The 53,976-nt window shown below is 71.2% G+C and carries 61 protein-coding genes (1 of these 61 only partly in view); 32 read left to right on the top strand and 29 right to left on the bottom strand.

Annotation, left to right across the window (positions count from 1 at the left end; all coding sequences use genetic code 11):
- On the top strand, positions 1–274 hold the end of the coding sequence (gene idi, locus ACIOSR_RS14080; protein ID WP_200412634.1) for an isopentenyl-diphosphate Delta-isomerase. Its footprint begins 296 nt before the window's first position; 274 of the gene's 570 nt are visible here — the last part of the coding sequence; its start codon lies off the left edge, out of view; the stop codon is at positions 272–274.
- Between the two features lie 120 nt (positions 275–394).
- On the opposite strand, the gene ACIOSR_RS14075 is transcribed toward idi, so the two are convergent.
- Positions 395–1,537 (bottom strand): acyl-CoA desaturase, encoded by a 1,143-nt coding sequence (locus ACIOSR_RS14075; RefSeq protein ID WP_159825601.1) that lies wholly within the window; start codon positions 1,535–1,537, stop codon positions 395–397.
- 155 nt (positions 1,538–1,692) lie between these two features.
- Between ACIOSR_RS14075 and ACIOSR_RS14070 the strand changes: the two genes are divergently transcribed.
- From ACIOSR_RS14070 to ACIOSR_RS14060, 3 genes are read left to right on the top strand one after another with little or no spacing between them, the layout of a single operon-like run.
- The gene (locus tag ACIOSR_RS14070; RefSeq protein ID WP_148053656.1) at positions 1,693–2,376 is read left to right on the top strand and encodes a hypothetical protein; all 684 of its coding nucleotides are present in this window, start codon (positions 1,693–1,695) and stop codon (positions 2,374–2,376) included.
- Positions 2,377–2,410: 34 nt separating this feature from the next.
- Positions 2,411–3,109 (top strand): DUF308 domain-containing protein, encoded by a 699-nt coding sequence (locus ACIOSR_RS14065; RefSeq protein WP_233568417.1) that lies wholly within the window; start codon positions 2,411–2,413, stop codon positions 3,107–3,109.
- Positions 3,106–3,351, top strand: coding sequence for a hypothetical protein (locus tag ACIOSR_RS14060; protein WP_043594098.1), 246 nt, complete (start codon positions 3,106–3,108; stop codon positions 3,349–3,351). Before ACIOSR_RS14065 ends, ACIOSR_RS14060 begins: the two co-directional genes overlap by 4 nt.
- 151 nt (positions 3,352–3,502) lie before the next feature.
- On the opposite strand, the gene purB is transcribed toward ACIOSR_RS14060, so the two are convergent.
- Genes purB through ACIOSR_RS14045 form a run of 3 tightly spaced genes read right to left on the bottom strand, consistent with a single transcriptional unit; the run spans position 3,503 to position 5,792 of the window.
- A complete protein-coding gene (gene purB, locus ACIOSR_RS14055) occupies positions 3,503–4,885 on the bottom strand; it encodes an adenylosuccinate lyase (RefSeq protein WP_123570915.1) in 1,383 nt (460 codons plus the stop codon).
- Positions 4,882–5,334, bottom strand: coding sequence for a low molecular weight protein-tyrosine-phosphatase (locus ACIOSR_RS14050; protein WP_402752973.1), 453 nt, complete (start codon positions 5,332–5,334; stop codon positions 4,882–4,884). The genes purB and ACIOSR_RS14050 overlap by 4 nt, the downstream gene beginning before the upstream one ends.
- A 50-nt stretch (positions 5,335–5,384) precedes the next feature.
- The gene (locus tag ACIOSR_RS14045; RefSeq protein ID WP_056049758.1) at positions 5,385–5,792 is read right to left on the bottom strand and encodes a phage holin family protein; all 408 of its coding nucleotides are present in this window, start codon (positions 5,790–5,792) and stop codon (positions 5,385–5,387) included.
- Between the two features lie 108 nt (positions 5,793–5,900).
- Between ACIOSR_RS14045 and ACIOSR_RS14040 the strand changes: the two genes are divergently transcribed.
- From ACIOSR_RS14040 to ACIOSR_RS14020, 5 genes are all read left to right on the top strand, one after another.
- Positions 5,901–6,971: a histidinol-phosphate transaminase gene (locus ACIOSR_RS14040; RefSeq protein ID WP_056049761.1), complete on the top strand. Its 1,071-nt coding sequence runs from the start codon at positions 5,901–5,903 to the stop codon at positions 6,969–6,971.
- 30 nt (positions 6,972–7,001) lie between these two features.
- Positions 7,002–8,162, top strand: a complete 1,161-nt coding sequence (locus ACIOSR_RS14035; protein ID WP_056049763.1) for a thiamine pyrophosphate-dependent dehydrogenase E1 component subunit alpha — start codon at positions 7,002–7,004, stop codon at positions 8,160–8,162.
- Positions 8,159–9,187, top strand: coding sequence for an alpha-ketoacid dehydrogenase subunit beta (locus tag ACIOSR_RS14030; protein ID WP_402752928.1), 1,029 nt, complete (start codon positions 8,159–8,161; stop codon positions 9,185–9,187). The genes ACIOSR_RS14035 and ACIOSR_RS14030 overlap by 4 nt, the downstream gene beginning before the upstream one ends.
- Positions 9,188–9,197: 10 nt before the next feature.
- Positions 9,198–10,709: a 2-oxo acid dehydrogenase subunit E2 gene (locus tag ACIOSR_RS14025; RefSeq protein WP_402752927.1), complete on the top strand. Its 1,512-nt coding sequence runs from the start codon at positions 9,198–9,200 to the stop codon at positions 10,707–10,709.
- A 149-nt stretch (positions 10,710–10,858) separates the two neighbouring features.
- Positions 10,859–11,590, top strand: a complete 732-nt coding sequence (locus ACIOSR_RS14020) for a GntR family transcriptional regulator (RefSeq protein WP_285063834.1) — start codon at positions 10,859–10,861, stop codon at positions 11,588–11,590.
- Between the two features lie 23 nt (positions 11,591–11,613).
- On the opposite strand, the gene ACIOSR_RS14015 is transcribed toward ACIOSR_RS14020, so the two are convergent.
- Both ACIOSR_RS14015 and ACIOSR_RS14010 read right to left on the bottom strand, forming a co-directional pair.
- Positions 11,614–12,072: a PTS glucose transporter subunit IIA gene (locus tag ACIOSR_RS14015; RefSeq protein WP_402752926.1), complete on the bottom strand. Its 459-nt coding sequence runs from the start codon at positions 12,070–12,072 to the stop codon at positions 11,614–11,616.
- Positions 12,069–12,302: a glucose PTS transporter subunit EIIB gene (locus ACIOSR_RS14010; RefSeq protein WP_054145886.1), complete on the bottom strand. Its 234-nt coding sequence runs from the start codon at positions 12,300–12,302 to the stop codon at positions 12,069–12,071. The genes ACIOSR_RS14015 and ACIOSR_RS14010 overlap by 4 nt, the downstream gene beginning before the upstream one ends.
- A 217-nt stretch (positions 12,303–12,519) precedes the next feature.
- Here ACIOSR_RS14010 and ACIOSR_RS14005 point away from each other — a divergent pair, with 217 nt between their 5' ends.
- From ACIOSR_RS14005 to ACIOSR_RS13960, 10 genes are all read left to right on the top strand, one after another.
- Positions 12,520–13,779, top strand: coding sequence for a PTS transporter subunit EIIC (locus tag ACIOSR_RS14005; protein WP_056049777.1), 1,260 nt, complete (start codon positions 12,520–12,522; stop codon positions 13,777–13,779).
- Between the two features lie 159 nt (positions 13,780–13,938).
- On the top strand, positions 13,939–14,940 hold the full coding sequence (locus ACIOSR_RS14000) for a metal ABC transporter solute-binding protein, Zn/Mn family (RefSeq protein ID WP_402752925.1): 1,002 nt from the start codon (positions 13,939–13,941) through the stop codon (positions 14,938–14,940).
- The gene (locus ACIOSR_RS13995) at positions 14,937–15,818 is read left to right on the top strand and encodes a metal ABC transporter ATP-binding protein (protein ID WP_402752924.1); all 882 of its coding nucleotides are present in this window, start codon (positions 14,937–14,939) and stop codon (positions 15,816–15,818) included. Before ACIOSR_RS14000 ends, ACIOSR_RS13995 begins: the two co-directional genes overlap by 4 nt.
- The gene (locus tag ACIOSR_RS13990; RefSeq protein WP_056049779.1) at positions 15,815–16,705 is read left to right on the top strand and encodes a metal ABC transporter permease; all 891 of its coding nucleotides are present in this window, start codon (positions 15,815–15,817) and stop codon (positions 16,703–16,705) included. Before ACIOSR_RS13995 ends, ACIOSR_RS13990 begins: the two co-directional genes overlap by 4 nt.
- Positions 16,706–16,806: 101 nt before the next feature.
- Positions 16,807–17,220 (top strand): Fur family transcriptional regulator, encoded by a 414-nt coding sequence (locus tag ACIOSR_RS13985; protein ID WP_054145907.1) that lies wholly within the window; start codon positions 16,807–16,809, stop codon positions 17,218–17,220.
- Positions 17,221–17,527: 307 nt separating this feature from the next.
- The gene (rpmB, locus tag ACIOSR_RS13980) at positions 17,528–17,764 is read left to right on the top strand and encodes a 50S ribosomal protein L28 (protein WP_043595945.1); all 237 of its coding nucleotides are present in this window, start codon (positions 17,528–17,530) and stop codon (positions 17,762–17,764) included.
- Entirely contained in the window at positions 17,764–17,931 is a 168-nt protein-coding gene (gene rpmG, locus ACIOSR_RS13975) for a 50S ribosomal protein L33 (protein WP_043595944.1), read from the top strand. The genes rpmB and rpmG overlap by 1 nt, the downstream gene beginning before the upstream one ends.
- 2 nt (positions 17,932–17,933) lie before the next feature.
- Positions 17,934–18,239 (top strand): 30S ribosomal protein S14, encoded by a 306-nt coding sequence (gene rpsN / locus ACIOSR_RS13970; RefSeq protein ID WP_043595941.1) that lies wholly within the window; start codon positions 17,934–17,936, stop codon positions 18,237–18,239.
- 105 nt (positions 18,240–18,344) lie between these two features.
- On the top strand, positions 18,345–18,632 hold the full coding sequence (locus ACIOSR_RS13965) for an HU family DNA-binding protein (RefSeq protein WP_043595940.1): 288 nt from the start codon (positions 18,345–18,347) through the stop codon (positions 18,630–18,632).
- A 201-nt stretch (positions 18,633–18,833) separates the two neighbouring features.
- The gene (locus ACIOSR_RS13960) at positions 18,834–20,819 is read left to right on the top strand and encodes a cytochrome c oxidase assembly protein (RefSeq protein ID WP_173154520.1); all 1,986 of its coding nucleotides are present in this window, start codon (positions 18,834–18,836) and stop codon (positions 20,817–20,819) included.
- A 128-nt stretch (positions 20,820–20,947) separates the two neighbouring features.
- Here the strand turns inward: ACIOSR_RS13960 and ACIOSR_RS13955 are convergent, their stop codons facing one another.
- Entirely contained in the window at positions 20,948–21,982 is a 1,035-nt protein-coding gene (locus ACIOSR_RS13955) for an LLM class flavin-dependent oxidoreductase (RefSeq protein ID WP_056049785.1), read from the bottom strand.
- Positions 21,983–22,179: 197 nt separating this feature from the next.
- Complete coding sequence (locus ACIOSR_RS13950; protein WP_402752923.1) at positions 22,180–22,866, bottom strand: HD domain-containing protein; 687 nt, start codon at positions 22,864–22,866, stop codon at positions 22,180–22,182.
- 236 nt (positions 22,867–23,102) lie between these two features.
- On the opposite strand from ACIOSR_RS13950, the gene ACIOSR_RS13945 reads away from it, so the two are divergent.
- Complete coding sequence (locus tag ACIOSR_RS13945; RefSeq protein ID WP_159825619.1) at positions 23,103–24,110, top strand: GlxA family transcriptional regulator; 1,008 nt, start codon at positions 23,103–23,105, stop codon at positions 24,108–24,110.
- A 99-nt stretch (positions 24,111–24,209) separates the two neighbouring features.
- Here ACIOSR_RS13945 and ACIOSR_RS13940 read toward each other — a convergent pair whose 3' ends face one another.
- Positions 24,210–25,223 carry a hypothetical protein gene (locus ACIOSR_RS13940; RefSeq protein WP_267658997.1) on the bottom strand — a complete coding sequence of 338 codons (1,014 nt, stop codon included), beginning with the start codon at positions 25,221–25,223 and terminating at the stop codon, positions 24,210–24,212.
- Between the two features lie 103 nt (positions 25,224–25,326).
- Here ACIOSR_RS13940 and ACIOSR_RS13935 point away from each other — a divergent pair, with 103 nt between their 5' ends.
- A complete protein-coding gene (locus ACIOSR_RS13935) occupies positions 25,327–26,661 on the top strand; it encodes an ATP-dependent RecD-like DNA helicase (RefSeq protein WP_233568441.1) in 1,335 nt (444 codons plus the stop codon).
- Positions 26,662–26,751: 90 nt separating this feature from the next.
- Here ACIOSR_RS13935 and ACIOSR_RS13930 read toward each other — a convergent pair whose 3' ends face one another.
- The gene (locus tag ACIOSR_RS13930; protein ID WP_402752922.1) at positions 26,752–27,396 is read right to left on the bottom strand and encodes a heme oxygenase (biliverdin-producing); all 645 of its coding nucleotides are present in this window, start codon (positions 27,394–27,396) and stop codon (positions 26,752–26,754) included.
- Between the two features lie 142 nt (positions 27,397–27,538).
- On the bottom strand, positions 27,539–27,991 hold the full coding sequence (locus tag ACIOSR_RS13925; protein WP_056049797.1) for a DUF4383 domain-containing protein: 453 nt from the start codon (positions 27,989–27,991) through the stop codon (positions 27,539–27,541).
- Between the two features lie 172 nt (positions 27,992–28,163).
- Here ACIOSR_RS13925 and ACIOSR_RS13920 point away from each other — a divergent pair, with 172 nt between their 5' ends.
- Positions 28,164–29,093 (top strand): diacylglycerol kinase family protein, encoded by a 930-nt coding sequence (locus tag ACIOSR_RS13920; protein WP_402752921.1) that lies wholly within the window; start codon positions 28,164–28,166, stop codon positions 29,091–29,093.
- A gap of 96 nt (positions 29,094–29,189) precedes the next feature.
- Here the strand turns inward: ACIOSR_RS13920 and ACIOSR_RS13915 are convergent, their stop codons facing one another.
- Entirely contained in the window at positions 29,190–30,149 is a 960-nt protein-coding gene (locus ACIOSR_RS13915; RefSeq protein WP_192124952.1) for a helix-turn-helix domain-containing protein, read from the bottom strand.
- Positions 30,150–30,267: 118 nt separating this feature from the next.
- On the opposite strand from ACIOSR_RS13915, the gene ACIOSR_RS13910 reads away from it, so the two are divergent.
- A complete protein-coding gene (locus ACIOSR_RS13910; RefSeq protein ID WP_056049801.1) occupies positions 30,268–30,750 on the top strand; it encodes a glutathione peroxidase in 483 nt (160 codons plus the stop codon).
- 19 nt (positions 30,751–30,769) lie between these two features.
- Here ACIOSR_RS13910 and ACIOSR_RS13905 read toward each other — a convergent pair whose 3' ends face one another.
- Complete coding sequence (locus ACIOSR_RS13905; RefSeq protein ID WP_402752920.1) at positions 30,770–32,248, bottom strand: signal peptidase I; 1,479 nt, start codon at positions 32,246–32,248, stop codon at positions 30,770–30,772.
- Between the two features lie 114 nt (positions 32,249–32,362).
- Positions 32,363–32,962 (bottom strand): hypothetical protein, encoded by a 600-nt coding sequence (locus ACIOSR_RS13900; RefSeq protein ID WP_056049806.1) that lies wholly within the window; start codon positions 32,960–32,962, stop codon positions 32,363–32,365.
- A gap of 277 nt (positions 32,963–33,239) precedes the next feature.
- Between ACIOSR_RS13900 and ACIOSR_RS13895 the strand changes: the two genes are divergently transcribed.
- Positions 33,240–33,770 (top strand): MarR family winged helix-turn-helix transcriptional regulator, encoded by a 531-nt coding sequence (locus tag ACIOSR_RS13895; protein ID WP_159825878.1) that lies wholly within the window; start codon positions 33,240–33,242, stop codon positions 33,768–33,770.
- A 54-nt stretch (positions 33,771–33,824) separates the two neighbouring features.
- Here the strand turns inward: ACIOSR_RS13895 and ACIOSR_RS13890 are convergent, their stop codons facing one another.
- From ACIOSR_RS13890 to ACIOSR_RS13880, 3 genes are read right to left on the bottom strand one after another with little or no spacing between them, the layout of a single operon-like run.
- Positions 33,825–34,664 carry a hypothetical protein gene (locus ACIOSR_RS13890; protein ID WP_236556915.1) on the bottom strand — a complete coding sequence of 280 codons (840 nt, stop codon included), beginning with the start codon at positions 34,662–34,664 and terminating at the stop codon, positions 33,825–33,827.
- Positions 34,661–35,809: a DNA adenine methylase gene (locus ACIOSR_RS13885; protein ID WP_402752919.1), complete on the bottom strand. Its 1,149-nt coding sequence runs from the start codon at positions 35,807–35,809 to the stop codon at positions 34,661–34,663. The genes ACIOSR_RS13890 and ACIOSR_RS13885 overlap by 4 nt, the downstream gene beginning before the upstream one ends.
- Positions 35,810–35,828: 19 nt before the next feature.
- Complete coding sequence (locus tag ACIOSR_RS13880) at positions 35,829–37,280, bottom strand: GAF domain-containing serine/threonine-protein kinase (RefSeq protein WP_082460653.1); 1,452 nt, start codon at positions 37,278–37,280, stop codon at positions 35,829–35,831.
- A gap of 141 nt (positions 37,281–37,421) precedes the next feature.
- On the opposite strand from ACIOSR_RS13880, the gene ACIOSR_RS13875 reads away from it, so the two are divergent.
- The gene (locus tag ACIOSR_RS13875; RefSeq protein WP_256415794.1) at positions 37,422–38,132 is read left to right on the top strand and encodes an NADPH-dependent F420 reductase; all 711 of its coding nucleotides are present in this window, start codon (positions 37,422–37,424) and stop codon (positions 38,130–38,132) included.
- Between the two features lie 85 nt (positions 38,133–38,217).
- Here the strand turns inward: ACIOSR_RS13875 and ACIOSR_RS13870 are convergent, their stop codons facing one another.
- Complete coding sequence (locus tag ACIOSR_RS13870) at positions 38,218–38,643, bottom strand: DUF4307 domain-containing protein (RefSeq protein ID WP_056049814.1); 426 nt, start codon at positions 38,641–38,643, stop codon at positions 38,218–38,220.
- A 205-nt stretch (positions 38,644–38,848) separates the two neighbouring features.
- The gene (locus ACIOSR_RS13865) at positions 38,849–39,019 is read right to left on the bottom strand and encodes a hypothetical protein (RefSeq protein WP_173154500.1); all 171 of its coding nucleotides are present in this window, start codon (positions 39,017–39,019) and stop codon (positions 38,849–38,851) included.
- A 343-nt stretch (positions 39,020–39,362) separates the two neighbouring features.
- Between ACIOSR_RS13865 and ACIOSR_RS13860 the strand changes: the two genes are divergently transcribed.
- Positions 39,363–40,163, top strand: coding sequence for a hypothetical protein (locus ACIOSR_RS13860; protein WP_402752918.1), 801 nt, complete (start codon positions 39,363–39,365; stop codon positions 40,161–40,163).
- Here the strand turns inward: ACIOSR_RS13860 and ACIOSR_RS13855 are convergent.
- Positions 40,160–40,936: a septum formation family protein gene (locus ACIOSR_RS13855; protein ID WP_402752917.1), complete on the bottom strand. Its 777-nt coding sequence runs from the start codon at positions 40,934–40,936 to the stop codon at positions 40,160–40,162. The genes ACIOSR_RS13860 and ACIOSR_RS13855 overlap by 4 nt on opposite strands.
- Before the next feature lie 179 nt (positions 40,937–41,115).
- Between ACIOSR_RS13855 and ACIOSR_RS13850 the strand changes: the two genes are divergently transcribed.
- Positions 41,116–41,388: a hypothetical protein gene (locus ACIOSR_RS13850; protein ID WP_402752916.1), complete on the top strand. Its 273-nt coding sequence runs from the start codon at positions 41,116–41,118 to the stop codon at positions 41,386–41,388.
- A 24-nt stretch (positions 41,389–41,412) separates the two neighbouring features.
- Here the strand turns inward: ACIOSR_RS13850 and kdpC are convergent, their stop codons facing one another.
- The 5 genes from kdpC to ACIOSR_RS13825 are packed head-to-tail and all read right to left on the bottom strand — an operon-like array spanning position 41,413 to position 46,111.
- Positions 41,413–42,018, bottom strand: a complete 606-nt coding sequence (kdpC, locus tag ACIOSR_RS13845; protein WP_402752915.1) for a potassium-transporting ATPase subunit KdpC — start codon at positions 42,016–42,018, stop codon at positions 41,413–41,415.
- A gap of 31 nt (positions 42,019–42,049) precedes the next feature.
- On the bottom strand, positions 42,050–44,209 hold the full coding sequence (gene kdpB / locus ACIOSR_RS13840) for a potassium-transporting ATPase subunit KdpB (RefSeq protein ID WP_402752914.1): 2,160 nt from the start codon (positions 44,207–44,209) through the stop codon (positions 42,050–42,052).
- A gap of 2 nt (positions 44,210–44,211) precedes the next feature.
- A complete protein-coding gene (gene kdpA, locus ACIOSR_RS13835; protein ID WP_402752913.1) occupies positions 44,212–45,885 on the bottom strand; it encodes a potassium-transporting ATPase subunit KdpA in 1,674 nt (557 codons plus the stop codon).
- Positions 45,885–45,974, bottom strand: coding sequence for a K(+)-transporting ATPase subunit F (gene kdpF / locus ACIOSR_RS13830; RefSeq protein WP_071257733.1), 90 nt, complete (start codon positions 45,972–45,974; stop codon positions 45,885–45,887). Before kdpF ends, kdpA begins: the two co-directional genes overlap by 1 nt.
- Positions 45,971–46,111 carry a hypothetical protein gene (locus ACIOSR_RS13825; protein WP_156155567.1) on the bottom strand — a complete coding sequence of 47 codons (141 nt, stop codon included), beginning with the start codon at positions 46,109–46,111 and terminating at the stop codon, positions 45,971–45,973. The genes kdpF and ACIOSR_RS13825 overlap by 4 nt, the downstream gene beginning before the upstream one ends.
- Positions 46,112–46,318: 207 nt before the next feature.
- Here ACIOSR_RS13825 and ACIOSR_RS13820 point away from each other — a divergent pair, with 207 nt between their 5' ends.
- Together ACIOSR_RS13820 and ACIOSR_RS13815 are read left to right on the top strand one after the other, a co-directional pair.
- The gene (locus tag ACIOSR_RS13820) at positions 46,319–47,629 is read left to right on the top strand and encodes a cytochrome P450 (RefSeq protein WP_402752912.1); all 1,311 of its coding nucleotides are present in this window, start codon (positions 46,319–46,321) and stop codon (positions 47,627–47,629) included.
- A gap of 734 nt (positions 47,630–48,363) precedes the next feature.
- Positions 48,364–49,746, top strand: coding sequence for a TrkH family potassium uptake protein (locus ACIOSR_RS13815; protein ID WP_402752911.1), 1,383 nt, complete (start codon positions 48,364–48,366; stop codon positions 49,744–49,746).
- A gap of 161 nt (positions 49,747–49,907) precedes the next feature.
- Here ACIOSR_RS13815 and ACIOSR_RS13810 read toward each other — a convergent pair whose 3' ends face one another.
- From ACIOSR_RS13810 to ACIOSR_RS13795, 4 genes are all read right to left on the bottom strand, one after another.
- A complete protein-coding gene (locus tag ACIOSR_RS13810) occupies positions 49,908–50,453 on the bottom strand; it encodes a sigma-70 family RNA polymerase sigma factor (protein WP_402752910.1) in 546 nt (181 codons plus the stop codon).
- A gap of 200 nt (positions 50,454–50,653) precedes the next feature.
- The gene (locus tag ACIOSR_RS13805; RefSeq protein WP_402752909.1) at positions 50,654–50,992 is read right to left on the bottom strand and encodes a hypothetical protein; all 339 of its coding nucleotides are present in this window, start codon (positions 50,990–50,992) and stop codon (positions 50,654–50,656) included.
- Positions 50,989–51,642 (bottom strand): hypothetical protein, encoded by a 654-nt coding sequence (locus ACIOSR_RS13800; RefSeq protein ID WP_402752908.1) that lies wholly within the window; start codon positions 51,640–51,642, stop codon positions 50,989–50,991. The genes ACIOSR_RS13805 and ACIOSR_RS13800 overlap by 4 nt, the downstream gene beginning before the upstream one ends.
- A complete protein-coding gene (locus ACIOSR_RS13795; RefSeq protein WP_200413015.1) occupies positions 51,639–52,205 on the bottom strand; it encodes an RNA polymerase sigma factor in 567 nt (188 codons plus the stop codon). Before ACIOSR_RS13795 ends, ACIOSR_RS13800 begins: the two co-directional genes overlap by 4 nt.
- Positions 52,206–52,422: 217 nt before the next feature.
- Between ACIOSR_RS13795 and ACIOSR_RS13790 the strand changes: the two genes are divergently transcribed.
- The 3 genes from ACIOSR_RS13790 to ACIOSR_RS13780 are packed head-to-tail and all read left to right on the top strand — an operon-like array spanning position 52,423 to position 53,146.
- Entirely contained in the window at positions 52,423–52,656 is a 234-nt protein-coding gene (locus ACIOSR_RS13790) for a hypothetical protein (protein WP_402752907.1), read from the top strand.
- Complete coding sequence (locus tag ACIOSR_RS13785) at positions 52,653–52,934, top strand: hypothetical protein (protein ID WP_402752906.1); 282 nt, start codon at positions 52,653–52,655, stop codon at positions 52,932–52,934. The genes ACIOSR_RS13790 and ACIOSR_RS13785 overlap by 4 nt, the downstream gene beginning before the upstream one ends.
- Before the next feature lie 14 nt (positions 52,935–52,948).
- Complete coding sequence (locus ACIOSR_RS13780) at positions 52,949–53,146, top strand: hypothetical protein (RefSeq protein ID WP_159825896.1); 198 nt, start codon at positions 52,949–52,951, stop codon at positions 53,144–53,146.
- The last annotated feature ends 830 nt before the right edge of the window (positions 53,147–53,976 follow it).

The raw sequence follows: 53,976 nt of genomic DNA, 5'->3' as shown, positions 1-53,976 counted from the left end.
GCGGCGCGCCCACCAAGAGCTCGGCATGGAGGTCCGCGACGTCGAGGTGATCCTGCCCGAGTTCCGGTACCTCGCCACGGACGCCTCGGGCGTCGTCGAGAACGAGATCTGCCCGGTCTTCACGGCCCGCGCCGTCGGCCTGCCCGATCCCTCGCCCGACGAGGTCGCCGAGTGGGCGTGGGTCGAGCCCGGAGAGCTTCGCGACGCGGTCGCGGCGGCACCCTTCGCCTTCTCGCCCTGGTTGGGCTGGCAGCTGGCCGCCTGGCCCACCTGAGCGAGACGGACGACGAGGGCTCCTCCGGGGACGACGAGGGCTCCTCGGGGGACGACGAAGGCGCGAGCCGGATCGCCTGACCCGGCCCGCGCCTCCTGCGGCCCCTGTGTTCGACGCCGCCTAGCGCGGACGCATCGCGTACGCCGCGGGGCAGTCGAACGGGTCGCGGGCCGAGAGGCCGACGCGGTTGAGGTACCGGATGACGATCGCGTACGACTTGCCGATCGTCGTCTCGGTGTAGGGGATGCCGTGCTCGGCGCAGTGCGCCTTCACCAGGGCGCTGGCCGCGCGCAGGTTCGGACGCGCCATGCTCGGGAACAGGTGGTGCTCGATCTGGTAGTTCAGCCCGCCCATGAAGGCGGTCGAGTGTCGACCCGTGATGTTGCGCGAGGTGAGCACCTGCTTGCTCAGGAAGTCGACCTTCGCACCCTCGGGGATGATCGGCATGCCCTTGTGGTTCGGGGCGAAGGACGACCCCATGTAGAGGCCGAAGACGGCCATCTGCACGCCGATGAAGGCGAAGGCCATGCCGAGCGGCAGGAACCAGAAGACGACGCCGAAGTAGGCGACGAGGCGCACGGCGATGAGCGTGATCTCGAGCGCGCGGCCCTCGACCTTGTCACGGCCGAGCAACGTGCGGAACGAGGTCACGTGCAGGTTGACGCCCTCGCCGAGCAGCAGGGGGAAGAAGAAGTAGCCCTGACGGCGGGTGATGAAGCCGAGCACGCCGCGCTGCTTCGCCGCGTCCTCTTCGAGGAACGAGATCGTGTCGAACGCGATGTCGGGGTCTTTGCCCTTGGTGTTCGGGTTGGCGTGGTGGCGGCTGTGCTTGGTCATCCACCACGCGTAGCTGATGCCCACGACGCCGGCCGCGAGGACGCGACCGACCTTGTCGTTGCGCGTGCCCGACTCGAACACCTGGCGGTGCGCGGCCTCGTGCGTGAGGAACGCGAACTGCGTGAGGATGACGCCGAGGGCCGCGGCGATCAACAGCTGGAACCAGCTCGAGCCCAACAGGACGAACCCGGTGGCCGCGCCGCCGAGGCACGCGACGAGGACGACGAAGACCGTGACGTAGAAGCCGGTGCGGCGTTGCAGCAGGCCCGCCTCGCGCACGGACTTGAGCAGGCTCGAGTACGTGCTGGTCGGCTTGCCGACCTGTCCGGCGACGGTGGGGCGGAACCCGGCGGGTGCCGCACCTGCCGGTGCGTGGACGATGCGCGGGTACGCGGTTCGGGGGGTCGTGGGGACGGTGGCGGTCATCGGGCTCCCGCGGCTGGTCGACTTCTCAGCCGGGTGGATGGGCCGGAGGCGGCCCGAAGATGGTGCGAACGTAACGGCGTGGGCTGGGAAGGTGTCGGGAGGTCGCCGTGCAGGAGGGTTGCGGCTTCTCGTATTTCACACGTAACCTATCGTCGATGACAGCGAGTTTTGTCGAGCGGCTCCGCGGGGTGGTGCACGACCTCGAGCAGGTGCCCTACAGGACGGGCGAACGCGACGCCCATCAGGGCCACGGCCTGCGGGACTCCGCCCTCGGGGCGGCGGCGTCGGACGCACCGGCGCACGAGATCGAGATCTCCGGGCTCGAGGTCCTCGTCGGGCTCTGGCCCGACGCGAAGGACGGCCACGGTTCATGGCTCGGAGGCGGCACCGTGGTGGGCATCGGGCCACGGCCCGCCACGGTCGTGGCGGGCTACGCCGACCTGCTCTTCGTGAGCACCGAGGGCGCCCGACGCACCTACTACCGACTGCTCACCGCCGACCACCCCGACCCCGACGTCGCGACGGTGCGCCTCCTCGAGTGCGTGAAGGAGGTCCGGCCCGGCTGGCGGTCCACGTGGGCCGACACGACCACCGCCTACACCCGGGTCAGCCGGTTGCCGACCGGCGTGCGGATCGCGGTGGGGCTGGACACGGCCGAGGGGCTGGCCTCCACCCGACGTTCGCTGGACGGTGTGCTCGCGGGGTTGTCGCTCGAGGCCGAGGGGGTGCTGCGGGTGACGCCTGCCCACATGGCACGTCAGCTCGGGACGCTCAGGGGCCGCGGCTGGCCGTTGACGCTCGGCACCGTCCGCCGCCTGGCGTTCAGGAGCGCGCGGTAAACTCGGCGGGTCCCCCACCCGTGAAAGAGGTCTCGTGACGCCTGCGCACCACGACTCCGGCGCGACCGCCCCCGTGGCGTCGCCCGACCCCTCGGGCAGGGGCGTCGACCCGTCGCTCTCCGCGTACTGGCCCGTCCCCGTGCTGCGTGCCGTCCCGGCCCTCTCGGCCGCGGCGGCCATCACCTTCAACCCCGACCACTCGCCCCAGGTCGGCCTGCTGACCTTCGGGGCGGCGGCGGTCGCCGGCGGTGTCGTGCTCGCCGTCGGATCGGCCCTGCGCCTCCACGACCGCTCGAGCCGCACCATCGCCGTCCTGCAGGGCGTCGTCGGTGCCGTGATCGGCGCCCTCTGCCTCGTCTTCTCGCACGGTCAGCTGCCCGTGCTGGTCGCCTTCGTGACGGCCTGGGCCGTGCTGACCGGCGGCCTCGAACTGCTCACCGGCCTGCGACGTCGTCGTCGCTCGCCGCTCGCCCGTGACTGGACGACCGTCGGCGTGCTCACCCTGGTCCTGGCCCTGGTCTTCCTGGTCGTCCCGCCGGACTACAGCCAGCAGCTCGGCGGCATCGAGCAGATCGAGGGCGAACTGACCTCCTCGACCGTGCTCGTCGGCATCCTGGGCGCCTACGGCGCCCTGGTCGGCGTGTTCCTCGTGATCGCCGGCCTCTCGCTCAAATGGCAGACCGGGCACCCGGCCCCTGCCGACACCCCTGACGACAAGGGACGAACGTCATGACCCACCCCACCTGGCGCGACCGGTTCCGCCCCGCCGAGTTCCTCGGACTGTCGGGCGTCTTCGCCGCCTTCGTCGGCCTCGTCGTGCTCATGACGACGCGCGACCTCCAGCTGGCGCTGATCTTCCTCTGCATCGGCTTCATCGTCGCGCTCGTCACGATCGCCATGCTCGCGCTCGCGGCCAAGCCCAACGACGACGAGCGACACGAGATCGACGACGCCGACAAGCCGCGGGGCCACTGACGCGACCCGGATCCACTGCCGCGGCCTTCCGGCCGCTGCCCGTCGCTGCCCGTCGGCCGCCGCTCCGTCGCGGCCCGTCGGCCGCTGAGCCGTCGCGCGGCGCCCTCGGGTGCGCGGGCCGTCCTGACGGGCCGACCCGCGCCTCCCGGGGTCAGGCCAGGCGGTCGACGAGCTGCGCCGCGATGCCCGTGTAGGTCGCCGGGGTCAGGGCCACGAGGCGCTGCTTGGCCTCGTCGGACACGTCCAGGCCCTCGACGAACGCGACCAGTTCGGCCTGGCCGACGCGCTTGCCGCGGGTCAGCTCCTTGAGCATGGCGTAGGGGTCGTCGATCGAGGATCGTCCGGCGACGACCTCGGCACGGATGACCGTCTGGATGGCCTCGGCGAGGACCTCCCAGTTGGAGTCGAGGTCGGACTCGAGGGTCACGGTGCCGACGGCGATCTCGCCGAGGCCGCGACGCAGGTTGTCGAGCGCGAGCATCGAGTGGCCGAACGCGACCCCGATGTTGCGCTGGGCCGACGAGTCGGTGAGGTCGCGCTGCTGGCGGCTGGTGACCAGGGTCGAGGCCAGCGAGTCGAAGAGCGCCGACGAGATCTCGAGGTTGGCCTCGGCGTTCTCGAAGCGGATCGGGTTGATCTTGTGGGGCATGGTCGACGAGCCGGTCGCCCCCGCCTGCGGGATCTGCGTGAAGTAGCCCATCGAGATGTACGACCACACGTCGGTGGCGAGGTTGTGCAGCACCCGGTTGGCGTGGGCGACGCGCGAGTAGAGCTCGGCCTGCCAGTCGTGCGACTCGATCTGCGTCGTCAGCGGGTTGAAGGTCAGCCCCAGGGCGTCCTCGACGAAGGAGCGGGCCGTCTCGGGCCAGTCCAGCCCGGGGTCGGCGACGACGTGGGCCGAGAACGTGCCGGTCGCCCCGCTGAACTTGCCGAGGAACTCGGTGCCGACGATCTGCGAGCGCAGACGCTGCAGGCGGTGCGCGAATACGGCGAACTCCTTCCCGACCGTGGTCGGCGTCGCCGGCTGCCCGTGGGTGTGCGCGAGCATCGGCACGTCGCGGGCGTCGGTGGCCCAGGTGGTGAGGGCGGCGAGCACGGCGTCGAAGGCCGGGAGCCAGACGTCGAACAGGGCCGCCTTGACGGTGACCGCGTACGACAGGTTGTTGATGTCCTCGCTGGTGCAGGCGAAGTGGGTGAGTTCGGCGATCCCGTCCAGCCCGAGCTCGGCCAGCCGTGCCCGCACGAAGTACTCGACGGCCTTGACGTCGTGACGGGTCGTCGCCTCGAGGCCGGCGAGCTCGTCGATCGCCGCCTGGCCGAAGTCGGTGACGACGGCCCGCAGCGCCCGCTTCTGTTCGTCGTCGAGCGGCGTCGAGCCGAACGCACGGCGGTCGGTCTGGGCGATCAGCCATTCGACCTCGACGTGCACGCGGGCCCGGTTCAGCCCCGCCTCGCTGAGGTGGTCCCCCAACGTGCCGACCGACGAGCGGTAGCGGCCGTCGAGCGGGCTGAGGGGCTGAGGAGGCAACGTCATGACTGTCCCTTGCGGAGTGCGGGTTCGATCTGGCGGAAGAGGGCCGAGCAGGCGCGCTCGACCATGTCGAGCACCTCGTCGAAGAGTGCTGCGTCGGAGTAGTACGGGTCGGGGACGTCGAGACCGCCACCCGCCGGCGCCGCGTCGGGAGCGAAGGTGAGCAGCAGCTGCACCTTCGAGCGGTCGGCGTCGTCGCCTGCCCAGGCCCGGAGGATGCGTTCTTGGCCGCGATCGAACGCCACCACGAGGTCGTAGCGCGCGAAGTCGTCGGCCTCGAACTGCTTCGCCCGGTGCCGGGAACCATCGTAGCCGCGGCGCTCCAGGGCCTCGACGGTGCGGGGATCGGCCCTCTCGCCGACGTGCCAGTCGCCGGTGCCCGCGCTCGTGACCTCGATCCGGTCGCCGAGGCCCGCGTCGTCGGCGAGCGAGCGCAGCACGGTCTCGGCCATGGGCGAGCGACAGATGTTGCCCGTGCAGACGAAGCAGATGCGGAACCGGTTCACCGCTTCCGGTCACCCCGCCCGACCACGGGGCGGACGACGACGCCGATGGCCCAGGCGAAGACCGCGAGCACGACGGCACCGATCACGCCCCACCAGAAACCGTCGATCGTCAACCCGAAGCCGAAGAGATCCGAGATCCACGCCACGATCAGCAGCAGCAGCCCGTTCACGATCAACGCGATCAGGCCGAGCGTCAGGATGTAGAGGGGGAAGGCCACCACCCTGATCGCCGTGCCGACCACGCCGTTGACGATTCCGAAGACCAGGGCGAGCAGCAGGAAGGTCACGATCGTCTCGAGGGTGCCCCCTGCTCCGTAGGGCGTCACCGTCACCCCCGACACGAGCAGCGTGGTGAGCCACAGGGCCACCGCGTTGATGAGCAGCCTCACGACGAATCGGGTCATCCCCCCATCATGCCGACCTCTCCTCCACGGGCGGTAGTGCCCGACCGGATCCCCCGAGGAGGCGCGGTGCCCTGCCGCGACGCGGCCCCCGCCCCATAGGCTGGCCGCGTGACCACTCCCGTCCGACTCCGTCCCGAGATCGCCGCCCTCCCGCCCTACCGCCAGGGCAAGCAGGCGTCCCCCGACGCCTTCAAACTGTCGTCGAACGAGAACCCGTTCGAGCCCCTCCCCTCGGTCGTCGAGGCCGTCCGTGGCGCCGTCTCGCTCAACCGCTACCCCGACGCCTCGGCGACGGCCCTGCGGACCGCCCTCGCCACCCGGTTCGGCGTCACCGTCGACGAGGTGCACGTCGGCGCGGGGTCGGTCTCGTTGCTGGCCCAGTTCGTGCTCGCCGCGGCCTCGGTCGGCGACGAGGTCGTCTACGCCTGGCGTTCGTTCGAGGCCTACCCGGGGCTCGTCACGGTGGCCGGTGCGACGAGCGTCCAGGTGCCGCTGCGGGCCGACGGGGGCCACGACCTCGAGGCCATGGCCGCGGCCGTCACCGACCGCACCCGCGTCGTCATCGTCTGCTCCCCCAACAACCCGACGGGCACCACGGTGTCGACGGGCGAGTTCGAGTCGTTCATGGCCGCGGTGCCCGACGACGTGCTCGTGCTGCTCGACGAGGCGTACGCCGAGTTCGTCACCGACAGCACGGCCGTCGACGGCGAGACGCTCACCGAGCTGCACCCGAACCTCGTCCTGCTGCGCACCTTCTCGAAGGCGTACGGGCTGGCCGCACTCCGCGTCGGGTACGCGATCGGCGCCTCCTACCTGCTCGACGCCGCGCGGGCCACGGCCATCCCCCTCGCCGTCACCGAGCAGGGCGCGGCCGCGGCCCTCGCCTCGCTCGAGCACGCCGACGAGCTGCTCGGGCGGGTCGACCGCATCGTCCTGCTGCGCGACCAGGTGCGACGCGCCCTGATCGACCAGGGGTGGACGGTGCCCGAGGCGCAGGGCAACTTCGTCTGGCTCGCCACGGGCGAGCACACGGCGGCCGCGGCCCAGGTGTTCGCCGACCACGGGGTCGTCGTCCGGCCGTTCGCGGGCGAGGGCGTCCGCGTCACGATCGGCGAGCCGTCGTCGGTCGACAAGCTGCTGCACGCCGCCCAGCAGATCGTCGACCTCACATCCCGGTGACGGCATATGCCGCGGAATAGATTGGACGCCATGTCTTCCTCCGAAGCGACCGACGCGCCGCCGCCCGTCCAGCTCCTGTCGCCGTCGGGCGAGGTGGTCGAGTCGGCTGCGGCCGACGAGTTCCGCCCCTACGTCGACGCCCTCGGCGACGACGGACTCCGCGCCCTGCACCGCGACATGGTGCTGACGCGTCGATTCGACCGCGAGGCCGCGGCCCTGGCGCGCCAGGGGCAGCTCGCCCTCTGGGTGCCGAGCCACGGCCAAGAGGGGGCCCAGGTCGGCCTGGCCCACGCCACCCGCCCGCAGGACCACCTCTTCCCGTCCTACCGCGAGCACGCCGTCGCGCTGTCCCGCGGCATCGACCCGGTCGACATCCTGCGCCTGCTGCGCGGTCACACGCACGGCGGCTGGAACCCCGCCGAGCACCAGAACTTCCACGTCTACACGCTGGTGATCGGTTCGCAGACGCTGCACGCGACCGGCTTCGCCATGGGGCTCGGCCTCGACGGCAAGAGCGGCACGGGCGATCCCGAGGTCGACCAGGCCGTGGTCACGTTCTTCGGCGACGGGGCGACCAGCCAGGGCGACGTCAGCGAGGCCCTGGTCTTCGCCGCGAGCTTCCAGACCCCCGAGCTGTTCTTCCTCCAGAACAACCAGTGGGCGATCAGCGTGCCGGTCGCGCGTCAGTCGCGCACGCCCCTCGTCGCCCGGGCCGGCGGCTTCGGCATCCCCGGCACGCAGGTCGACGGCAACGACGTGCTCGCGAGCTACGCCGTCAGCCGCCGCGACCTCGAGGCCGCCCGCGGCGGCGGCGGGCCCCGCTTCATCGAGGCGCTCACCTACCGCGTCGGCGCGCACACCTCGTCCGACGACCCCACCAAGTACCGCACCGACGACGAGCTGCAGTCCTGGATCGCCCGCGACCCGATCACGCGCTTCGAGGCCTTCCTGCGGAACCGAGGCGAGGGGGACGCGTTCTTCGCCGACCTCGAGACCGAGGGCGACGACCTCGGAGCCGACGTCCGTCGGCGCACGGTCTCGCTGCCGAACCCCGACCGCGGCCTCATCTTCGACCACGTGTACTCCGAGCCGCACCCGCTCATGACCGAGCAGAAGCAGTGGCTGGCGACCTACGAGCAGAGCTTCGGCGGCGCGGGCGAGACCGCGACCACCGACGAGGGGGCAGCATGACCGACACCGTCGAGAACCCGACCGGCACGACCGAGTCGAACCGCGCCTCCGTGCAGTCCATGCCGCTCGGCAAGGCGATCAACGCCGGCCTCCGCAAGGCCATGGCCGACGACCCCCGCGTCCTGCTGATGGGAGAAGACATCGGCACGCTCGGCGGCGTCTTCCGCGTGACCGAAGGGCTGCAGGCCGAGTTCGGCGACAGACGCGTCATCGACACCCCCCTCGCCGAGTCCGGCATCGTCGGCACCGCCATCGGACTCGCGATGGGTGGCTTCCGCCCGGTCTGCGAGATCCAGTTCGACGGATTCATCTACCCCGGCTTCGACCAGATCACGTCGCAGCTCGCCAAGCTGACCAACCGGCACGAGGGCACCCTGACGATGCCCGTCGTGATCCGCGTGCCCTACGGCGGGCACATCGGCGCGGTCGAGCACCACCAGGAGAGCCCCGAGGCGTACTTCGCCCACACCGCGGGCCTGCGCGTCGTCAGCCCGAGCACGCCGCACGACGCCTACTGGATGATCCAGGAGGCGATCGCGTCGAACGACCCCGTCATGTTCTTCGAGCCCAAGAGCCGTTACTGGCCCAAGGGCGACGTCGACCTGAGCGACCCGCAGGCACCGCTGCACGCGAGCCGCGTCGTCCGGACGGGCACCGAGGTCACCCTGTTGGGGCACGGAGCGATGGTCAGCGTGCTGCTCCAGGCGGCCGAGATCGCGGCAGCCGAGGGCGTCTCGGCCGAGGTCGTCGACCTGCGCTCGCTCTCGCCGGTCGACTACGGGCCCATCCTCGAGTCGGTCCGCAAGACCGGGCGTCTCGTGGTGGCCCAGGAGGCCCCCGGTTTCGTCTCGGTCGGCTCCGAGATCGCCGCCACCGTGGCCGAGAAGGCGTTCTACTCGCTCGAGGCGCCCGTGCTGCGCGTCAGCGGCTTCGACACCCCCTTCCCTCCTGCCAAGCTCGAGACGCAGTACCTGCCCGACGCCGACCGCGTGCTCGAGGCGGTCGACCGGGCCCTGGCCTACTAGGAGTCACGACATGACCAGCGAATTCACCCTGCCCGACGTCGGCGAGGGCCTGACCGAGGCCGAGATCGTCGAATGGAAGGTCGCCCCCGGCGACAACGTCGAGATCAACCAGGTGCTCGTCGAGATCGAGACCGCGAAGTCGCTCGTCGAGCTGCCGTCGCCCTACGCCGGCGTGGTCGAGAGCATCCTCGTCGAACCGGGCACCACGGTCGACGTCGGCACCCCGATCATCCGGGTCGGCGACTCGACGGCGCCCGCGACCGCGTCGGGTCGGGCCGCCGAGTCCGAGTCCCTCGAGTCGGGCGGACTCGCCCGCACGGCGCAGGTCGTGTCGCAGAACGAACAAGCACTCTCCGCGCAGCGCGCCCGCCAGGCCGAGCCCGCGGCGTCCGCCACCCCGGTGCAGAGCTCCTCCCCCGCCGCCCCGGCCCGCTCGGCCGACGCGGTCAGCGCCGACGGCGACACCGGCTCGGTCGCGCACGCCCCCGAGGCCCCGGCCGACTCCGGTTCGGGTGCCGTGCTCGTGGGCTACGGCGCCGCGGGCGGTCACGGCTCGACCCGCCGCCGTCGCCCGTCGCAGACCGAGGTCGACGCCCGGCAGCTGCGCGTCGCCGAGCAGGCCCGGCGGCGCCCCACCACGTCGGTGCCCGCCGCGCAGGCCCTGCCGATCATCGCGAAGCCGCCCATCCGCAAGCTCGCCAAAGACCTCGAGGTCGACCTCGCCGTCGTCCAGCCGACCGGCCTGGCCGGAGAGGTCACCCGCGACGACGTCATCCGTCACGCCCAGCAGGCCAGCGTCTTCCGCAACATCGAGACGCCCGAGTGGGGCGAGGAACGCGTCGAGCGCATCCCCGTCAAGGGCGTCCGCAAGGCCATCGCCGCGGCCATGACGTCGTCGGCGTTCACCGCCCCGCACGTCAGCCTGTTCGTCGACGTCGACGCCACCCGCACGATGGAGTTCGTCAAGCGGTTGAAGGCGTCGCCGCAGTTCGCCGGCGTCAAGGTGTCGCCGTTGCTGATCATGGCCAAGGCGATCATCTGGGCCGTGCGACGCAACCCGATGGTCAACTCGGCCTGGACCGACCGCGAGATCCTCGTCCGGCACTTCGTCAACCTCGGCATCGCCGCGGCCACCCCGCGTGGCCTCATCGTGCCGAACGTCAAGGAGGCCCAGTCGATGAGCCTGCTCGAGCTGGCCCAGGCCCTCGAACAGCTGACGCTGACCGCCCGAGACGGCAAGACGACGCCGGCCGACATGCGGGACGGCACGATCACGATCACCAACATCGGCGTCTTCGGCATGGACACCGGCACGCCGATCCTCAACCCGGGCGAGGTCGCGATCGTGGCCCTCGGCACGATCAAACCCAAGGCCTGGGTGGTCGACGGCGAGGTCCGCTCGCGCATGGTGACGACGATCGGGGCGAGCTTCGACCACCGCGTGGTCGACGGCGACGTCGCCAGCCGGTTCGTGGCCGACGTGGCGAGCGTCCTCGAAGAGCCCGCGCTCCTGCTCGACTGAGCCCGCGCCTCCTCGTCCGTTCCTGGGAACCCCGCGGGCAGCCGGGCCCCGACCTGGCTGGCGACGGTCGGCGTGCAGTAACGTCGAGGGCAGGACGACCGGTCATGACCAGATGGGACCACCCTCGGGCGCGACGGACGAGGGGGCCCATGACCGACCGCATCACCGACGGAGCCGTGCCGAAGCACGAGCAGTTGCGCTCCATCGTGCAGCGGCTCGCGGCCGGTCAGCAGCCCGGCTCGGCGATCGCCAGCGAGCGCCAGCTCATGCTCGAGTACGGCGTCAGCCGGATCACGGTCCGCGAGGCCGTGGGGCAGCTCGTGAACGAGGGCTGGCTGACCCGCGTGCGGGGCAAGGGCACCTTCGTGGCCCACCGCGTGGTCCAGTCGACGCTGCACCTCGCCTCGTTCACCGACGAGATGACGAAGCTCGGCCACGTGCCGAGCACGATCGTGCTGGTCAAGGCCGAGACGGCTCCCCCGCCCGAGACGGCCGCGGCCCTCGGACTCGAGGACGGCGCCTCGGCGTTCCACGTCAAGCGCCTGCGCCTGGCCGACGGCGTGCCGGTCAGCATCGACGACGGCTGGTACCCCGCGGACCGGCTGCCCGGGCTGCTCGACCACGACCTGAGCCGTTCGCTCTACCGGACCCTCGACGGCGACTACGCGACGCCGATCACCCGCGCGACCCAGACGGTCAGCGCCGAGGGGGCCGACGCCGACGTCGCCACGCTGCTCGGCACGAGCGAGGGCGCCCCGGTGATGTACTTCGACCGGATCTCGTTCGCCGGCGACGTCCCGCTCGAACACGCCAAGAGCTGGTACCGCTCCGACCGCTACCGCCTGCAGATGCAGGTCGAGTCGGGCACGACGCCCGACTGACTCCTGGCCGCGCCGTGTCGGCCTCAGAGGTCGAAGAGGGGCTCCCCCGAGGCGACGGTCGTGCCGACGGCCTGCTGCGGGACGCTGTCCGGGGCGCTGTCGAGCACGACGACCGGGATGACGGCCGAGTAGCCCGCCTCGGCCACGACGGCCGGGTCGAAGCGGACGACGACGTCGCCCGCCGCGACGGTCGCCCCCTCGGCCACGACGAGCTCGAAGCCCTCGCCGCCGAGCTTGACCGTGTCGATGCCGACGTGCACGAGCAGGCCGGTGCCCGACCCGCCCACGACGACGAACGCGTGCGGGTGCAGCTTGACGATCTCGCCGGCGACCGGCGAGACGACGGAGACCACACCCCCTCCAGGAGGCGCGCTCGGCTCGACCGCGACGCCCGCGCCCACGAGCTGCCCGGCGAAGACGGCGTCGGGCACCTCGGCGAGCGCCGCCACCCGGCCGGCGACGGGCGAGAGGACCGTGGTCACGGCAGCAGGTCGTTGATGTCTTCGGCGAGCGAGTCGGCGATCGTGCCGACGATCACCTGGACGCTGCCCCCCGCGTGGACGACGGCGGTGGCTCCCGCGGCCTTGAGGGCGGCGTCGTCGACGAGCGAGATGTCCCGCACGTCGGTGCGGAGGCGCGTGATGCAGCCCTCGATCTCCTCGATGTTGTCGGCGCCGCCGAGTCCGTCGATCATGGCCTGTGCTTTCGACATGAGCTGTTCTCCTCCGTGGGTCGGTCGCTCGCGGCGACGAGGGTGTCGTCCTAGTTGACACCACGCGTCGGTCTGAGGAAACTACCACTCACTGGTCATGACCGGACAGGACCGGAGGCTCCGCGCTCGACGCGACCCGCGCCTCCGGAACCGCCCCACCCGCACGACACCCGACCCGCCCCGCACCACGGCTGCTCACCGACGAGAGGACCACCTGATGACGACGACGACCGAGTCGGCCCCGACCAAGAAGAGGGGCTCGGCCGCCTTCGCGGTGCTGCAGCGCCTCGGGCGCAGCCTCATGCTGCCGATCGCGGTGCTCCCGGCGGCGGGCATCCTGCTGCGACTCGGGCAGGCCGACCTGCTCGGCGCGATCCCCGGCTTCGAGACGGGTGCCTCGGTGATCGGCGCCGCCGGGCAGGCGGTCTTCACCTGGCTGCCGCTGATCTTCGCGGTCGGCATCGCGATCGGCTGGGCGAAGAAGTCGGACGGTTCGACGGCCCTCGCCGCGGTCGTCGGCTACATGGTGATCGACGGCGTCTTCAAGGCCATGTCGCCGGTCGTGCTCGCGGGCCGTGAGACCCCGACGGGCGACCCCGAGGTCATCAACTACGGCGTGCTGGCCGGCATCGTGATGGGCATCCTCTCGGCGATGATCTGGCAGCGCTTCTACCGCACGAAGCTGCCCGACTTCCTCGGGTTCTTCTCGGGCCGTCGCATGGTGCCGATCCTCACCGCCGTCACGGGCCTGGTCGTCGGCGTCGTCATGTCGTTCATCTACCCCCTGTTCAACAACGCCCTCACCGGCATCGGCCAGGCGGTCGCGTCGAATGACGTGGTCGGCAGCGGCATCTACGGCGTCGCCAACCGCCTGCTGATCCCCACCGGCCTGCACCACATCCTCAACTCGGTCGTGTGGTTCCTGGTCGGCGACTACACCAACGCCAGCGGCGAGATCGTCCGGGGCGACCTGAACCGCTTCTTCGCCGGCGACCCGAGCGCCGGCGTGTTCATGACCGGGTTCTTCCCGATCTTCATGTTCGCCCTGCCCGCCGCGGCCCTGGCGATCTGGCGTCACGCCCGCCCCGAGAAGAAGAAGCTGATCGGCGGCATCATGCTGTCGACCGCGCTGACGGCGTTCATCACGGGCATCACCGAGCCGCTCGAGTTCTCGTTCATGTTCGTCGCCTGGCCGCTGTACGTGATCCACGCGGTGCTGACCGGCACGTCGATGATGCTGGTCAACGCACTCGACATCCACACCGGGTTCACCTTCTCGGCGGGGTTGATCGACTACGTGCTGAACTTCAACATCTCGCAGAACTCGATCTGGCTCATCCCGATCGGGCTCGGCTACGCGGTCGTCTACTACGTCCTCTTCAGCTTCGTCATCAAGAAGTGGAACCTCAAGACGCCCGGGCGCGAGGACGACGACGCCGCCGGCGCCGAGTCCGTCGAGGCCGCCACGAAGGCCTAGGCGCGCTGCGACACCCCCTGTCCGGCATCACACCCTCGGAACAGGGGGTGTCGTGCCGAGCAGGGGGTGTCGCGCTGTCTCGCGACGCGGGAGGCGCGCTCGGCCGACCCGCGCCTCCTCGTTTTGACAATCATTATCAGTAGCAATAGCGTGGCGACCATGAAGATGCGCTCGCTGCCGACCCTGCTCGTCCTGCCCGCCGCCGCGGCCCTCGTGCTGAGCGGTTGCGCCACGGGCGCCTCGGGCTCGACCGACTCCGGCGACGGAGGCGCGATCTCGGTGGTCACGTCGACCAACGTCTACGGCGACATCGCGAAGACCGTCGGAGGCGACCTGGTCGACGTCACCAGCATCATCAGCGACCCCTCGCAGGACCCGCACTCGTACGAGGCCGACGCCCGCACGCAGCTGGCCGTCTCCAAGGCCGACGTGGTCGTCGAGAACGGCGGCGGCTACGACTCGTTCGTCGACACGATGGTCGACGCGAGCGGAACCGACGCCACCGTGATCACCGCCGTCGACGTCTCGGGGCTCGACCCCGAGGCCGGGCACGACGACCACGCCGACGAGGCCACCGACGCCGCGAGCGACGACGCCACCGCAGAGGCCGACGAGCACGACGACCACGACCACGCCGCGTTCAACGAGCACGTGTTCTACAGCCTGCCGAGCATGGCGAAGCTCGCCACGGCCCTGGCCGACGAGTTCGGCCGGGTCGACACGGCGAACGCCGACACCTTCACCGCGAACGCCGAGGCCTTCGGCACGAAGATCGCCGACCTGGAGGCGCAGGCCGCCTCGATCAAGACGGCCCACGACGGCGACCCGGTCGCCTACACCGAACCCGTGCCCGGCTACCTCTTCGACGCGATGGGCCTGGTCAACGTGACGCCCGAGGCCTTCTCCGAGGCGATCGAGGAGGGCGACGACGTGTCGCCCGCCGTGCTCAACGACACCCTGAAGCTCTTCACCGACGGGAAGGTCGACCTGCTCGCCTACAACGAGCAGACCTCGAGCCCCGAGACCGAGCAGGTCGAGAAGGCCGCGACCGACGCCGGCGTCGCCATCGTGCCGGTCACCGAGCTGCTGCCCGAGGGGGAAGACTACGTGGCATGGCAACAGAGCAACATCGACGCGATCTCGGCGGCCCTCGGCGAGTGACCGACCCGTCCGGCGCGACCTCCGTCGCCGCCGCCACCCGCGCCTCCTCGGCCGGTGGCGGCGGCGACGCCGTGCTGCGCCTCCGCGACGCCGGGGTCTCGTTCGGCGCCCGCACGCTCTGGTCGGGTCTCGACCTCGACGTGCGGCCGGGCGAGTTCATCGCGGTGCTCGGGCCGAACGGTGCGGGCAAGACGACGATGCTGCGCACGATCCTCGGGCAGCAGCACCTGACCGAGGGCAGCATCGAGTTCCTCGGCCGGCCGGTCGGGCGCGGCCACCGCCGCATCGGCTACGTGCCGCAGCAACGACTGATGGAGTCCGGCACCCCGCTGCGTGCCCGCGACATGATCGCGCTCGGCGTCACGGGCCACCGCTGGGGGCCGCGCCGCGAGACCCCGGCCGAACGGGCCCGCATCGACGCCCTGGTCGACGAGGTCGGCGCGACGTCGTTCGCGACCTCTCCGGTCGCGAGCCTCAGCGGCGGCGAGCAGCAGCGCACCCGGGTCGGGCAGGCGCTGGCCGCCGAACCGGCCCTGCTGCTCTGCGACGAGCCGCTCATCTCGCTCGACCTGCGCCACCAGCGCGAGGTCACCCGCCTGATCGACGAGCAGCGGCGGGCCCGCAACGCCGCGGTCGTGTTCGTCACGCACGACGTCAACCCCATCCTCGACGTCGTCGACCGGGTGCTCTACCTCGCCGGAGGCCGGTTCCGCATCGGAACACCCGACGAGGTGCTGCGCGCCGACGTGCTGAGCGACCTCTACGGCACCCCGGTCGACGTGATCCGCACCCTGGGGCGCATCGTGATCGTCGGCAGCCACGACGGGCACGACCACCACGTCGACGAACACCTCGACGACGAAGGGCTCGTCCGATGACCGACCTGTGGTCGCAGCTGTTCAGCTTCCAGGACTTCGGCGAGCTGCTCGTGCTGGTGCGCAACAGCGTCGTCGCGGGCGCCGTGCTCGGCCTGGTGGGCGGCCTGATCGGGCCCTTCGTGATCACGCGCAACATGCCCTTCGCGGTGCACGGCATCAGCGAGCTCTCGTTCGCCGGTGCCGCCGCCGCCCTGCTGCTCGGCGTGAACGTCGTCAGCGGCTCGCTCGTCGGCAGCCTGATCGCCGCCCTGCTGATCGGGCTGCTGGGCACCCGGGCGCGGGAGCGCAACTCGATCATCGCGGTGCTCATGCCGTTCGGCCTCGGCCTCGGCATCCTCTTCCTGGCGCTCTACCGAGGGCGGTCGGCCAACAAGTTCGGGCTGCTGACCGGCCAGATCGTGTCGGTCGACAACCCACAGCTCGGCTGGCTCGTCGCCATCTCGGCCGTGGTGATCGTCACGCTGATCGTCATCTGGCGTCCGCTGACCTTCGCCAGCGTCGACCCCGACGTCGCCGCGGCGGCCGGCGTCCCCGTGCGCACGCTCGGCATCGTCTTCATGCTCGTGCTGGGCCTGTCGGTCGCGGTGTCGGTCCAGATCATCGGGGCGCTGCTCGTGCTCTCGCTGCTCGTCACGCCCGCCGCGGCCGCGCTGAGGCTCACGGTCAACCCCCGGCTCGTGCCCGTGCTGAGCGTGACCTTCGCGGTCGTCTCGGTCGTCGGCGGCATCCTGCTCGCCCTGGGCGGCGGCCTGCCGATCAGCCCCTACGTCACCACGATCTCGTTCACGATCTGGCTCGTCTGCCGCTTGGTCGGCTGGCGTCGCACGGCCGCCGCCGTGAAGCCGCGCAGGGGCCCGCGGGTACCCTTGGCACCGACCGGCGTCTGAGGCAGACCGGGGTCCGACACACCTGGTCCCGGTGCACCGGGACCCGACGCACCGAGGTCCGACACACAGAGGTCCGACACACAGAGAGGCAGGACGCCGTGGTGGTCCGACGCAACACGTGGCAGCGCGAGGCCGTGCGAGAAGCACTCGGCACGAGCGAGGGGTTCGTCAGCGCGCAGGCGCTGCACGCCCACCTGCGCGAGACCGGCATCGGCCTGGCCACGGTCTACCGGGCCCTCGCCGACCTCGCCGCCGACGGCTCGGCCGACTCGCTGCAGCAAGAAGGCGAGAGCCTCTACCGCGCCTGCACCCCGGGCACGCACCACCACCACCTGATCTGCCGCAACTGCGGCACCACCGTCGAGATCGAGGCCGACGAGGTCGAGACCTGGGCCCAGCACGTCGCCGCGACGCACGGGTTCACCGAGGCGCAGCACGTGGTCGACGTGTTCGGCCTGTGCCCCGCGTGCACGGCCGAGGCCCGCGCGGCCGCCGACGCCTCCGCGATCCGCTGAGCCGCGCCTCCTCGATCAGCTGAGCCGCGCCTCCTCGTCCCGTCGGCGCGCGCCGAGGCGATCGCGTGGCCGCAGCCCCGGGTTCCGAGCGCCGAGCCCCGAGCCCCGACCCCGAGTCGGGGAGGCGCGGGTTGCGTGGGTCCGGGCGTGTCGCGTAAGCTCTCCCTTTGGTTGGGCGCTCTCTGCGCCCATGTGCACCGCCTCCCGGCTACACCGCCCGATCCCTCGATCGGGCAGGGGGACCGGCGCGCCGACAAGTGACCTTGGGTGAGGGCTCCGGCCCTCACGGTATCTACGGAGGAAAACCATGGCAGCAACCTGCCAGGTGACCGGAGCCGTTCCCGGCTTCGGACACAACATCTCGCACTCGCACCGACGCACCAAGCGTCGTTTCGACCCGAACATCCAGAAGAAGACGTACTACGTGCCGTCGCTTCGTCGTAACGTGACCCTTCAGCTCAGCGCCAAGGGCATCAAGGTCATCGACGCTCGTGGCATCGAGTCGGTCGTCAAGGACCTGCTCGCTCGTGGGGAGAAGATCTAATGGCTCGTCAGCAGGACGTCCGTCCCATCATCAAGCTCCGCTCGACGGCGGGCACCGGTTTCACGTACGTGACCAAGAAGAACCGTCGTAACAACCCCGACCGTCTCGTGCTGAAGAAGTACGACCCGGTGATTCGCAAGCACGTCGAATTCCGCGAGGAGCGCTAAAAATGGCCAAGAAGAGCATGATCGCCAAGAACAACCAGCGCGCCGAGATCGTGGCCCGCTACGCCGAGAAGCGTCTCGAGCTGAAGAAGGCCCTGATCGACCCGAACGGTTCCGACGAGAGCCGCGAGGCCGCTCGCCTCGGTCTGCAGAAGCTGCCGCGCAACGCGTCGCCGGTCCGCCTCCGCAACCGCGACTCGGTCGACGGCCGCCCCCGCGGTCACCTCAAGGCCTACGGCATCAGCCGCGTGCGTTTCCGCGACATGGCCCACCGTGGCGAGTTGCCGGGCATCACGAAGTCTTCCTGGTAGGTTTCAACCGGTTCCACAGGGCCCTCGGCTCTCTGGTCTCGACCGCACAGGCATGGTGAACGCCGTGTCTCGTCACACCGAATGAAGTCCGAGGAGGACATTTACATGGCTGACAAGTCACTGAACCGTACCGAGCTCGTCGCAGCTGTCGCATCCGAGTCCGGCCAGAGCCAGGCCGCCGTCAGCGGCGTCGTCGACGCGTTCTTCTCCGTCGTCTCGAAGTCGGTCGCCGACGGCACGAAGGTCACCATCCCCGGGTGGATCGCTTTCGAGAAGACGCACCGCGCCGCTCGTACCGGCCGCAACCCGCAGACGGGTGAGGCCCTCGAGATCGCCGCCAGCGACAGCGTCAAGGTCAGCGCCGGCAGCAAGCTCAAGGCTGCGGTCAAGTAGTCCTCGCTCTCACGAGCACCCGAGAAGGGGCGTGACGACCATCGGTCGTCACGCCCCTTCTCTCGTTCCCCCTCGTCTCGTCCCGCCCCGCCGACAGGCTCGGTCGTCCGTGCGCCGGTCGCCCGGACGGATCACTCGACGTCGAGCGACGCCCCCCACCCGCACCCGTTCACCAGGCGATCCGACTTACCCTGGTAGACGATGCCCAGACTCGCCCGCACCACGGCGCCCGCACTGCTCGTGCTGGTGGCGTTCGCGTCCCTCCTCGCCGCTCTGAAGTTCGGCGGGGCGGCCGACGCGCCCCTCGTCGTCGACCCCGGCGAGGTCGTCCGCTACGGGCTGCCCATGGCCAAGATGCTGGGCAACGTCGGCGCGGCCCTCACCATCGGCACGCTCTTCCTGACCTGCTTCGCACTCACCCGACGCGAAGCGGAGTACGACCGCGCCATGGACGTCGCCGCCGCCGCGGCAGGGTTCTGGGCCGTCGCCTCGGCGATCACCACCTTCTTCACCTTCCTCAGCGTCGCCAACGTGCCGGTCACCTTCGACGACCAGTTCGGGCGGACGCTCGCGTTCTTCCTGACGAACACCGAGCTCGGCATCGCCTGGCTGATCACGACGCTGATCGCGGCGACCGTCACGGTGCTCTGCTTCATCGTCCGCAACATCTGGTTGATCGTCGCCGTCACGGTGCTCGCCGCCGGCGGGCTCATCCCCATCGCCGAGCAGGGCCACGCGGCCGGTACGAGTGGCCACGACGCCGCCGTCACCGACCTCGCCCTGCACCTGGTCGGGGCGTCGGTCTGGCTGGGCGGCCTGCTCGCCATCGTGCTGCTGCGCGGGCACCTCTCGAGCGGGCGGCTGGCGATCGTGCTCGCGCGCTACTCGAGCGTGGCGATCGTCTGCTTCGTGGTCGTCGCGGTGTCGGGCATCGGCAGCGCCGCCATCCGCATCGGCGACTGGTCGGCCCTGACGTCGGGCTACGGCGTGCTCGTGCTGGTCAAGACGTTCGCCCTCGTCGCGCTGGGGTTGTTCGGCGTCGTGCAACGCCGCTGGCTCGTCGGCCGCCTCACGACCCACCCCAAGGCGACGACGAAGGCCTTCTGGTGGTTCGTCACCGCCGAGCTCGCGTTCATGGGGCTCGCCTCCGGCGTCGCCGCCGCACTCGCCCGGACGGCCACCCCGGTCGAGCAGGTCGCCGCGGCCGACCTGGCCGACCCGACCCCCGCGGTCATCCTCACCGAAGAGGCGCTGCCCCCCGAGTTGACGCCGTTGCGCTACCTCACCGAATGGAACGTCGACCTGCTCTGGGGGCTGCTCTGCGCCTTCGGCGTCTTCTTCTACCTGGCCGGCGTCGTGCGCCTGCACCGCCGTGGCGACCGCTGGCCGGTCGGCCGCACCGTGTCGTGGGTGGCGGGCCTGGCCGTGTTGTTCTACATCACGTGCGGCGCCCCGAACGTGTACGAGGAGTACCTCTTCAGCACCCACATGCTCGCGCACATGGCACTGGGAATGCTCGTGCCCGTGCTGCTCGTGCCGGGCGCGCCCGTGACGCTCGCGTTGCGCACCATCAAGAAGCGCAGCGACGGCACCCGCGGTGGCCGCGAGTGGATCATGATCCTCGTGCACTCCCGGTTCGCGACCTTCGTCAGCAACCCGATCATCTCGGCGGTGCTGTTCGCGGGCTCGCTGTGGGCGTTCTACTACACGCCGTTGTTCAGCTGGGCGACGACCACCCACATCGGCCACTACTGGATGATCGTGCACTTCCTGATCACCGGCTACCTCTTCGTGCAGTCGATGATCGGCATCGACCCCGTCAAGGGTCGACTGCCCTACCCCGCCCGACTCGTCGTGCTGCTCGGCACCATGGCGTTCCACGCGTTCTTCGGCCTGGGCATCATGAGCGCCACGGGGCTCTTCCTCGCCGACTGGTACGGCGCCATGGGGCGCACCTGGGGCCCGACGCCGATGCAGGACCAGTACGTCGCCGGCGGCATCGCCTGGAGCGTCGGCGAGATCCCCACGATCGTCATGGCCATCGCCGTCGCCATCATGTGGAGCCGCAGCGACGGCCGAGAGGCCGTCCGCAAGGACCGCCAGGCCGAGCGCGACGACGACGCCGAGCTCCGGGCGTACAACGAACAGCTCGAGGCGCTGTCCCACCAGCGCGAGCGCACCCGCTGACGCGAGCCGTGAAACAGCAACGCACCGTGTTTCGTGCAGGGCACCGCGACTAGTCGGGGTGCGGTGCACGAAACGCGGTGCGCTGGTCGGGGTCGTCGGGCACGAGCCCCGAGGAGGCGCGGGTCGCGTCAGGCGAGCATCTCGCGCACCAGCGGGACGACCTTCGTGCCGTACAGCTCGATGCTGCGCATCATGAGCTCGTGCGGCAGGCGGCCCATGCTGTACCGCATGTCGAAACGCGTCGCGCCGAGCAGGCGCATGTTCTGCGCGATCTTCGTGGCGACGGTCTCGGGCGAGCCCACGTAGAGCGCGCCGGTCGAGCTGGCGCTGGCCTCGTACTGCGCGCGGCTGTAGGGGGGCCAGCCGCGTTCGCGACCGAGCTGGTTCGTCTGCTCCTCTTGGTAGGGGAACAGCGCCTCCTTGGCTTCGGCATCGGTCTCGGCCACGAAACCGGGCGAGTGCATCGCGATCGGCTGCGAGTCGTGGCCGAACTCGCCGAGGGCGCGTCGGTAGAGGTCGGCGTACGGCGCGAACTGCGCCGGCTGGCCTCCGATGATCGCGAGGAAGAGCGGGAAGCCGTAGTGCGCGGCCCGGATGACCGACTGCGGCGATCCGCCGACGCCGACCCAGGTGCGGATGGAGCCGCCTTCGGTCTTGGGGTAGACCTCTTGCGCGTCGAGGCCGGCGCGGACGGTGCCCGACCAGGTCGTCGGGCCCTCCTTCAGCAGTTCGGCGAAGAGCTGGATCTTCTCCTCGAAGAGCACCTCGTAGTCCTGCAGGTCGAGGCCGAAGAGCGGGAACGACTCGGTGAACGAGCCGCGGCCCAGGATGACCTCGGCACGGCCGTTCGAGATCGCGTCGACCGTGGCGAAGCGCTGGAACACGCGCACGGGATCGTCCGAGCTGAGGACGGTGACGGCCGAGCCCAGGCGGATGGTCTTCGTGCGGGCGGCGATCGCGGCGAGAACGACCTCGGGGGCCGAGACGGCGAAGTCCTTGCGGTGGTGCTCGCCGACGCCGATGAAGTCGAGACCGACCTCGTCGGCCAGGACGGCCTGGTCGACCAGGTTGCGGATGGCCTGGGCGTGCGTGACGGGGCTGCCGTCGAGGCGGTCGGTGATGTCGCCGAAGGTGTCGAGGCCGAACTCGAGGGGGTGTGCCATGCGGGTGCTCTCCTGATTCATACGTTCGCATCATTCTAACCGATGGAGCGCGATCGCGGGAGGGGGCCCGGCGCACGTGGCCGTGGCCCACCCGGTGCGCGGGCGGCGGGTGCTCGTGCGCGGGATGCCCGGGCGCCGGGTGCCGGTGCGCGGGCGGCGGGTGCCGGTGCGCGGGCGGCGGGTGCTCGGCGCCGGGGTCAGAGGCGGTCGAGCGGGTTCGCGGCGATCCGGTCGCGCATGCCGCCCCGAATCGTGCGGGCCGCCTCGGACCCGGGCTTCCGGTGCGCCTGCGTCGACATCAGCCCGCCGAACTCGGCACCGAAGCCGTCACGGGGCAGCCGCTCGACCAGGGCGGCGACCAGTTCGGCCGGCCAGTCCTCACCGCCCACCCCCGACACGTCGAGGCTCGTCGCCCGCTCGAGCAGGTGACCCTCGACGTCGAGGTCGGCCGAGACCGCGGGCCACATGTGCCGCACGATGACGTCCGCCAGCCGCTGGGCGCGTGCGGCCGACCAGCCCGCCCCCGCGGCGAACACCCGGGCGACCTCGCCCCCCGCTCGCTCGAACGGCTCGGTGTGGCTGTCGAACGGCGACGCCAGCCCCACGTCGTGCAGGGCCGCCGCGACGAACAGCAGCTCGTGGTCGAAGGCCAGCCCCTCGCGTCGCCCGAGGTCGACGGCGAGCGCCGCCGAGCGACGGCTGTGCGCGAGCAGGGCCGGGCTCGACACGGCGGCGGCGGCCTCGAGGGCCCGGGCGGCGACGAGCGAGGGAGGCGCGAGCAGCTCGTCGAGGACGGCGGCGGCGGCGGTCGATTGCGGCTCGGGCGTCGGGCGGGGCTCGGCGGTCGATCGCGGCTCGGGCGTCGGGCGGGGCTCGGTGGTCATGGCAGGAACCCTACGGGTGGGCAGGTCCTGCCACGAGTGGCAGTGTTGCCACCACCCGTCGACATCCCGCCACACCGCCCTCCCGCCACACCGCCAGCCCGCCAGCCCGCCAGCCCGCCAGCCCGCCAGCCCGCCAGCCCGCCAGCCCGCCACGATGTGATCACCACGCCACGAGAAAAGATGGCGCGGTGACCACTTCGTGGCGGCGTGCGGCTCGACCCACCCCAGGAGTCCCGATGCCCCCGTTCCGCACCGTCGCCACGATCGTCGCCGACGGCGTCGCGCCGTTCGAGTTCGGCGTGCTCTGCGAGGTGTTCGGCCTCGACCGGACCGACGAGGGCGCGCCTCCGTTCGAGCACCGCATCGTGACCGAGCACCCGGGGCTCGTGCGCACGAACCAGGGCTTCTCGATCACGGTCGACCTCGACCTGGGCGCCGCGGCCGACGCCGACGTCGTGTGCGTGCCGGCCCTGTGGAACCGTCCCGACCAGGCCGAGCTCGTCTCCCCGGCGGTGCGCGAGCTGCTCGTCGCGGCCGAGGCCCGGGGGGCGTGGTTGCTCAGCGTCTGCAGCGGGGCGTTCGTCCTGGCCGAGGCCGGGCTGCTCGACGGCCGACGGGCGACGACGCACTGGCGGTACTCCGACGCCCTGCAGCGCGAGCACCCCGCGATCGAGGTCGACGCCGACGTACTCTTCGTCGAGGACCGCCGGATCATCACGAGCGCGGGCACGGCCGCCGGCATCGACGCCTGCCTGCACCTCGTCCGCCGCGAGCACGGCGCCGCCGCGGCGAACGTGATCGCCCGCCGGATGGTCGTGCCGCCGCACCGCGACGGCGGTCAGAGCCAGTTCATCAAGACGCCCCTCCCGGTCGAGGTCGACGACTCGCTCGCGCCCCTGACCGACTGGATGCTCGGACACCTCCGCGACGACCTGAGCATCGAGGGGTTGGCCGCGAGGGCGCACATGTCGCCGCGCACCTTCGCCCGACGGTTCAAGGCCGAGCTGGGGGCGACGCCGGGGGCGTGGCTCACCCGCCAGCGCCTCCTGCGGTCGCAGGAGCTGCTCGAGGCGACGGGGCTCGGCATCGACGCGATCGCCGACGAGGTCGGCTTCGGTTCGGCAGCCGTCCTGCGACACCACTTCGCCCGCGTCCTCGGCACCACCCCGCGGGCCTACCGAGCGACCTTCGGCGGCGTGGACGACCTGCGCGACCTCGAGCGGGCCGGGGCGGCCACCGCCTGACCAGGACGGACCTTGACAGGCCGATCCGCGCCTCCCGCGTCCGGTCGACCCCGGGTGGCCGGGGCTGCCCGGGGCTGCCCGGGGGCTGACCGGGCGGGCCTAGTCGAACGTCAGCTCGTCGGACGTGCTGATGCGCATCAGGTACGTGACGGTGAAGGGGACGTCCTCGTCGATCGTGTAGCGCTTCCCGTCGAAGAGCGACTGGGCGCCGACGACGAGGTGGGCGGTGCCGGCCACGCCGGGCACCTGCCACTGCCCCGACGGGCCGGGGACGATCGAGACGACGGGGTGGACGGGCACGGTCCACGTCGGGTCGTCGGTGACCCGGTCGTCGACCTGGCGGCCGAAGGGGCACCCGGCCGGCAGCAGCACCTGCTGCGGGACGCACTGCTCGTCGAGCTGCTGGTCGACCATGTCCTGCACGGCCTCGACGAACGCGTCCCGGGGCTGCACCTCGATCGACACCCCCGACGTCGCCCCCACGCTGAGCACGTCGGCCTCGACGGTCGGCGCCTCGAGGTAGCGCGACTCATGGTCGAGCTCGAACCGCGAGGGGGCGAGCACCGTGAACCGGGTCGCGACGTCGGGGGCGTCGGTCGTGACGTCGCGGCCGTCCACCGTGAAGCGGGAGTCGTGCTGGGGCGTCACGTCGAGCTGCGCGGTGGGTGCCTGGACGAAGCGCCAGGCGTGGAACAGCCCGAACCGGGTGCCGGCCCGCTGGACGACGAACTGCGACTGCGCGGGCGCCTCGGCCGTGGCCGACGTGCCCTGCATCGAGTACGAGAGCGTGATCGCGTGCGTGTCGTCGCCGAGGTCGACGTCGCCCACCTCGGTCACGTCGTCGACGCCGCCGAGCGAGGGCACCTCGAGCAGGGCGTCGGCCAGCTGGTCGGTCGGCGTGACGCCGGCGAGGGTCAACGCGCTCGACGTGTCGCCGCGGTCGACCGCCGCCACGTAGCCGCGGACGAAACCGGCGCCGCTGTAGACGGTGGCGTTCAGTGCCACGACGGTGACCCAGAAACCGATCAGCACGAAGAGCAGCGCTCCGCCCCAGATCGCGACGAAGGGCCAGCCGAGCGGTGGGCGCGTCTCCTCCCCCACAGACGACGACATGACGACAACAATAGGAGGCGCGGGTCACGAAGAACCGAGCGTCACGCCCGTCACGGGTAGATTGGTGGCCTCCCCCGCCCCCTCCCGAAAGGTGCTCGTCGTCGTGAGCGTGGCCCTCTCCGCCGAACAGCAGGCGCTGTACGACGCGATCGAGAACACCCGCGAGCACATCTTCGTCACGGGACGGGCCGGCACGGGCAAGTCGACGCTGCTGAACCACCTGTCGTGGAACACCTCGAAGCAGATCGTCATCTGCGCCCCCACGGGCGTCGCCGCCCTCAACGTCGGCGGCCAGACGATCCACTCGCTGTTCCGCCTCTCGGTGGGCCTCATCGCCGACCACGACATCGAGCAGAACGCCGAGCTGCGCAAGCTGCTGAACACCATCGACACGCTCGTCATCGACGAGGTCTCGATGGTCAACGCCGACCTGATGGACGCCATCGACCGCTCGCTGCGGCAGGCGCGGCAGCGCAAGCACGAGCCGTTCGGCGGCGTCCAGGTCGTGCTGTTCGGCGACCCGTACCAGCTGCCGCCGGTGCCGGGCGACGCCGAAGAGCGCGAGTACTTCCGCGACAACTACCGCTCGATGTGGTTCTTCGACGCCAAGGTCTGGGCCGAGGCGAGCCTGCGCATCTACGAACTGGCCTTCATCCACCGCCAGACCGAGGGCGACTTCAAAGAGATGCTCAACGCCGTGCGGCACGGTCGGGTCACGGCCGAGATCGCCGGGGCCCTCAACGGCGCCGGGGCACGCCCCGTGCCGACCGACGGCGGGGCCATCACCCTGGCCACGCGCAACGACACCGTCAACCGCATCAACAAGGTCGAGCTCGATCGCCTGTCGGGCAAGGTGATGACCGCCAAGGCCGAGGTCAGCGGCGAGTTCGGCGGCCGGGCCTACCCGGCCGACGAGGCCCTCGAGCTCAAGGTCGGGGCCCGGGTGATGTTCCTCCGCAACGACTCCGAGCAACGCTGGGTGAACGGCACGACGGGCGTCGTCACCCGGGTGCGCGACACGGTCTTCGTCGAGGTCGACGGCGAGGTCCACGAGGTGCAGCCCGTCGTGTGGGAGAAGCACAAGTACTCGTACTCGGCGACCACCAAGCAGCTCAAGAAGGACGTCGTGGCCGAGTTCACGCAGTTCCCGCTGCGCCTCGCCTGGGCCGTCACGATCCACAAGTCCCAGGGCAAGACCTACGACCGGGCCATCGTCGACCTCGGCTCACGGGTGTTCAGCGCGGGGCAGACCTACGTCGCCCTCAGCCGCATCACCTCGCTCGAGGGTCTGTACCTGTCGCGCCCGCTGCGACCGGCCGACATCATCGTCGACCTCGACGTGCGCCGCTTCATGAGCGAGGCGTCACGCGTGCCGGCCATCGAGGCCGCAGCCGACGCCGGCGTGGGCGACGACGCGACGACGGCCGCCACGGGCTGACCTCCCGATCCGACCACGCGGCGGCCCGGGACCCACCCCGTCGGCGAACGGCTAGGCCGCGGCCTTCGCAGCGGCGAGTTCGGCGATCGGCTAGGCCGCGGCCTTCGCAGCGGCGAGGTCGGCGAACAGCTCGGTGCTGAAGCGGTACGCGGCGCACACCTCGTCGAGCACGTGCTCGCGCTCGTCGGCCGACCAGGCGACGGCGTCGAGCTGGCGACGGTAGGTCGTCTTGAACGACTTCGGCTCGGCGATCTCGGCGAACAGGAAGAACCCGACGCCGTTCGTGTCGAATCCGAACCGACGCTGCAGGATGCTGCGGATCAGGTGGCCGCCCGACAGGTCACCGAGGCAGCGCGTGTAGTGGTGCGCGATGAAGCCGCCGGCCCAGGTCGACGCCTGCTCGATCCGATCGACGTACGCCCGTGTGGTCGACAGCGGTGAGACCCGGGCCCGCCAGTCGGCCCCGAGCAGGAACGCCAGGTCGGCCTCGATGGCCGGCAACCGGGTCAGCCCCGGCGCGAGGAACGGAGCCACCACCGCGTCGCCGGACCACCCCGCGGCGGCGTCCTCGAGGGCGGCGTAGACGAAGTAGTGCTGAGCGAGCAGCTGCACGTAGTCGTCCCGCGTGCCCCGGCCGATCAGCAGGTCGGTCATGAACGAGCAGCCGACGTCGACGGGGACCCGCTCGGCCGTACGCTCGCGCACCGCCTCGGAGAAGGGGATGACGACGGTCATGGTGCGCACCTCCTGGTCACCTGGGTTAGGTGACCCTAACCCTAGCCAGGGAGGCGCGGCGCCGGTAGCCCCCGGGGCCGATCCCGGCGGACGTGCAGCCGGATCGCAGCGCGTCGAGAGGTGCGGCGCCCTGCGGCAGGGGTCAGCGGCGGCGGCGCTCGGCCCCCACGGCGGTCGCGAGCAGCAGCAGGCCGCCGACGAGGTGCGTGACGTTGTCGCCGAGGTTGAAGGCCAGGAAGTTGACGTCGGTGCCCTCGAGGAAGAACCCGGCGACGCCGAAGACCACGAAGATCAGGCCGATCCAGGTGTTGATGTACCGCGCGCTCGCTCGCGACGACGCGCCGGCGATGATCAGCGCGGCACCGGCCAGCACCCAGACGACGACCAGCGCGGGGTTGAGGTTCCAGACGAACCAGAGCGACGCGCCCTGCGTGGAGAAGAACGTGCCCATGTCCTCGACGAGGAACCCGATGGCGCCGAGCAGGAGGAACACCGTGCCGACGAACAGGCCGGCCCCGCGGTTGGGCGACTCGCGGATGGTCGGCTCGTAGGGGGCCGGGGTCGCGGTCGTCGTGGTGCCGTGGGTGCTGCTCATGGTGAAGATGCCTCTCGTCCGTGGGTCAGCGTCCAGTATGCCCGCCGTGCGACGCACCTGCCTCGGCGTCACACCCCCGGCCCGGCGTGACACCCCGGGAACGCGGGGTGTCGCGCCGGAACAGGGGTGTCACGCGGCCCGCGGGGCGCGCGGGGCTGGCAAGATCGACGCCATGACACCGACGCCCCGCCGCCTGGTCGTGGCGATCAACCCCGGCGCCTCCGCCGGCGGCCGGAAGCACCTCGCCGACGGGGTGCTCGCCGGGCTCCGCGGTGCCGGCCACACGGTCGTGCCGCTCACCGAGTCGAGCTACGACGACCTAGTGGCCGCCGCCCGTCGCGAGCTCGACCCCGACCACGGCGAGCGTCCCGACGCCCTGATCGTCGTCGGCGGCGACGGCATGGTGAACCTCGGGGCCAACCTCGTCGCGGGCACCGACGTGCCGCTGGGACTGGTGCCGACCGGCACCGGCAACGACACGGCCCGGGCGTTCGGGCTGCCCCACGACGACGCCGAGGCGGCCACGCGCCTCCTGGTCCGGCTGCTCGAGGGCGAGCCGACGACGATCGACGCCGGACGCGTGCTGCAGGCCGACGGCCGGGCCACCTGGTTCGCCTGCATGGTCTCGGCCGGTTTCGACGCCGTCGTGAACGAGCGGGCCAATCGGCTGAGCTGGCCGAAGGGGCGCCGCCGCTACGACGTCGCGCTCGCCATCGAGCTGGTGCGCCTGCCGCGCATCTCGTACCGCCTCGAGCTCGACGGGGTCGCCTCGACGGTCGAGGGCACCCTGATCTCGGTCGGCAACGGCCAGTCGCTCGGCGGCGGCATGAAGGTCACGCCCGACGCCGTGCTCGACGACGGGCTGCTCGACGTGCTCGTGGTGGAGCGGCTGACGCGCTGGCAGTTCGTCCGGCTGTTCCCGAGCGTGTTCCGCGGCACCCACCTGAGCCACCCGAACGTGACCGTGCACCGCGTGCGTCGGGCCGTGATCGAGGCCGACGGGGTCGCCGCCTACGCGGACGGCGAGCGCGTCGGGCCGCTGCCCGTCACGGTCGAGGTCGTCCCGGGCGCCCTGCGCGTCTACGCCGCCATCGGTCGCTGACCGCCGGATCGAGCCCGGGAGGCGCGCTCGGCGGCGAGGCGGCCCGGGAGGCGCGCTCGGCGGCGAGGCGGCCGCACGCTCCGGGCACCCCCGACCTCAGCCGCGGTGCAGCGTCTCGCGGGGGTACTCGCCGAACCGTTGCTGGTACGCGGCCGAGAACCGGCCGAGGTGGGCGAAGGCCCAGTGTCGGGCGACGTCGGCGACGGTCGTGGCGTCCGGGGCGGCCGCCCGCAGCGCGTCGTGCACGCGCTCGAGGCGGATCTCGCGCAGGTAGGCCGTGGGCGTGGTGTCGAGGTGACGACTGAACGCCTGTTGCAGCCCGCGCGGGGTGAGCCCCGCCTCCCGGGCGATGTCCACGGCCGAGATCGGCAGGTGGGCGCTGGCGTGCATGTACTCGACGGCGAGGCGGAGGCTCGCGTTCCGCGGTGCCAGCAGCGCCGCGGGCATCTGGCTCGAGGTGTGGGCGAAGGTGTCGAGCAGGGCCACCGCGGCCATCCGGGCCATCTCGGTGCGCATCAGGTCGCTGGGTTCGCCCGAGCCCAGGTAGGCGCGTCCGATCAGACGGACCGTGGCGTGCCAGGCCTGCATCGCGGCGGACGAGACGGGGGCGGCGTGGTCGAAGCGGAGCGTGCCGGGCATGACGCCGTGCTGCTCGGCCGCGACCTCGTCGACGACCGACTTGGAGAGGTGGAGCAGGCTCTGGTTGACGTCCTCGGTGGTGAACTCGAAGTCCCGCCCCTCGGGGAAGAGGATCGGTCGTCCGACGGCTCCGGCCACCTCGTCGCGACCGTTGTCGATCGTGGAACGTCCGTCGAGCAGCCAGTGGACGACGTGCTCGTCACCCGCGGCCGCCTGCCCGTCGACGCGACCCATGAACATCGTCGACCGCAGGGTCATGGCCCCGTCGCCGACGATGGTGTGGCGGAACGAGAAAGGGGCCTCGGTGGGAGCGACGCGGAAACCCCGGCCGTTGTACCCGGCCTGCAGGATGTCGACCGCCTCGTCGAGATCGCGCCCCCGCGCGTCGAAGCGCATCTTGTCGTCGCGGGCAGCCATCTCAGCGAATTGTTGCACGCACTCCAAACCCCGCACCAGTCGATCCCAGGGGGGTTGACAGTCGCTCGGCGACGTGTCTGAGGGCCGGCTCGCAGCGGGCGGGCCTACGGTCGGACCCATGACGCTCGACGACATCACCCTGACCACGATCCGCGGCGAGTCCACCACGTTCGGCGCCTACGCCGACAAGGTCGTGATGGTCGTGAACGTGGCCTCCCGCTGTGGCCTCGCGCCCCAGTACGAGAAGCTCGAGGCGCTGCAGAAGCAGTACGGCGAGCAGGGCTTCACGGTGCTGGGCTTCCCCAGCAACCAGTTCTTCCAGGAGCTCTCGAGCGGCGAGGCCATCGAGGAGTACTGCTCGGCGACCTGGGGCGTGACCTTCCCGATGATGGAGAAGGTCAAGGTCAACGGTCGGGGTGAGCACCCGCTCTACACCGAGCTGAAGAAGGCCACCGATGCCGACGGCAAGGCCGGCCGCGTCAAGTGGAACTTCGAGAAGTTCGTGATCACGCCCGGCGGCGCCGTGCACCGCTTCCGTCCCACGACCGAGCCCGACGCCCCCGAGGTCGTCGCGGTGATCGAGGAGGCACTGGCCGGCTGAGCAGACCCGCTGCGGTCGCTCAGTGGCCGGCCGCGTACCGGGCCTGCACGGCCGAGGCGCTCTGGGCCGAGTTGTTGTAGATCGTCGTGCCGTCGACCGAGCCGACGAAGTAGCCGTTGGTCGGAGCCGACGGCAGCCCGCTGAGCGGGGCGTAGCCGACCCGCCAGTAACCGGTGGCCGTCTGCACGGTCTTGTTGGTGCTGTCGGTGACGACGGCGACGCCGTCGACGTAGACCACCGTGCTCGTTCCCGAGAGGGTGGCGACCACGTGGTGCCAGGCGCCGTCGTTGTACGAGGCGGGCGTCGTCGTCGCCTTGGTCGTGGTCGTGGTGGGGCGCACGCCGAGGACGATCTTGCCCGCCGTGGTCAGGTACAGCGCGCGGTCGGCGGTCGTGTTCGTGCCGGTCTGTGCCGTCGTGAAGGCGGCCAGGGTGCCCCCGGCCGTGCTGGTCGTGCGGAACCAGGTCTCGATCGTGAAGGCGGCCTGGCCGGTGAGGTTGACCGCGGTCGTGACCTGACCCGTGCCGTCGAGCTGCAGGTAGGGGCTCTGGTTCGTGGCGCACGAGCCGGCGACGAACGTCGCCCCGCCGCTCAGGGTGCCCACTCGGGCGAACGAGCTGCCGTCGGTGGTGGTCGTGCCGGACGTCTCGTTGTACGGGAAACCGTACGAGGTCTGCGAGTTGTAGGTGTCCTGCAGGCAGTCGTAGTTCCCGGCACCGAAGCTCGAGGTCGGGTTGGCGGTCGGGGCGGCGAACGCGGCGTGCGCGCCACCGGACACGACGAGGGTGAGTGCGAGACCGCCACCGATCGCTGCCAGGCCGATCGCGCCTCCTGCGGTCCTCAGGCGACGGAGGCGCCGCTCGCGACGGCGCTGGACGCGGCGGCCGGCGGGGGCGGTCACCCGAGGCGACGCGGAACGCTCGTCACGCAGCAGGTACCGGTCGTTGCGGCTGAGCAGGACGACGAGGATCAGCAGTCCGCCGGTGACCAGCAGGTGGCCGTACTGGTGGGCCGCGGCCCAGACGAAGGGCGTTCCGACGTACGGCACGCGCAGGAACCCGACGCCGATGACGGCGCTGCGGTCGATCGGCGTCGAGTCGACGCTCGGGTTGGCGTCGCCCTTGGTGACGATCTGCCCGGCCTGGCCGTTGTCGTGGTAGCGGTGCAGCCGCAGGTGCCCGGCCTGGTCGGGGTCGTCGAAGAGGAGGACCTGACCGCGGTGCACGTCGGACGCCGCCACGGGCTTCGCGACGACGACGTCGCCGGGGTGGATGCGGGGCTCCATCGAGCCGGTCATCACGGTCGTGGGGCTCCAGCCGAGGGCGGCGGGAGCGGCCGCGTAGACCATCAGGCCGAGCAGCGAGTAGAGCACGACGCGGGACGCGGTGCCGAGGGCCAGGCGCGTCCAGTCGAGCCACGGACGAGAGGCACCCAGGGACACGGTGATCGAGGCCGGGGCCGCGGTGGTGGGCCGCAGCTTCAGGTCGATCGTGCTCATGGGTGCCTCTGCTCGGGGGTGGTGCGGATGATGCGGTGTCGGGCCGCCTGGTGCGGTGGTGCGCGGTGCTGGTGCGGTGTCGCCGTGACGCGGGGGTCAGCCGCGGGACGGGCCTCAGCTGTTCTGGGCCTCCCAGGTGAGGCCGAGGCTCGCGGTGCCGCCCTGGGTCGTGTTGGGGGCGGTGTTCGAGACGGTGTAGGTCACCTGGTAGGTGCGGGTCTCGGACGCGGTGCCGGTGGGGGCCCAGGTGCCGACGCCGTTGGAGTAGTTGGTGTAGCTGGTGCCGAAGGCGGCCAGCGTGCCGTTGTAGAGGCTCGAGCCCGCGGAGAGCGGGGTGAAGCCGGTGCACGAGCCGAAGCCGCCGCCGGTGCCCTGCACGACGCTCAGCGTGATGTTCGACGCGAGGTTGTTGGTCGTGGCGGCGCCCGTCCCGTAGAGCTTGACGGCCGAGGCGAGCGAGCCCGTGCTGGTGACGGCGATGCAGTTGCTGCCGGTCTGGCCGGGCTTGAGGTTCGTGGCGGTGAAGAGCGCGGTGTTGCTGTCGTCGTCGGTCAGGGCGACGGTGCCGGCGGTCCAGTTGCTGGTGGGGTTCACCGTGGTCGACGAGAAGGCCGAGTACGACGCCGTCGAGACGACGATGCCCGAGGCGACGAGGGCGGCGGGGATGGCGATCCAGGCGGCGATGCGGGCGATGCGGGGCGTGGGACGGGACATGGTGTGCTCCAGGGCGAGAGGGTGGAAAGGGGGGATGTCGGGGGCCACCCCGGCGAGGTGATTCAGGGGCTTCGCCGGTGAGAAGCTCACCTCCCGAACCGTTCCGGTTTCGAGTGGTCGTTGTTCTCAAGTGGTACGACAATCAAATTACTTGGACTCCGAGAGGCACGCAAGGCGAACCATGTCCCCAGTGGTGGGGGTGTCACGATCGTCGAGATTCTTGTTGACTGAGCCGGTGCCATGGACGGCACGCCCACACGCGTCACGGAGGACCACCTTGCTCATCTCCCCACCCCGGGCCGACCCCGGCCTCATCACCGGCCCCGGCCTCACGCCCGACCCCGGCCTCGCCCCCGGCGACCTCGGCCGCCTGCTCGACTCGTTCCGCCTGTTGATGCTGAACCACTCGCGGGTGCTCGACCACCAGGGCGACCTCTTCGGGCTGGGCGACACCGACATCCGGTTCCTCTTCTACGTGTGGGCCACCGGCGACCTGGTCACCCCGAAGCGGGCGGCCGAGCACCTCGACCTCTCGTCGGGTGCGATGACCAACCTCGTCGACCGCCTCGTCGACGCCGGGCACCTCGACCGGCGCCGCAACCCGGACGACCGCCGCAGCGTCATCGTCAGCCGCACGCCACGCGGCGTCGAGGTCACGACGGCCATCGCGAGCGCCTACGCCGCCGCGTTCGCCGAGGTCGTGCCGGCGTCGCGACACGGCGCCCTCGCCGACACGCTGCTCGACCTCGGCCGGGCGTTCGACCGCCACGGGGTCGGCACCCGGGACGCGCCCCACGCCGCCGCCTGACCCGCCTGACCCGCCTCGGCTGCGGGCCGCGGGCCACGGGCCGCGGGCCGCGGCCTAGGGGATGAGGCGGCGCAGGCGTGCGGCGTCGGCCAGGTCGGCCCGGAAGCGGTCGAGCGTCGACAGCGTGTAGAGCCCGTCGATCTGCTGGTCGACCCAGAGCTGGTGGATGCGCTTGAGGTCGGCCTGACGGCTCTTCCAGCCGATGCCGTCGATCACGGCCATGACGGTCTGTCGGGGCAGCCGCACGTCGGCCATCTCCTCGATCTCGCGGACGGCGTCGGTCAGCTTCGAACCGGTCGAGTCGAACCCCTTCGCCGCGACCACGATGGCGGGCTCCTCCGCCGAGGGGATCACCAGGTCGCACGGCGCCGTACGGTTCGCCCGGCCGGTGAACCGCGTCCGCGTGCCGCAGGCGAGTCCGAGGTCACGGGCGATGGCCTCGATCTCGTCCTCGAGCCGCCGACCCGACACCCCGGCGCGGATCGCCGACGCCCGGGTGCCGGCCCGGGCCGAGAGCAGGTCGCCGAAGTCGTACGTGCGGTGCCGCTGGGACGCGACGAGGCGGACGAGCTCGAACTCGTCGTCGAGGTGGGCGACCAGTTCGTCGGCCCGTCCGCGCGCGAGCGTCAGCCAGCTCGGGGTGTCGAAGGCGTGCCGCAGCGAGTTGCGCAGCTTCTCCTGCGACAGCCCGACGGCCAGGCCGAGGGCGGGCACCCACGCCGGGTGCTGCCGGGTCCACTCGGCGAGGTGGTCGCGGTCGACGACGGGCAGGTCGCCGAGGCTCGCCGCGGCCCGGCCGAGGTCGGTCGCCGCGGCCGACGGCGCGGTCGGGTCGACGTGCGGGGTCATGCGGCCGAGCGAGGCGACGTACTCGTCGAAGGTGGGGATCGTCACGGTCGGTCCCTCCCGACGAAGACGTACTCGGTGGCCGCGGTGCGGGTCGCCGCGCGGTGCGTGCCGAAGCTGTAGGTGTGGTCGACCACGCGCACCTCGACGTGCGGCTTGACCGTGCGCATCAGCTGCTCGATGCGCTCGCGGCTCGGCACGGCGTTCGACGAGTACGACAGCACGAGCGCCCCGGCGTCGGCGAACTGCTCGAAGGTGCGCACGAGGGCGTCGTCGACCGTGCGCGGGTAGGCGAACGGCGTGAACAGCTTGGCGATCTTCTTCGTCTTGGTCTCGGTCATGATCGTCTGCCCCCGCCAGTACACGGCCAGCCCCTGCAGGAAGTGGTACCGCTTCATGTAGTCCGCGTCGTCCCGAGGAGGCGCGTAGGGCGGATCGAGGTACACCAGGTCGGCGGGTGGTCGCCCGAGGTCGGCGACGTCGCCCTCGACGGCCTCGTGCGCGAGCCCGTCGTCGAACACGGTGGCGCCGTAGGCCCGGACGGCCGCCCGGAACTGCTCGGCCATGGTCAGCCGCAGGTCGCGGCGCCCGTCGTCGTACCGCGCCCCGGTGAAGGTGAAGACGCCCCGGGGCTGCTTGCGCGCCGCGGCCAGCACGAGGCCCGCGATCGCCAGGTCGCGCTCGGCACCGACGAGCCGGTCGACGTGCGACCAGGCCGAGTCGAGGAACGCCCGGTCGTCGGCCGAGAAGAACACGCCGTCGAAGGTGCGGCGGACGACGTCGCGGTCGTCCGCGGGCGGGCCGCAGATCTCGTCGACGAGCTCGTCGGACAGCGTCGTCGACCCGTTGACGACGGAGGCGCGGGCGATGACCGCGGGGAACGCCAGGAAGTCGTTGCTCACGACCTGGCGACCTTCCGCCTTCATCAGGTACGAGACGACGCCGGACCCGCTGAAGGCGTCGATCGCGGTCGAGGGCCGCACCGCGCCTCCTCGGCCTCCGGGTTCGCGGCTCGACACGGACGCGACGCTCGAGAAGACGTCGTGCAGCACGGGCAGCAGCGCGTACTTCGAGCCCATGTAGCGCAGGCGGGGGAAGGCGGCGACGCGGGCGGGCACGGGGGCGGCCCCGGTCGCGGAGGACTGCCTCACGGTGGGCCGGCTCGCGGCGGAGGGCACGAGCTCGACGGTCACCGGGCAAGTCTGCCGCACGTCAGCGGTCGGACGGGCTCCGGGTGCGGGAGTCGAGGTCGACGCGCTCGGCGTGCGGGACGCTGCCGGTGGTCGTGCCGGCGATGCGCAGGCTCTCTTGTCGCAGCTCGAGCTGGGCGACGACGAGCGCCGCGAGGTCGGCGAGGTTGGCGACCTGCTCGTCACTGGCCGTGCCCGGCTCGCGCCCGATCACCGAGAGGGTGCCGATCGTGTGGCCGTCGCGCCGGGTGAGGGGCACGCTGACGTAGAACCGCATGCCGAGCGGACCGGTGACCAGCGGGCTCGACGCCACGCGACGGTCGGTCGCGGCGTCCTCGATGACCAGCGGCTCGGACGAGTGGACGGCCCCGAGCGAGAGGTCGATGTGCCGGGCGATGTCGCCCACGGCGGGGTCGTAGTGGGTCGTGAACCACGTGCGGTCGTCGTCGATGACGGTCGCCAGGGCGATGGGCGCCGAGAACAGGCGGGCCGCCATGGCGGTGACGCGGTCGAGCGCCTCGTTGGGCAGGGTGTCGAGCACCTCGCTGTGGTCGAACGGCTCGGTGTCGCCCCCGCGCATCGAGCCGTCGCCGGTCGACAGGTCGCCCACGGCGTCGCGGTGCTCGGTCGTCTCGGTGATGACCACGTCGCGCATCATCGCGACGAGCTCGGCCCGCGTCGGCCGCTCGGCGGGGTCGCGGCGGGTCATCGCCCGCAAGGCGTGACGCCAGTGCTCGGGCAGCGGGTCGGGCAGCACCGGGTCGCGCGACAGCCGGGCCACGGCCGACTCGACGAGCGACCCCGGGAACTCGCGTCGACGCGTGAAGCACTGCAGCAGCACGAGGCCGAGGCTGTAGACGTCGCTCGGGGGGCCGACCTGGCCGCCCACGGCCTGCTCGGGGCTGAGGTACGCCGCGGTGCCGGTGGTGACCCCCTCGGCGGTGAGTCGTTCGACGTCCTCGGTGAGGGCGATGCCGAAGTCGGCGAGCTTGGCCCGGGCGCGGGCCGCCTCGTGGTCGCCGTAGTCGACGAGCAGGATGTTCGACGGCTTGATGTCGCGGTGCACGACCGCGTGGCCGTGGATGTAGTCGAGCGCCTCGGCCATGTCGTAGCCGATCTCGGCGATGTGCCGCGGGGCGAGCGCGCCGTGCCGCAGACGGTCTTCGAGGTTGAGGCCGGCGATCAGCGGCATAACGAGGAAGCGTTGCGGACCGTTCGGCCCCTGCTCGACGCCGGCGTCGAAGAGACCGACGAGGCCGTGGTGCTCGAGGCTCGACAGCACGCCGAGCTCGGCCTCTTGTCGGGCCGGGTCGACCATCGCGCTGTGGAAGACCTTGATCGCGACCGTGCGGTTGAGGCTCTCGTCGACGGCCTTGTAGACGGTCGCCATGCCGCCCCGGCCCACGACGGACTGCAGGCGGTAGCGCTCGGCGAGGACGCGATCGAGCGCGTCGTCCTGCTGTGGCGCGGCCATCGCCTCCCCCTCGTGACTGGTGTGTGGTCCATCCTGTCGCATGCGGGGCGATCTCGTGACGGTCCGGCGGATGACGATCGCATCACGACGAGGTCACGCCCACCGCCCGGGGACCCCGGCGCGAGCGGACCGGACCTTGCGATGCCCTGGGAGAACGCCGTCGTCGGGAAGGCATCGGGCGGGCCATCGGTTGCGTTGCGCATGACAACCTACGGAATCATCGGAGCAGGCAACATCGGCAGCCAGGTCGCCCGGGCGGTCATCGCCCACGGCCACGACGTCGTGATCAGCAACTCGCGCGGCCCCGAGACCCTGGCCGACCTCGTGGCCGACCTCGGCCCCAAGGCCCGGGCCGCCACGGCGACCGAGGCCGGCGAAGCGGGCGACGTCGTCGTCGTCACCGTCCCCCTCAAGAACGTCGACCAGGTGCCCGTCGAGCCGCTCGCGGGCAAGACCGTGATCGACACGAACAACTACTACTTCGAGCGCGACGGCCACATCACCGCGCTCGACGAGGGCACCGACACGACCGCCGAGATGCTGCAGCGCCACCTGCCCACCAGCACGGTCGTCAAGGGCTTCAACCACATCCCGGCCGACGACATCACGACCGACACCGCCCCGGCCGGCACCCCCGACCGCCGCGCGCTGGCCACGTCGAGCGACTCCCCCGAGGCCGTCGCGCTGATGACCGACCTCTACGACGAGCTCGGCTTCGACACCGTCGACGTCAGCCCGTTGTCCGAGAGCTGGCGCGTCGAGCGCGACCGCCCGGCCTACGTCGTCCGTCAGACGAAGGACGAGCTCGTCGCCAACCTGGCGAAGGCGAACCGGGTGCCGCAGGCCTCCTGACCCGGCCGGGCGGTGACGCCGCCCGACGAACGCGACCCGCGCCTCCTGCAGGAGGCGCGGGTCGCGTCGTTCGTGGAGGTGCCGGTCAGAGCACCCAGCAGCGGTAGGCCGAACCGGTCACGGCTCGCTCGCTGGTCACGAGCGAGGTCGTGTAGGTCTGCGTGAACGTGTCGACCGCGGGCAGGTCGACGACCTTCCACCCGACCACCGCGCGGTTCTCGTTCAGCGCCTGCACCGCGCAGCCGACGTCCGTGCCGCCCGCGACGTTGATCGTGTACTGCACCTGGACGGCGTCGTCGCCCGCGACGGTGAAGCCGTAGTGGCTCACCTCGAGCTCGGCCGAGTCGCCGTCGAACGCGACGAGCACGACCCAGGCCGCCACCACGACGGCCACGACGGCACCCGCGACGAGAGCGATCAGTCGCGATCGACGGGTTCGGCCCGGCCGCCGGCCGTACCGACTGTCGAGCCGTGAGGCCGGATCGGCGCGGGCCGGGTCGAGGGTCTGCATGGCGTCAAGGGTAGGAGGCGCCGGCTCGGAAGCGCATGGACGTCACGTCCCGCGGTGGCCGACCGGCCGAGGCGGGCCGCCTGGACGGCTCGGGCCGCCTCGAGGGGTTAGGCCGCCTCGAGGGGTCAGGCCGCCTCGGCCTCGAAGAGCATCGACAGGTCGAGGGGCTCGGTGGGGGCCAGTTCGACGTAGACGAGGTCGTCGTTCACAGGAAGAGCCCGTTGCTGAGGAAGAGCGCGGCGACGAGGCTCGCGCTGGCGCCGACGGCTGCCGTGGCGATGACGAAGAGGGTCGCCTGGCGTTCGGTCTCGCGGACCTCGGAGAAGGGGCTGTGGTCCGCGTCGATGCGGCGACGCGACGGCGTGAGGAGTGTCATGGTGTGTCCGATCTCGGCAGCCCTGTGCTGCCTGCCCGTGATGCTGTTGCCGGAGGGGGCGCGACCCGGTCGCATCCCGCACCGCCCGTGAAGTCGGTGCACAGGAATGAAACCACGGGATAGCTAGTCCCTCTAACTACTCGACCGGGCTGTTCGCATTGCGGACAGCGCCCCCTCTCCGTCGTCGACCAAGCCGGCTCCGAGGCCTGATTCTGCGGCCTTCTGCGCCACCCACCCCCGAAAGGGGAATGTCCTCATTTCGGGGGACCGGCAGACTGACCTCGGTCTCGGGACGAGACCGGCGGAGGCCGCGCCTCCTGCACTGCACGGATTGCGAACGCACATGCCCCTGGTCGAGACCCCGACCCCCCGCCCGCACGGCCGCCTGATCGCGGCCGTCCTGCGCGCCTCCCAACCCCTCTTCCGCCTGCACCTCGCGCTGTACCGGCGCGAGGTGGCGCGGGCGCCCTACCCCCGCGACGCCCGCCGCATGACCGTCGACGGCCCGGACCCCGTGCACCTGCTCTTCGTCGGCAGCATCGCCGTCGAGGGCTTCGGCGTGCTCGCTCACGACCTGACCTGCGCCAGCCAGACCGCCCGCCTCGTCGGCTCGGCCCGGGGCCGCGGCGTCACCTGGCGCGAGGTCTCGGCACCCGTGCTCACCGCCGCCGAGGCCGCCCGCGTCGAGCTGCCGACCGAGCCCGCAGAGGCGGCGGTGGTGCTGCTCGGCATCTGTGACGTCCTGCTGGCGACCGGGGGCGCCTCCTGGGAGGCCGACCTCCGCCGTCTCGCCGACCGGGTGCGCGAGACGGCCGGCCCCGACTGCCGCATGGTCTACGTCGGCATCCCGCCGATGGCCGAGTTCCGGCCGATCCCCCCGGTGGCCAAGCGACTGCTGACCCGTCAGATCGAACGGCTGAACGCGCTGACGGCCCGGGTCGCCCTGACCACGCCCGGCGCATCGTGGGTGCCGTTCCCCGAGTGGCGGTCCGAGGGGATGTACCACCAGGAGCTGCTGTCGTGGGCCACCATGCACCGGCGCTGGGGGCAGGCGATCGCGCCGGCCGTGGTGAGGTCGCTCGGGGGCGTCACCGCCGCCGAGGCGCGGCACGAGACCGAGGCCGGGCCGGGAGTCCCGGCCTAGACGCCCGAGTCCGCCAGGCTGCCGACGCGGGTCGTGCCGTACGTGTACGCGTAGCAGACGACCGAGCGCTCGCCGTCGTCCCAGCCCTTCTCGGTGGGGGCGAGCACGCCGTAGTCGGCGAGGGACTCGTCGTACGAGGCCCCGACGTAGTCGCTGAAGGCCGCGTCGCAGAGGTCGGCCGCCTCGTCCAGGACCTCGTAGCCGCCGGGGAACGCCCCGCCGTCCAGCTCGTCCACCAGGTAGGCCTCTTCGTCGTGGGCCTCGTCGCACGAGGCGGTCTCGACGTCGCCGGTGCCCTCGCGACCAAGGTCGCCGACGGTGAAGCAGGTGCCGACGTCGAGCCCGTCGACGCTGGTCACGCCCGAGAAGTCGAGGGGGTAGAGGTAGTCGCCGTAGACCGCGTCCGAGCCGAAGTACGTGGTGGGGTCCTCGTCGGCGTACGACGAACCGTCGTCGTAGCCGTAGCCCGCCGACCCGCCGGCGAGCGACATCCCGCCGAGTAGGCCGGCCCCGCCGCCGACGATCAGGGCGACGACCGCCGCACCGACGATCGCGAGGACCCAGGGGGTCCTCGACGGCTGCGACGGCAGGGCGGGGAGGAACGCAGGAGGCGCGGCGTAGGGGTCCTGCGTCGGCCACGCCTGCCAGGGGGCCTGGGCCTGCGGCTGGGGCTGGGGCTGCTGCTGCTGCGGCTGCTGCTGCTGCGGCTGCTCGGGCTGCTGCCATCCCTGCGGTCGCTGCTCGGGTGCGCCCGGCTCGATCGGTGTGCTCACGGTCGTCCCCTTCGTGGACCGGGCGGTCGGATCACCGGGTCACGCCGGATCATATCCAGCCCCGGGCACCCCGCTCGACCCCCTGTCCGGGAAGACGATCGTGATCTGGTTGCTCGCCCTCCCGGCCTGACCTACACTCGATCCGTTCGAACACACGTTCGAACGTGCAGGAGGACGACATGAGCACCCAGACCACCCACGAGCCCGTCGCGCTGTGGTTCGAGCGCGACCTGCCGGCGCGGCTGGTCTGGTCCTGCCGACGGTGGCGGGTGAGCGACACCCCGACCGAGCTGCGGGTCGAGCCGGCTGTGACGCCCCCCTTCATCACGCACCCGCCCCGTCGCTTCGTCGGCTGGCGTTTCCAGGCCACCGACGACGACGACACGACCCACATGTTCGAGGTCGTCCTCGGCATCGACGGCGGGTGGGTGCTGGGCCGCGTCTACGACTGACCTCGAGGTCGCGACGCGCCGGCCTCAGCGTCCCGTCTCGGCCAGGGCCGCGTTGAGCTCGAGCACGTTCACGGTGGGCTCGCCCAGGTAGCCGAGGTCCCGGCCCTGGGTGTGCTCCTCGACGAGCGCCTCGACGTCCGCGACCGGCAGGTCCCGTGCCGCGGCGACCCGATCGACCTGGATGCGCGCGTACTCGGGGCTGATGTGCGGGTCGAGCCCGGACGCGGAGGCGGTGAGCGCGTCGACGGGGACGTCCTCCGGGGCGACGCCGTCGCTCTCGGCGATCGCCGCCCGTCGCTCCTCGACGGCGGCGACGAGGTCCGGGTTCTCGGGCCCGTAGTTGCTGCCGCTCGAGGCGGAGGCGTCGTAGCCGTCACCGGCGGCGGAAGGCCTCGACTGGAACCACTCGGGCAGGGCGACCCCGTCGGCGTCGGTGAACGACTGCCCGATGAGCGACGAGCCGACGGTCCGCCCGTCGACCCGGACGGCGGAACCGTCCGCCTCACCGCCGGGGACGAGCTGGCCGATCCCGGTGACGGCGGCCGTGTAGGCCACGCCGAGGACGGCGGTGAAGACGAGCATCGCGCGAAGGGCGACGCCGTACTGGCGGAACAGGGTGCGGGTGTTCATGGTCTCTCTCTCGTTGGTCGTCTGCGCCGGCTCAGAAGCCGGGCAGCAGGCTGACGATCAGGTCGATGATCTTGATGCCGACGAACGGGGCGACGACGCCGCCGAGTCCGTAGACGAGGAGGTTGCGCGACAGGATCGACGACGCCGACGCCGCCCGGTACGCCACGCCGCGCAGGGCGAGCGGGATGAGCACGACGATCACGAGCGCGTTGAACACGATCGCCGACAGGATCGCCGAGGCCGGCGAGGACAGCTGCATGACGTTCAGCAGCCCGAGGCCCGGGAACACCCCGGCGAACATGGCCGGGATGATCGCGAAGTACTTCGCGACGTCGTTGGCGATCGAGAACGTCGTGAGGGCACCCCGGGTGATGAGCAACTGCTTGCCGATGCGGACGATGTCGATCAGCTTCGTCGGGTCGCTGTCGAGGTCGACCATGTTGCCGGCCTCCTTGGCGGCCGAGGTGCCGGTGTTCATCGCGACGCCGACGTCGGCCTGGGCCAGGGCCGGGGCGTCGTTGGTGCCGTCGCCGGTCATCGCGACGAGCGCGCCTCCTTCTTGCTCCCGGCGGATGAGGGCGAGCTTGTCCTCCGGGGTGGCCTCGGCGAGGTAGTCGTCGACGCCGGCCTCGGCCGCGATCGCCTTGGCGGTCAGGGGGTTGTCGCCGGTGATCATGACCGTGCGGATGCCCATGCTGCGCAGCTCGGCGAACCGTTCGCGCAGGCCGGCCTTGACGACGTCCTTGAGGTACACGACGCCGAGGACGCGAGCGTCCGAGGCCGTGCTCTTGATCGCGACGACCAGGGGGGTCCCTCCGGCGTTCGAGATCTCGTCGATGCGGGCCTGCAGTTCGTCGTGCTCGGTGCCGGCGAGAGGGCGGTCCTCCTCGACCCAGGCGATGACGGAGGCGCCGGCGCCCTTGCGGATCTGCGTGCCGTCGGGCAGGTCGAGGCCCGACATGCGGGTCTGGGCGGTGAAGGGCACGATCTCTCCCGGCCGACCGTCGGCGTCGTGCCACCCCGTCGTGAGGGCGAGGTCGACGATCGACCCGCCCTCGGGGGTCGGGTCGCTGAGCGACGACCGGGCGGCGGCGTCGACGAGTTCGGCGCGGGCGATGCCGTCGAGCGGGGTGAACTCGGCCGCCTGCCGGTTGCCGTAGGTGATGGTGCCGGTCTTGTCGAGCAGCAGCGTCGTGACGTCACCCGCGGCCTCGACCGCGCGGCCCGACATCGCGAGCACGTTGCGCTGCACGAGACGGTCCATGCCCGCGATGCCGATGGCGCTGAGCAGCGCACCGATCGTCGTGGGGATGAGGCAGACCAGCAGGGCGATGAGCACGGGGATGCTCACCGACGCGTCGCTGTAGGCCGCGATGGGGTTGAGCGTCAGCGTCACGACGACGAAGACGATGGACAGGCTCGCGAGCAGGATGTTCAGCGCGATCTCGTTCGGCGTCTTCTGACGCGAGGCTCCCTCGACGAGACGGATCATGCGGTCGACGAAGGTCTCGCCGGGCTTGCTCGTGATGCGCACGACGACCCGGTCGGACAGCACGCGGGTGCCGCCGGTGACCGCGCTGCGGTCGCCGCCCGACTCGCGGATCACCGGGGCGGACTCGCCCGTGATGGCCGACTCGTCGACGCTCGCGATGCCCCAGACGATGTCGCCGTCACCCGGGATCAGCTCGCCGGCGGTCACGACGACCGTGTCGCCGAGCGTCAGGTCGGCCGAGGACACCGACTCCGAGGAGGCGCGCTCGGCACCGGCGTCGGACGTCGCGTCGTACGAGACCACGCGCCGGGCGGTGGTGCTGGTGCGGGTCGCCTTGAGGGTCTCGGCCTGTGCCTTGCCGCGCCCCTCGGCGACGGACTCGGCGAGGTTGGCGAAGAGGACGGTGAGCCAGAGCCAGACGGCGATGGCCCAGGTGAAGGAGCCGGGGACGGGCGAGCCGCCCGAGGTCTCGGGACCGGTGAAGAGACCGGCGATCGCGAGGACCGTCGTGTAGGCGGCGCCGACCTCGACGATGAACATGACGGGGTTGTGCCACATCTCGCGCGGGTCGAGTTTGCGGAAGGCGCCGGGCAGGGCCGCGACGAGTTGGGCGGCGCCGAACGCGCCTCCTCGGTTCGTCGGGGCCTGGTCGCCCTCGCGTTCGTGGTCGGTGGTGGGGGTGTCGGTGGAGATGGACATGGTCACTTCAGCCCTTCGGCGAGCGGTCCCAGTGCGAGGACGGGGAAGTAGGTCAGCGCGGTGATGATCACCGAGACGCCGGTGAGCAGGCCCACGAACTGCGGGCGGTGGGTGGGCAGGGTCCCGGCGGTGGCGGGGACCCTGTCCTGTGCGGCGAAGGAGCCGGCGAGGGCGAGCACGAGCACGATCGGGAGGAACCGTCCGAGCAGCATCGCGACGCCGAGGGTGGTGTTGAACCACGGGGTGTTCGCCGTCAGGCCCGCGAACGCCGAACCGTTGTTGTTCGCGGCGGAGGTGAAGGCGTAGAGCACCTCGCTGAAGCCGTGCAGGCCCGGGTTCCAGATCGACGTGCCCTCGACGTCGGCGCGCACGGCGGGGATCACGAAGCTCAGCGCCGTGAAGGCGAGCACGATGGTCGGCGTGACGAGGATGTAGAGGCTGGCGAGCTTGATCTCGCGCGGCCCGATCTTCTTGCCGAGGTACTCGGGGGTGCGGCCGACGAGCAGGCCGGCGATGAACACCGTGATCACGGCGAGCACGAGCATGCCGTACAGGCCCGAGCCGACGCCGCCGGGGGCGATCTCGCCGAGCATCATGTTCAGCATCGCCATCATGCCGCCGAGCGCGGTGTACGAGTCGTGCATCGAGTTGACGGCACCCGTCGAGGTCAGCGTGGAGGTGGTCCCGAAGAGGGTCGATCCCCAGATGCCGAACCGCGCCTCCTTGCCCTCCATCGCGCCGCCGGCGAATTGGGTCGCCGTGCCGGCGCCCCGCAGCTCGAACCACGTCATGGCGCTGAGCGAGACGGCGAAGATCGTCGTCATCACCGCCGCGATCGCGACGCCCTGCTTCGTGGAGCCGACCATGCGGCCGAAGGTGCGAGGCAGCGAGAACGGGATGACGAGCATCAGCACGACCTGGAACACGCTCGTCCAGGCGGTCGGGTTCTCGAACGGGTGCGAGCTGTTGGCGTTGAAGAAGCCGCCGCCGTTCGTGCCGAGCAGCTTGATCGCCTCCTGCGAGGCCGCGGGGCCGCCGGGGATCGTCGCGCTGCCGCCGGTGAGGGTCGTGACGTCGGTGGATCCCGCGAAGTCCTGGATCACGCCGCCGGCGACCAGGACGATCGCCGACACGAAGGCCAGGGGCAGGAGGAGACGCGTGATCGAGCGGGTCAGGTCGACCCAGAAGTTGCCGAGCGTGCCGCTCCTCGCCCGGGCGAGCCCGCGGATCAGGGCGACGGCGACGGCGATGCCGACGGCCGCGGAGACGAAGTTCTGGACGGCGAGTCCGCCGAGCTGGACGGCGTAGCCGAGGGTCACGTCGGGCGAGTACGACTGCCAGTTGGTGTTCGTGACGAAGGAGGCCGCGGTGTTGAACGACAGGCCCTCGGGTACGGCCGGGAAGCCGAGCGAGTAGGGCAGGAACGCCTGGAGGCGCTGGATCGCGTAGACGAGGAGGACCCCGACCACCGAGAACGTCAGGACGCCTCGGAGGTAGGCCGGCCAGGTCTGTTCCGACGTCGGGTCGACGCCGACGAGGCGGTAGAAACCGCGCTCGACGCGGGCGTCCCTCGCGGTGGTGAAGATCCTCGCCATGTGGTCGCCGAGGGGGCGGTACGCGACGACGAGGACCACGACGACCGTGAGGATCTGGAGGATGCCGAACACCGCGTCCATCAGAAGCGCTCGGGCTTCACGAGGGCGTACACGAGGTACGCCAGGGCGGCCACGGCGAGGACGGCGGCCCCGATGCTGAACACGATCACAGCTTCTCGACCCCCTTCGCCACGAGGGACACCACTGCGAACACAGCGATGACGGCGAGCACGTACACGATGTCGAGCACTACGACTCCAAGGAGGACGATCGACGGGCCGGACGGCCCGGTGCCCGTCGTGGGCACAGCGAGTCAGTAGACACCGCGCCGCATCGCCGATCGCGGGCCCTTACGACTTCCCTACGGCGATCGCCGTCTTCCTCACGGACACCACACGCCCACCACACGCCCACCGGGGCGGGAGGCGCGGCGGCGACGACGCTCCCGGCGGACGGCCGTGACCTCGGCGAGATCGCCTGGTCGCGAATGCGTGAGCGCTGGCACGATGGCCGCATGTTCCCCTCGACACCCAGGACGAACCCGCTTCGCGACGACTCGATCGCCCTGCTCACCCGAGGTTACGGTTTCGCTGCGCGCTTCTGGGAGCGAACGCGGACGGGCGCCCGGGCCGTGCCTCTCCGCCTGCTCGGGCGGGAGGCGCTGCTGGTCCGGGGCGCCGAGGCCGTCGAGCTCTTCTACGACGAACGGCGGATCGCTCGGCACGGGGCCATGCCCGCGATCGTCCAGCAGACGCTCTTCGGCACCGGGTCCGTGCACAGCCTCGACGGAGCGGAACACCGGCACCGCAAAGCGACGTTCCTCGACGTCGCGTACGAGGACGACCAGGTCGCCCGGCTGACGCCCCTGCTCGAACGGGAGTGGCGGCACGAGATCGATGCCTGGCTGTCCGGGGGTCGACGCTCCGCCTACGATGCGGCCGTCGGGGCGTTCGGTCGCGCGAGCATGAGGTGGGCGGGCCTGCCGGGAACCCCGGAGGCGCGGACCCGCTGGTCGGCCCGCCTCGCGCAGATCGTCGACGGCTTCGGTGTGCCGTACTCCCCCGAGTACCTGCTGGCAGCGGTGAACCGTGCCTGGTCCGATCGGCACGCTCGCCGCCTCGTCGAGGCGGTTCGCGCCGGCGCTCTCGAGCCCGGGGAAGGCACGGCCCTCGACGAGTGGGCTCGGCACCGGGACCCCGAGGGCGAGCTGATGCCCGCGAAGCTGGCGGGGATCGAGCTGCAGAACAGCATCCGCCCGATGATCGCGGTGGCCCGCTTCGTCGCGTTCGCCGCGAAGGCACTGCACGACCACCCCGAGTGGCGAGAGCGGATCGCCGAGGAAGCCACCGAGCGTAGAACGTCGACCGGTGGGCCGCTCGCCGTCGCGTTCGCGCAGGAGGTCCGGCGGACCGCGCCGTTCGTACCGATGCTGCCCGGCTGGGCGCGCCACGACGTCGAGATCGACGGACGGGAGCTCCCCGCCGGCGGGCGGGTCCTGCTCGACATCCTCGGCACCGACACGGATGACGCCTCCTGGAACCGCGCCTCCGAGTTCGATCCGGAACGTTTCGTGGGCGTCGAGGACTACGAGGCGATCTCGACGTTCATCCCTCACGGTGGCGGGGACCCGGCGGGCGGACACCGATGCCCCGGCGAGAAGCTCGCCATCGCCGGCCTCGCCGCCGCCGTCACCGCGCTCAGCGACGCTCGCCTGGCGATCCTCGACGACGGGCTCGACGTCGACCGGCGACGGCTGCCGACGAAGCCGTCGTCCGGCGGCCGGGTCCGCGCAGCCGGTGCGCCATCCCGGTGTCCGTTCCACTGACGGCACCGCGACGATCGCCCATAAGTCTGAGCGGCAGTTCTCGGCAACCCCTCTCCGCACATCCGGCCCCGGGCATAGACACGATCCATGCCGATCCCCACCCGCGGTTTCGCTCACCTCGTCGCCTTCGTCCTGCTCGTCGCCGTCACGGGACGAGCCGACTCCGTCGCCGGCCACGTGCGACATCGGCTCGCCCACGAGGCCGCTCCCACCCACCACTCTCGTGGCGCCCGGGCGCCATCGAGATCCGAGAGGCGACCACGATGATCGAGCACCGCACGCCGTCGGCCTCCTTGCCCGCGCCATGCCCATGATCTTGCTCGACCCGATAGCCGAGGCACCTGGCGCGTCCTGGACTACCGGAACGGCACGACCGGGATCGACGTCCTCGTCGGCTTCGTGCAGAGGGTGACGGACGCCTACGCGGTGACCGATCTCTCGCAGCCCGACGAACAGCGCCTCTGTCACACCCTCGTCGAAGTCCAGGAGCTGTTCGGGGCGGAGGGGTGAGGAAGAACGCTGCGACGAACGGCTCACGGAACCGGAGCGTGACGGCGCGCGGAGCGGCTTCTTCCCGGCAGGTCGCCGGCACCTCGGAGGACACACCGTAGCGCGGTCGGCCTCGCGGGCCCTCTCCGCGTCCTCCGTTCGGCGCCGGTCGGCATTGCGGGGTGGCGGGGTGGCGGGGTGGCGGGGTGGCGGGGTGGCGGGCGAAGTGTCTTACTGTGGGGCCGGTGACGACGCAGACGAAGAGCACCGCCGCTCCTGCCCGGATCGCTGCCTTCTCGCAGGGTGTCCTGCGCCGCTCGCCTGCACTGGTCGCGCTGGGGATCTTCCTCGGTGTCGTCCTGCTCTTCTCCGCCCTGCTGGCACTCCCCGTCGCGACGGCCGACGGCACGAGGACCCCGCTGCACGACGCGGTCTTCACCGCGGTGTCCGCGATGACCGTCACCGGGCTCGTGACCGTCGACACGGCGACCCACTGGTCCTTCTTCGGCCAGGTCGTCATCCTCGCCGGGGTCCAGGTCGGCGGCCTCGGCATCGTGACCATCGCGCTCCTGTTGTCGCGGGCCGTCACGCACAAGCTCGGCGTACGCGGGCGGATCATGGCCCAGCAAGGCATCGGCACCAGCAAGCTCGGCGAGGTCCAGTCCCTGCTCAAGATCGTCGTACTCACCACGGTCGTCGTGGAGGCGGCGCTCGCGCTCGTGCTCGTGCCCGCGTTCATCGTGCGGGAGGGGTCGTTCGTCTCGGGCACGTGGCACGGTGTCTTCTACGCGGTCTCGGCCTTCAACAACGCCGGCTTCGTCACCCACGCCGACGGCCTCGAACAGTTCGCCACCGACCCGGCCATCATCGTCCCTCTCATGGTCGGGGTGTTCGTGGGCAGCCTGGGCTTCCCCGTCTTCATGGTGTTCATGGTCCACAAGACCCACCTGCGACGCTGGAACCTCCACACGAAGCTGACCGTGACGGTCACCACCGGGCTCCTGATCGTGGGAGCTGCGGTGTGGACGCTCCTCGAGTGGAGCAACACGGCGACCATCGGCGACCTCCCGGCGGGCGAGAAGCTGGTCCACGGGCTCTTCGCCTCGACCATGATGCGCAGCGGCGGCTTCGCGCTCGTCGACACCGGCGCCTCCCACCCCATCACCCTGCTGGCCACCGACGCCCTCATGTTCGTCGGCGGCGGGTCCGCCTCCACGGCGGGCGGCATCAAGGTCACGACCATCGCGCTGCTGTTCCTCGCGATCGCCGCCGAGGGCAAGGGCGACAAGAACGTCCGCGTCTTCCGCCGCACCGTCCCCGAGGCAGCTCTCCGCGTCGCGATCAGCGTCATCTTCCTCGGCGCGACCCTCGTCCTCGCCGCGACCGCGCTCATCATGACGGTCAGCGACGAACCCCTCGACCGCATCCTCTTCGAGGTGATCTCCGCCTTCGCCACCTGCGGCTTGAGCGTCGGACTCAGCCAGGAGCTCGACCCGTTCGGCAAGTACGTCCTCGCCGCCCTCATGTTCGCCGGCCGGGTCGGACCCATCGGCCTCGCGTCGGCACTCGCCGTCCGACGCCGCACCCTGCTCTACGACTACCCGGAAGACCGCCCCGTCATCGGGTGACACGGGCGTCGACGGGCAGCGCGGGGAAGACAAGCTCCACGGACGATTCCGGGACGGGGGCTGCTGCGGGCAGAACGCCCGTGCTGAGGAGGTGACCTGTCGAGGTGCTTCGTCGAGAGGCGGATGCCCCTGCGTCGGCCCGGACGGATGGCCCGAAGGCCCTATCCGTCGACGTGCTTCCGGAGGGCGACGAGCGCGTCCCGGATGCGGGTCTTCATCGTCCCGATCGGGACGCCGGCGCGAACGGCTGCTTCGGACCGGGTGAAGCCGCCGTAGTACGTCAGCTCGAGGGCCTCGCGGTGCGCAACGGTGAGGGTTCGCATGGCCCTCGTGACCCGGTGGTGTTCGACCGAGATCTCGGCCTCTTCGGCGACGTCGTCTCGGCTGGGTTCATGGTCGCGGATGCCCACGGCGACGTCGCGGTCCCGTCCGGCCTGGGAAGACCGCACGCGGTCGATCGCACGGCGGCGCGCGCGGATCAGCAGCCACCCCACCGCCGTGCCCTCGGTGGGGTCGAACAGGGGCGCGTCCTGCCAGGCGGCGAGGAACACCTCTTGGGTGACCTCTTCGGACTGCGCCGGATCGACCAGGATGCGGCGCACGAGCCCGAGGACCCGGGACACGGTGCAGTCGTAGAAGACAACGAAGGCCCGCTCGTTGCCTTCACCGACGAGGGCGAGGAGTTCGTCGCCTGATCGTCGGGTCACGGCTGGCAGCGCAGGTGCAAGAGACACGGGGGAGCCATCCGTTCGGAAGGGGTACAGGGGGGATGCTCCCCCAGGCATTCGGCCACTGTATGCGGGTGCACCATGCGTGGTACCCCCAGTCCGGGACGCCCGTGCGTGGCCGTCGTCAGCTGGCGGCACGGTGAGAGCAGGCGCGGTGACCCCTTGGTCGCCGCCCTCGGTCAGTCCACGCGGGCGATGCGGACGTCGACCCGCCTGACTGCCGTGCCCGCTCGGCCCAGCCTCTCCAGGAGGGCGTCGTGGACGCGGTGGGCGACGTCGGGCGAGATGCTGTCGGCATCGGTGGCGATGGTGAGGGCGACGACGCCGTCGTCGCCGATCTCGACCCGAGGAGGCGGGGGCGGTGTCGTCGGGTCGGGCGTCAGCCGGGCAGCCAGGAGAGCGGGCAGGGTCGCCCGCGGCTGGTAGATGTGAGCCACGCCGGGGATGCCCTCGACGAGTGCCTCGAGCTCGAGCGCGAGGGTGGGAAGTGCGTCGTCGTCGAGATCGGGGCTGGTCATCGTTCTTCCTCCGGGACGGGGGCTGCGCCGTCCGTGCGGATCGTGACGTCGATGCTCTCGACGTTCATCTCCGTGTGCGTCCGCAGCGCATCCTCGACGGCCGAGCACACCGCGTCCGTCACGGCCTCCACCGTCGCGCCGTGGTCACGGACGATGCGTGCCCACACACGGACGACGACCGGGGCACCGGGTGTGGTGACGTCACCCTCGAGCGTGCACCTCCCGATGAGGACACCGTCGACGGTGTCGCCGGCGCGGCGGACGATGCTGCGGACGGCTCCCTCGGTGATGACGGAGTTCTCGGTCTCCTTCAGCGGCGGGAGGGGGATGTCCCGGCCGGCGTGCGCTTCGAGGCTGATGTTGGTGATGATCTCGGTGATCCAGTCGTCTTCGCGCGCGTCCTCGTCGAGCGCGTCGGCCTCGAGCGCTCCGTGGGACAGCATGCGCACCCTCGTCAGGGCATCGAGGGCGTTCTGGCAAGCCGGTGAGTCGTCGATCGTCGGGTCCGCCGGGGTCATCCCGGCATCGAGGTAGTCGGCGAGCTCGTCGATGGTGTGCCCGTCGAGCCGGTCGGGCTCGAGCGACAGTGTCTCGACGTCGTCGCCGCTGACACCCGCGGCCTCGAGGTCGTCGGGAAGATCGGTGGTCATCGCCATCCCTCCATCTCGCTGATCATGTTCTTGCGCGCCCGGGAGAGGAGTCCCCGGACCGTGGACACGGGAAGACCCAAGTCGTCCGCGATCTCGTCGTAGGACTGCCCGACCATCTCCTTCAGGATCCACGCCCGCCGCTGAGGGGCGGGCATCGCCTCCAACGCCAGGGTCAGCGCGTGTTCCCGCGACCGGGCCTCGACGACACGGTGCGGCGTCTCGTGCTCGGGTCCCTCGGAGTCGTGGTCGGCGATGTCGTCGTGGTCACGCCTGGCCCTGATCCTGTCCACGCACCGCCTGCTGACGATGCGCATCAACCAGCTCTTGACCTTCGAGGGGTCCTCGATCGAGGGCAGCTGCTTCCACGCCGCGACGAAGGTCTCCTGGACGACGTCGTCGACGTCGTCGGAACGACCGAGGACCCGCCGTGCGTAGGAACGCATCAACGGCCCGTACCGACGAACCAGGACCTCGAACGCCCGGACGTCACCGTGCCCGGCACGCTCGACGAGGGTGTGGTCGTCGGCGTCCGCGAGGTCGACACGGCGCGGCTGATCGGACACCCGTCAGTTCTACCCGGTCCGCGGCTCCCCGTGCCGGCAGAGAAGCGTCCGTGAGCGGGGCGAATCGCTCCCCACCACGACTCGGCCGAAATTCGTCCACGCCCGGCGTGACGAATCGCACACTCGTTGCGACCTAGTAGTGACGCGCTCCTGCTGCCCCTCGACCCGACGAGAAGCATGGGCGCTCCCCACCCGACTTGAATGAGGAACGACACCCGTGACCCTGCTCGCGCCCGCACCCACGATCCGCCCTGCCGCGCCCACCCTCACCGAGGCCGAGCCCGGCTTCTGGGTCGCCAGTACCGGCGGCGCCTTCGCCGGCACCATCGACCACCACGGCGAGCACTTCTACGTACGCGACTGCTTCAGCCAGTACCTCGGCGACTACGGCGACCTCGCCACAGCAGCCGCCCGCCTCCGCACCGACGCCAGCGCGCGAGACGCCGCGTGACGACCACACTCCCCCCGAGGGCGGCCGGCACCGGCACCTCCCCGGTGACTTGGCACGAGACGGGCCCCGGCATGTGGACGAGCCGCACCGGCGAGGACATCGCCGGCGCCGTACAGCTCGTCGGGACCTTCATCACCACGAACGCCCGCGGCGACGTGGTCGGGACGTTCGACACCCTCCCCCAGGCGCAAGCAGCCCTCGTCGCACCGCCCACCCCCTCGGGTCGACCGCGCCCACTCGGCCGACACCGCCTCCTGCCGTGGTCTCGCCGTTGGTGATCACGACACACCTCGTGGCCGACCACGCACGCGAGCCGCGGCGCTCACCCGGTCACCAGGCCCGTAGGTACGACTCGCTGCCCGACGTTCCGCCGGCACTGATCGTCACCTATGCCCGCCGAGAGCAGCGCCGCCGCCTCTTCCCCGTCCCGATGGGGCCCACCTACGCCGACTTCTTCCTCGAGGACACCACCCGCCATGCGACTGCCTGACCCGAACATCGCTCTCACCGCCCCGATCGCCCCCTCCACCCGGCCGCCCCTGCCCGCCACGGAGCAAGTGGACATGGAGCCCCTGCTCGCCGACCGTGACCGCCCCTGACCCCCACCCGCCCGGAGCACGCCCGGCCCCGATCTCGCTGCAACGCCTCCCCCACCACGAACTCGTCTCCTACCTCAAACGGCAACTCGCCGTCCCGCTCCCCGGCGAGACCTGCGACTCGCCGACCACGATTCCAGGGGTCACAGGCAATGTAGAAGGCACCGTCGCAAGCTCGTGAGCCACCGCGGGGGCCGCGCATCTCGACATACCGGGCGCTGCCGCCGCGCCTGCTGCTTAACCCTTTTTGAATCGAGGATTGGCGCCTCTAGTCGTCTTCACCCGTGCACGACGCACCCGCAGTCCCTAGCTGCGGCCGAGGTGAAGACCCCGCGAAGCAACGCTGCTTCGCCCCGCTGGGGTGTCGTGGCCCGAACCACGACGCCCCGGCGATACCCCAACTCGAACGGCAAGAAGAACCGAACGGCGCGAACGAGGCAATCAACGGGGCCAGCAAATCAAAGGCATGAATGTCCGACTCGTGCCAGACGAGCGTTCAGGCTTGCGCCGGTTAACGATCCCCTACCGGGCAGATCTTCTGGGTCTGCATCCGGTAAACCCTGGCTATGGCTCAAGCTATGACCATGGGGAACACTGGGGACAATGCGTGGGCAGAACTTAGCGACCTCATCTCAGCATCACCCCTTGATGTCGCCGTTCTGCCACGGGACGCAAATGCGCGTACGGCGTCAGCGCTGGAACTTGGGCCGAGCTCATACCTTGG

It is taken from the genome of Frigoribacterium sp. NPDC087798 (assembly GCF_044742985.1).
GTDB lineage: Bacteria > Actinomycetota > Actinomycetes > Actinomycetales > Microbacteriaceae > Frigoribacterium.
The sequence above is the reverse complement of the archived record's forward strand: the minus strand, read 5'-3'. Positions and strand labels throughout refer to the sequence as shown.

Bases quoted from the DNA above. Each gene is read 5' to 3' on its own strand.
- ACIOSR_RS13960 (WP_173154520.1), top strand. From the start codon at position 18,834: ATGCCCAGACTCGCCCGCACCACGGCGCCCGCACTGCTCGTGCTGGTG.
- ACIOSR_RS13930 (WP_402752922.1), bottom strand. From the start codon at position 27,396: ATGACCGTCGTCATCCCCTTCTCCGAGGCGGTGCGCGAGCGTACGGCC.
- ACIOSR_RS14050 (WP_402752973.1), bottom strand. From the start codon at position 5,334: ATGGCCGAGACCGTGCTGCGCTCGCTCGCCGACGACGCGGGCCTCGGC.
- kdpA (WP_402752913.1), bottom strand. From the start codon at position 45,885: ATGGACGCGGTGTTCGGCATCCTCCAGATCCTCACGGTCGTCGTGGTC.
- ACIOSR_RS14075 (WP_159825601.1), bottom strand. From the start codon at position 1,537: ATGACCGCCACCGTCCCCACGACCCCCCGAACCGCGTACCCGCGCATC.
- ACIOSR_RS13945 (WP_159825619.1), top strand. From the start codon at position 23,103: ATGCCCCCGTTCCGCACCGTCGCCACGATCGTCGCCGACGGCGTCGCG.
- kdpC (WP_402752915.1), bottom strand. From the start codon at position 42,018: ATGAACACCCGCACCCTGTTCCGCCAGTACGGCGTCGCCCTTCGCGCG.
- ACIOSR_RS14030 (WP_402752928.1), top strand. From the start codon at position 8,159: ATGACCGACACCGTCGAGAACCCGACCGGCACGACCGAGTCGAACCGC.
- ACIOSR_RS13940 (WP_267658997.1), bottom strand. From the start codon at position 25,223: ATGTCGTCGTCTGTGGGGGAGGAGACGCGCCCACCGCTCGGCTGGCCC.
- ACIOSR_RS13965 (WP_043595940.1), top strand. From the start codon at position 18,345: ATGGCTGACAAGTCACTGAACCGTACCGAGCTCGTCGCAGCTGTCGCA.
- ACIOSR_RS13820 (WP_402752912.1), top strand. From the start codon at position 46,319: ATGTTCCCCTCGACACCCAGGACGAACCCGCTTCGCGACGACTCGATC.
- ACIOSR_RS13915 (WP_192124952.1), bottom strand. From the start codon at position 30,149: ATGGCTGCCCGCGACGACAAGATGCGCTTCGACGCGCGGGGGCGCGAT.
- ACIOSR_RS13860 (WP_402752918.1), top strand. From the start codon at position 39,363: ATGCCCCTGGTCGAGACCCCGACCCCCCGCCCGCACGGCCGCCTGATC.
- ACIOSR_RS13990 (WP_056049779.1), top strand. From the start codon at position 15,815: ATGACCGACCTGTGGTCGCAGCTGTTCAGCTTCCAGGACTTCGGCGAG.
- ACIOSR_RS13900 (WP_056049806.1), bottom strand. From the start codon at position 32,962: ATGTCCCGTCCCACGCCCCGCATCGCCCGCATCGCCGCCTGGATCGCC.
- rpmG (WP_043595944.1), top strand. From the start codon at position 17,764: ATGGCTCGTCAGCAGGACGTCCGTCCCATCATCAAGCTCCGCTCGACG.
- ACIOSR_RS14010 (WP_054145886.1), bottom strand. From the start codon at position 12,302: ATGTCGAAAGCACAGGCCATGATCGACGGACTCGGCGGCGCCGACAAC.
- ACIOSR_RS13880 (WP_082460653.1), bottom strand. From the start codon at position 37,280: ATGGCCGCGCCACAGCAGGACGACGCGCTCGATCGCGTCCTCGCCGAG.
- ACIOSR_RS13875 (WP_256415794.1), top strand. From the start codon at position 37,422: ATGCCCTGGGAGAACGCCGTCGTCGGGAAGGCATCGGGCGGGCCATCG.
- ACIOSR_RS14025 (WP_402752927.1), top strand. From the start codon at position 9,198: ATGACCAGCGAATTCACCCTGCCCGACGTCGGCGAGGGCCTGACCGAG.
- ACIOSR_RS13865 (WP_173154500.1), bottom strand. From the start codon at position 39,019: ATGACACTCCTCACGCCGTCGCGTCGCCGCATCGACGCGGACCACAGC.
- ACIOSR_RS13955 (WP_056049785.1), bottom strand. From the start codon at position 21,982: ATGGCACACCCCCTCGAGTTCGGCCTCGACACCTTCGGCGACATCACC.
- rpmB (WP_043595945.1), top strand. From the start codon at position 17,528: ATGGCAGCAACCTGCCAGGTGACCGGAGCCGTTCCCGGCTTCGGACAC.
- ACIOSR_RS13850 (WP_402752916.1), top strand. From the start codon at position 41,116: ATGAGCACCCAGACCACCCACGAGCCCGTCGCGCTGTGGTTCGAGCGC.
- ACIOSR_RS14035 (WP_056049763.1), top strand. From the start codon at position 7,002: ATGTCTTCCTCCGAAGCGACCGACGCGCCGCCGCCCGTCCAGCTCCTG.
- ACIOSR_RS14070 (WP_148053656.1), top strand. From the start codon at position 1,693: ATGACAGCGAGTTTTGTCGAGCGGCTCCGCGGGGTGGTGCACGACCTC.
- ACIOSR_RS14045 (WP_056049758.1), bottom strand. From the start codon at position 5,792: ATGACCCGATTCGTCGTGAGGCTGCTCATCAACGCGGTGGCCCTGTGG.
- ACIOSR_RS13920 (WP_402752921.1), top strand. From the start codon at position 28,164: ATGACACCGACGCCCCGCCGCCTGGTCGTGGCGATCAACCCCGGCGCC.
- ACIOSR_RS13950 (WP_402752923.1), bottom strand. From the start codon at position 22,866: ATGACCACCGAGCCCCGCCCGACGCCCGAGCCGCGATCGACCGCCGAG.
- ACIOSR_RS14020 (WP_285063834.1), top strand. From the start codon at position 10,859: ATGACCGACCGCATCACCGACGGAGCCGTGCCGAAGCACGAGCAGTTG.
- rpsN (WP_043595941.1), top strand. From the start codon at position 17,934: ATGGCCAAGAAGAGCATGATCGCCAAGAACAACCAGCGCGCCGAGATC.
- ACIOSR_RS14005 (WP_056049777.1), top strand. From the start codon at position 12,520: ATGACGACGACGACCGAGTCGGCCCCGACCAAGAAGAGGGGCTCGGCC.
- ACIOSR_RS14000 (WP_402752925.1), top strand. From the start codon at position 13,939: ATGAAGATGCGCTCGCTGCCGACCCTGCTCGTCCTGCCCGCCGCCGCG.
- ACIOSR_RS13925 (WP_056049797.1), bottom strand. From the start codon at position 27,991: ATGAGCAGCACCCACGGCACCACGACGACCGCGACCCCGGCCCCCTAC.
- ACIOSR_RS14060 (WP_043594098.1), top strand. From the start codon at position 3,106: ATGACCCACCCCACCTGGCGCGACCGGTTCCGCCCCGCCGAGTTCCTC.
- purB (WP_123570915.1), bottom strand. From the start codon at position 4,885: ATGACGTTGCCTCCTCAGCCCCTCAGCCCGCTCGACGGCCGCTACCGC.
- kdpB (WP_402752914.1), bottom strand. From the start codon at position 44,209: ATGTCCATCTCCACCGACACCCCCACCACCGACCACGAACGCGAGGGC.
- ACIOSR_RS13800 (WP_402752908.1), bottom strand. From the start codon at position 51,642: ATGACCACCGATCTTCCCGACGACCTCGAGGCCGCGGGTGTCAGCGGC.
- ACIOSR_RS13905 (WP_402752920.1), bottom strand. From the start codon at position 32,248: ATGAGCACGATCGACCTGAAGCTGCGGCCCACCACCGCGGCCCCGGCC.
- ACIOSR_RS13805 (WP_402752909.1), bottom strand. From the start codon at position 50,992: ATGACCAGCCCCGATCTCGACGACGACGCACTTCCCACCCTCGCGCTC.
- ACIOSR_RS13870 (WP_056049814.1), bottom strand. From the start codon at position 38,643: ATGCAGACCCTCGACCCGGCCCGCGCCGATCCGGCCTCACGGCTCGAC.
- ACIOSR_RS13910 (WP_056049801.1), top strand. From the start codon at position 30,268: ATGACGCTCGACGACATCACCCTGACCACGATCCGCGGCGAGTCCACC.